Below are 57671 nucleotides of genomic sequence, written 5' to 3'. Positions count from 1 at the left end.
GGGTCTTTCATCATGATCGATGTAAACGGGGTTTCAGTTGGGTACGACGGTCATAAGATCGTGGAAGACATAAATTTTCATATAGAAAAAGGAGAGTTCTTTGGAATACTTGGTCCGAATGGGAGTGGGAAGACGACCTTACTGAAAGCGATGACGGGTGTTCTTCCTTTGATGGATGGAGCAATCACATTGAAGGAAAAACCACTTCATCACTTTTCTTCGAGAGAATTGGCTACGCATGTAGCGGTATTACCACAGATATCGACTGAAACATTTTCATATGAAGTAAGGGAAACGGTGATGCTTGGGAGATATGCTCATCAGAAAGGTTTCTTTAAGGCTACGACTGACCGGGATGTTGAAATGGTCGACAAAGTGATGGAGCAGACAGGGATTTCTACGTTTCAGAACCGCTATCTTCATGAATTGTCAGGTGGCGAGCGACAACGGGTGTTCCTCGCCCAGGCTCTTGCCCAGGAACCTCAAATCTTACTACTGGATGAGCCTACTAATCATCTTGATCTTTCCTATCAGAAGTCCCTATTGGATTTGATTAAAACTCAAACAGATCAGGAAAAACTAACGGTGGTGGCCATTTTTCACGATTTGAATTTAGCGAGCCTATACTGTGATCGTTTACTGCTATTGGACCAGGGCAAAATGAAACTTCTTCACCACCCTGAGGAAGTGCTGAAAGAAGAACATATCGAAGAAGTATATCATACGAAGGTTCAGAAACACGCTCATCCATTGGTGGCCAAACCACAGATGGTGATCGTACCCGAAGGCCCCCTCACTGAGAACCTGATTTTGGATGAAAGGTATTTGACATTGACAGAAGAATACATCCTTTTCTCGGCACCATTTCCGTTGAAATGTATGTCTTCGGGTATTATTGGAGCAGGAATCGGTTGGTACGCTCATTTTATGAACCGTCGGGTACCCGTTGATTATGACTGCCGGGATTACAAACAAGATATGAATGAGTATCTCGTAACGAAAGAACTGGATTCGTCTTTATCTGTCGGTATGATGACGGCTCTGAATTTAACTAACATGACTTGCGAGCGGTTTGAAATGAAGGGGAAATCGATTTTCGTCGTCGTGACCGCAGGTGTTGGAAATGCCATGGATGTATCAGCGAGTTTTCAATATGATATTGAGTCTAAACCGGGTACGATCAATACCTGGGTCTTCATTAATGGGAATTTATCAGATGAAGCATATATCGAAGCCCTCGTCACATCCACGGAGGCAAAGGTGAAAGCACTGAATGATATGGATATAAGGGACAAAAGGAACGGAAATGTAGCAACCGGAACACCTACAGACAGCATTCTGATTGCTTCCAGTCAAAAAGGGGAGCTTGAACCTTTTGCAGGACCGATTACTCCAATAGGAAAGTTGATTGGCAGAGGAGTTTATGAAGTAACTAAAAAAGCCATCCAACGTTATATGGGTAAAAACGGGGAAGGTCATTAAAAAGTGTGCAAAAAGCATGGCTACATAATTAACAGAAGGGGAGAGAAGTTTTGATGCAACTTTATACAAGAACCGGGGACAAAGGTCAGACAAGTTTAATCGGGGGAAGGGTCGATAAGGATCATATCCGGGTCGAAGCATACGGGACACTGGATGAAGTAAATTGCTTCGTTGGTCAGGCAATTTCTGAATTGGATCATGAGCGTTTTGACGATATAGTGATGGATTTAGTTACTATCCAGAACGAACTCTTTGACTGCGGTGGAGATTTATCCAATGTATCAAAAAAGAGAAGAAACAAGCTTCAAATTGATTCCGTACATGCTTTGGAAGAAAAGATAGACGGTATGATCAAAGAAGCTCCACCTCTTGAAAAGTTCATACTCCCGGGTGGTACGAAGGCTTCTGCAAGTATTCATATTGCCCGTACCGTTGCAAGGAGGGCAGAGAGGTGTATCGTATCCCTTTCGAAGACAGACGGAGACTTTTCTGTGGTTACGTTACAATATATCAACCGACTATCAGACTACTTTTTTGCCTTGGCACGCGTGATCAATCATCGCAGTAACGTGAAAGACGTAGAATACTTACGCAGTGCCAACGTATTTTCTACCGGTAAAGTTAAGAAAAACATCGAAAAGTAGTTCGAATACTCTCTTTTTCTTCTTGTAATTAGAGGGGATTATAGAAAGTATGCAATTGTTTATTAATGAAGAGAACAACTAAATACTTTTAATGATATTTATGGTAAACTATATTCTCGGGGTGGACCGGTATGGAGAAAAGTGTTAGTTTATCCAGTATTCAGTGATTGTCAATTTCAATTGTATAGAGTACTATTTCATATTATCATCGGTTCATCATGAATGTCATAAAAGTAGGTGAAGAAATGGAGTCACGACTAGATAGAAAGACCAAAAAGAAAAAACGTGGAAGAAAAGTGATTTTGGTATTATTAATCCTTATTTTCAGTTTGATCGGTTACGCTGCTTTTCAATTTTACAGTGGTTATAAAATGGCTGGTGAAGACCAGATGCAGAAAGATTATAAATTCAACGGAGTAAAAGATGAAAATGGGAAAGTTAACGTTTTGTTATTGGGAGTCGATAGCAGGGGCGAGGAGAAATCAAGGACAGACACCATGATGCTCGCACAGATTGATCCAAAAACAAATGAAACCAAACTCGTATCTTTTATGAGAGATATTTATGTAGAAATACCAGGTTATAAAAATTATAAACTGAATACGGCATTTTATTTAGGTGGTCCTGAATTGCTGCGCAAGACGATTAAACAGAACTTTGATTTGGATATTCAGTACTATATGATTGTCGATTTTAAAGGTTTTGAACAGTCAGTCGACATCCTTGCACCAAAAGGAATTGAAATGGATGTTGAAAAAGCCATGTCAGAAAACATCGGTGTTTCCCTCGAACCGGGTGTCCAAAACCTGAACGGAAAAGAATTACTCGGCTATGCCAGATTCCGTCATGATGGAAATGGTGACTTCGGAAGGGTTGAAAGACAGCAAAAAGTGATTGCTGCCCTTAAAGATGAAGCCTTATCCATCGGAGGCGTAACAAAGCTTCCGAAAATGGCAGGATCCATTCAGCCATATATTCAGACGAATATGAGTAAACTGGATCAAATCTCAATCGCGAAAGATATCCTCCTTACTAACAGTAGTGATATGGACAAGCTAACCTTGCCAGTAGAAGGTTCATATACAAATGGAAGTTACAGTGGAGTGGGCTCCGTTCTCGAAATTGACTTTGAAGAAAATATTCAAGCTTTAAAAGACTTCCTGAGTGGAAAAAGCTCAGACGATACAACAAACGAATAAATCTGAAAATCCCGTTAAGCCTTTGAATGCTTAACGGGATTTTTTTGCTTTGGAGTGGACTTGATGGAACGGACTCTGGAACTGCGCTAACAAGGATCAAGGTCAAAAATCGATCCATTATCAATCAAATCCTAAAAGTATAAATTCTGATTATGCGCTCTCTCAGCCAATCTAGAGCCTTCAGAAGGAATCTGAATAAAATAAATGGTAATGATAACGCTTCCACTAGCTATTTCGGCTAATTCCTTACTACTTCCTTTAATGCTCTTGATATCATTCATCAGCATGTTACGATTATAAACGTTGTGAACAAAACACCCGCCAAACAAGGTTTTTGGCGACATGAAACAACCATGATCTTAAAAATTTTTTCTTAAACTTTACATTAAATGTTCGATTGAAAACGAAAAAAAGTGTTTTGAGAAGAACTTACCATAAAATAAGGAACGGGAGTGGATATGATTGTTAAATAATAAAACGATAGCATTTCTGGGTGCAGGTAATATGGCTGAAGCAATGATTTCAGGAACAGTACAGAGTGGAAAGATTCCAGCTGATCAAATCATTGTTTCCAATAGAAGCAATTACGGAAGACTTCAAGAAATGAAAGCTAAATATGATATCACTGCAATAATGAAAGACGATCTGCCCTTTAACGAAATAGATATCCTCATTCTTGCAATGAAGCCAAAGGATATCGATAAAGCATTAGATTCCATCAATCACCTGGTCAGAAATGATACGGTGATCATGTCGGTACTGGCAGGGATCACGACTTCCCATATGGAAGTACAGTTACCTGCAGGTCAGCCTGTCATCCGTGTCATGCCAAATACATCAAGTATGCTGAAGGAATCTGCAACGGCAATCAGTGCCGGAAGATTCACTTCAAGAGAAGATATGGAGAACGCAGAAGAATTATTATCAAGCATCGGAGAAGTATTCGTCATCGAGGAGAGTCAGATGGACATCTTCACCGGAATTGCCGGAAGCGGTCCAGCTTACTTCTACTATTTAATGGAACATATCGAAAAGACGGGTGCTGAAGCAGGATTAGACCCGAAATTGGCTCGTAAAATCGGAGCTCAAACCATTTTTGGAGCAGCCAAAATGATGTTGGAGCGAGAAGAATCACCAACTCAACTAAGAGAAAATGTAACATCCCCAAACGGTACTACGGCTGCAGGACTTGATGCATTAGCTCAGTTCGGTGGAGGTAAAGCCATCTCAGAAGCTGTTAAGGGAGCAGAAAAACGCTCGAAAGAAATCAGCTCATCCTTACAGTCCAAAGAATTAGTCACAAGCTAATAACCCAACTTATAACAAACACCTCATATATATTATTTACCAACCATACTCGAAATACAGGTCTGTCCCTGCATATAGAAAGAGGGGCAAGGGACGGACCTTATTACTAGGAGTGATTGAATGTCCCAAAATAAGAAACGTATCGTGATTAAGATTGGAAGTAGTTCATTGACAAGCTTACATGGAGAAATGAGCCGCAGGAAGCTTGAGCGACTTGTGGATGAGGTTGTCCGCTTAAAGGATGACGGTCATGAAGTCTTGCTTGTTTCGTCAGGAGCAGTTGCAGCAGGTTATCGGAAATTGGGTTGCTTGACACGTCCAAGTTCGTTGCCTGAGAAGCAGGCCGCAGCAGCTATTGGCCAAGGGCTATTAATTGAAGCGTATTCTGATCTGTTAATTTCAAATGGATATGTGGCTTCTCAAATTCTGATCACTCGTAGTGATTTTTCTGATGAAGATCGATATAACAATGCAAGAAACACGATTAATGTCCTACTCGAAAGAGGGATTATCCCGATTGTGAATGAAAATGATACTGTAACGATTGACCGTTTGAAATTCGGAGATAATGACACACTATCCGCCAAAGTCGCTGCACTAGTTGATGCTGATCAACTCATCATTCTATCAGATATTGATGGGCTATATGATTCGGATCCACGTAAAAATCCAGAAGCTGAACTGCTGGAGAGTGTGACTGAAATCACGGAAGATATTGAAGACATGGCAGGAGAGCCGGGAAGCTCAGTCGGTACTGGCGGCATGAGATCAAAGATCGATGCATTTAAGATTACAATGGCATCAGGCATACCTGCGTTCCTTGGTAAATCCGGACATACTAACATCATTTATGATGCTGTTCAGCATACGGCGAAAGGAACCTATTTTGAATCGACGGAAGATTCGGTCAATCTTGATTCCAAAAAGCAATGGATTGCGTTCAATTCGGGTCCAGAAGGTGAAATCACTATCGATGCAGATGCGAAAGACCGTATCTTGGAACAGAAAGAAAGCTTAACCATCGATGATATTTATACTGTGAAAGGCCGTTTTGATAAGGGTGCAGTCGTACGCATCCTGGATAACCGCAACGAAGAAGTCGGTCTTGGAATGGTCAACTATCGTTCCGGCCAACTGAAGAATCCTACAGACATAAAAGCCGATGAGATCGCAGTAGAAATTGATCAGCTCGTATGCCATGTGGAATTTCCCATTCCAGTAGGGGTTTAATTGATTACAAATATAATAATTATAAAATTGATTCATTTAAGTATATAGCTTTTTAAAATAATCAGGAGGTATTTGATGACTTTAACTGTAGAAAAAACCGATGTGAAAAAACAGGCTATATTGGCTAAAAAAGCTTCTAAGACGCTAAGTATGCTGACAACGGAACAAAAAAATAAAGCCCTTCATATCCTTGCCGACCATTTAGAAGCAAACTACGGATCCATTCTAAAACAGAACGAAAAAGATCTTGAGAGAGGCAGGGAGAAAGGATTTGAAGCGGCCTTTATGGATCGTTTATCTCTCTCTAAAGAACGGGTTGAAGACTTTGCAAGCGGTCTTCGCCAAGTGGCTGACCTGGAAGACCCGACTGGTAAAGTGGTTTCAGATTGGACCTTGGAAAATCAGCTGCAAGTTCAAAAAATGACCGTTCCGCTCGGTGTCATCGGAATGATTTATGAGGCGCGGCCGAACGTGACGGTGGACGCTACAGGTCTTGCATTGAAATCAGGTAATGCCATCATCTTGAAAGGTGGATCGAATGCCATAACGTCGAATAAAGCCATTGTGGACGTTATGCATGAGGCATTGGAACAAACAGATATCCCAAAGGATGCCGTACAATTCATCAACACTACAGATCGCGAGGCAACAAGTGAATTATTTACAATGAAAGAACATATTGATGTGCTGATTCCCCGTGGAGGTGGTGCATTGATCAACGCCGTCGTCAATAATGCAACGGTCCCTGTCCTGGAGACAGGAGTAGGGAACTGTCACATATATATTGATAAGGAAGCTGAACTGGAAAAAGCATTGAACATCATCATTAATGCCAAAACGGACCGACCTGCGGTTTGTAATGCGGCTGAAACCGTCATTCTTCATGAGAAATGGTTCGATGAACATAAGGATGCCTTTGTTGAAAAATTGAAAGATCATCGTGTTGCCATTCATGGTGACGAAAAAGTGGTTGAAGTGATCAAAGATGCCAAACTTGCAGGCGAAGAAGATTGGGCAAACGAATATTTAAGTCTTGATATTGCCGTTAAAGTTGTGTCTTCACTAGATGAAGCCGTGGAACATATAGAGGAATACGGTACCAAACATTCAGAAGCGATTGTGACGGAAAACAATGAAACAGCAAAAAAATTCATGATGCTCGTTGATGCCGCTGCTTTATATCATAATGCATCCACACGTTTCACAGATGGAGGAGCATTAGGATTCGGTGCTGAAATTGGCATTTCAACTCAGAAGTTGCATGCAAGAGGTCCGATGGGGCTTCCAGCGTTAACAACAGTGAAGTATATGATGCATGGAACTGGACAAATTCGATAATATATAAAAAACGCATGAGGTATTTTTCTCATGCGTTTTTTCATGTGCCATCGAATGTCAGCCCGATTCCTGAAGGAGGAATTCATGTAATCCACGGATCGTATGAACTTCTTGTTGATAACATAGTTTTAAAAGTCGTTCAAAGATCTCGGCCGTCATGATCGCATCATTTAAAGCATGGTGGCGGATACGATCTTGAATATCGAATTTCTTTATGAGAACATCCAAATAGCAGTCATCCCTGCCAAGTAAGCTATTGGCAAGCGAAAAGGAATCGACAAATTCAGGATCGAAAAAAGGCAGCTCCCACTTATTGATCCTTTTTTGAAGAAAATTAATGTCGAAGCTCGCGGGATGGGCCACCAGGATCGTTCCTTTGCTGAACTCCAAAAAGCGTTCCAACCCTATGGGTAGCGTCACACCATTTAAAAAATCTTTACGTCTTAGACCCGTAAACCTCTTCGTTTCTCTGGACACCGTTTGAAGGGGGTCGATCACCTGATAGAATGTATCGTCCCTTTGAACTTCTCCTTCTTTCACCTTTACAGCTCCTATCGATATGATTTCATCTCCAACTTCAGGAAAAAAACCAGTGGTCTCAAGGTCGAAAATCGTAAAGGTGCAGTGGAAGAGATGTTTTTTTTGAAGGGTCGGTTTTTCTTCTTCAAATTGTTTAAGGCCACGGGAAAGTTTATGGTAGGAAAGCTTTTCTTTTTCCCGCCTGACTTGATGGCGGAAGATGAATTGCTGCCATAAATAATACTTTAGTATCCGGTAGCCTACGTTAATACCTAGATTATCCATTAAACCACCCGGTTCCTATTGAAACTGATTTCCATCACCTGCTGCAGTCGATTGGCAATCTGGATGGATTCTTTTAATTTTTGACGATCCTCTTTCGAAAGGGTGCGGACATCGATGTCATTACTTAAAGGCTTTCCCTCACTAAGTTCACGCAGATTCTGTTGTGTTCTCAAGGAAAGGAGGATATGCATGGCCGTTTTTACATTTTCCGCATCCCTGGGGTGAAAGGCTTGTAACTTCTTCAATGCCTGTACCCTTTTGATTGTGTTCACTTCTTTTATCCCATACTTTACAGAATGAATCCGGATCATATTAACGATTTGTAAGAGCCCTGACTTTTTGATATTGAATAGATGATTTTTCGGCTTCAGGTTCACCCGGCCCAATGGACCAACGGGGAGTTTGAATCGAAGGGCATCTTTTCGTAAGAGTTGCTGCATATTAAGGGATCGTTTCGATTTTTCAGTCAGGTAATTCCGAATTTCTTCTGCGATGGAATAGTCTCCGAAAATCGGACGGAAGTCATAAAACATCGTGATGTTCTGGATTTCCTGTGCATCCATCTCGTGGAGCCACTCATCAATCGCCTTTTTCCAGTCCGTATAAGACCTTTTCCATTTTTGTTCCTTCGCCATGATCCCACCTGTACATTCAGGAAAGCCACATGCAGCAAGCTTTAAATTCAGCTTCTCGGTGAAGGCCTGAAAATAGAAATCAACTTTTTTAAGGTCGGATAAGTGATTATAATCATCAAGGATGATCCCATTATCCTGGTCAGTATGGAATCCCTGCTCACTTCGTCCCTGACTGCCCATGACAATAAAACAATAATTGATTGGGGCCGAACCGAACCCTTCCTGTCTCATTTCTTTTTCACTCAATTGAATGATTTTCCGGTGAAGCCGATCATTGTAATTGGATATCACTTCACAAATATCGAATCCAAAGCTGTCTTGTGCAAGAAGATCTTGAATGAACTGTTGGAACGTTTCGCTCTTCACCGTAGCCAGTTCGACCAGTTCCTCATTCGTCAAGGCCTTTTGAATTTTATAAGAAAGGTCCAGGTAATTCGAATCCTGTATATTGAGAAATGATGTACTGGTTAGAATCCCAACCACTACATCATTATGAATGATGGGGACGAAATCCACTTCTTCATGTTTAAAGTAAGATAGGGCCTCATATGCGAAGGACTCATCCCTGATCCAGAAAGGCTTTTCCTTCATCCAGTCTTTCACCTTATCAGAGATACTTGGATTGGTAATATAAGATAGGATTTCCCGTTGTGTAAGGATACCAAGCATCTTTTTATCCTGATCCACCACGACTAACCCATACGTGTCCTGTTCTTTCATCTTTGTGGCTGCATCAATGATGGTAGCATTTCTATCAATGAAAGTAGGGCTGTCCATGAGAGTATGGACTTTTGTGCGAAATAGATTGATGTTTTCATCATCGGTTTCAGTGGCAGACTTTACTTTAATTTCATCGTAGAGGGTTTTCATCCGATTGCCGATACTTTCAAATATGATTTTTGAAAAATCATTGTTTTTAGTCATGATGTCCAAAATCCGGTCTTTCTGAATTCGGAAAACCTTACAATCTTCTATTGCCTGGACTGAAAAAGTCATTTGCCCGCTCGTGAGCATGATCATGATGCCAATCAAGTCACCAGGGTAATAGAAGCGGAGTGAATATTGCTTTCCACTGGAACGATGGAGGACATTCTTGGCAAGTCCGGAGACAAGGAAGTAAATATCCAGTTCTTCCACCGTTTCATCTTCATGAAAGAGAAATTCCCCTTTCTTGAAAGTTGTGTATGTAGAACCGGAAATAATGTAATCCAGCTGTTCTGCTGATAGCACATCAAATGGATAGTGATCCCGAATAATTTGTAGTAATTCCTGCTGGTTCATCAAATACCTCCCGTTCGTGCTGGTTCCATAGTACTTTACCATAGAATCCCCTAATTTGAAAACGATAAAACGGGCCGGCAATCATAATAAGACACCCTGATATCAGGGTGTCTTGTCGATCATTCCGTTTGGTTCACAATCAGCAGGAAAACTTTCACAAGTCGCAGTTTAAGAGGCTTTATGTGCTTTTTCTACCTGCTTTTCCTTTTTCATGAAAGGCATCCACCAGTTCCAGTCACCAAGTAGCTTCATTAACGAAGGGACCAATATCATTCTGACGATGGTTGCATCAATGAAAATGGCGATGGCAATCCCTACTCCGATCTGTTTGACGGGCATTACACCTGTGAAGGCGAAAGCTCCCGTTATGACAATCATGATAAGAGCGGCTGAGGTGATGATTTTACTTGTTGAAGTAAGTCCCTCAATGGTAGAACGTGTGTTATCACCGGTTTCTTGATAAATTTCATGAATCCTTGAAATAAGGAATACCTCATAATCCATGCTAAGTCCGAAAACAAGACTGAATACCAAGACTGGAAGCACAAGGGCAATATCCGTTTCCGGGATTCCGAAGTGTCCACCCTGGAAAATCCATACTAAGATTCCGAATGTCGATGTAAGACTGATGATATTCATCAAAATGGCCTTCAATGGAATGATGATGGAGCGGAATGCGATCATCAGAATCAGGTAAGTCGAACCTAAAATGATGAACAGGCACAATCCTACTTTTTGATAAATCTCATCAAAGATTTCCTGATTGAATTTCACCTGTCCTCCAAACTGGAGGGGATGTGACCATTCTTTGTTACTCCATTCATTCACCAGTTCCTGAGCAGCGGATGATGATGAATCCAATGACAAGTGCACGGGAATCAATGCTTTGTCTCCCTGGATAAAACGATTCAATGCAGGATCAATCTTCTCCTTAGATTCGGGCTGCTGAATGGCCCCGAATAACTTTTCAGGAGAGTCGATATTCGTAGCTTTAAAGATAGAGTCCACTGAAGTCACAGCTGCTTCCTGGGTGAAATCTGAAAGGAGTTCATTCAAATCCTCCAATCCGTCTTTATTGGTCCAGCCATTCTCCCGTTTGGCGATCACATAAACCGTACTGCCTTCATCTGTCTTGAACTTTTCCTTAATAGTATCCATCGCCTGACGGGATTCAAATGTAGCAGGTAATGCCTCCGTATCAGGAATGGCAAGTTTCATAGACCGAACAGGCAAAATGCCGATCACTAAGACAAACAGAGCAAGCAGGGCAAGGAACACAGGTCTTTTCATGACAAACCCGGCAAACGCCCTCCATTTCTCGTGGGCATTTTTCTTCTGTTTGATCAGCATCCATTTATTTATGGACGTTCCGAGGAGCAGAAGAACGGAAGGGAGGAGTGATAATGCAGATACCACTGCTAGCATGACGACTACCATGCCCCCGATGGCGATAGTCTGGAATATATCGATTTCAATGAGCAGCATAGCTCCTAAACCGATGAATACACATAATGCAGAGAAAATGATCGATTTTCCAGCAGTTTGAATAGTGGTAAGGATCGCTTCCGGTATTGACCTCGTGGCCAGTTCTTCACGGTAGCGGTTAATGAACAGTAGAGAGAAGTCAATGCTCAGGGCAAGCCCGATCATTGGAACTACATTCAGCAGGAAAACGGATAATTCCATGCTGACGCCAATCAGAGCGAGAATCCCGAATGCCGTAACGACCGTTACCACTCCAATGATGATGGGAACAATGGAAGCAACAACCGAGCCGAATGCAAATAACAGGACAAGAAGAGCGAAAGGTAATCCTATCAATTCTGCCCGTTTCAGATCATCCTGACTTGCCTTATTAATATCTGAACTAATAATGGATGCCCCGGTCAATGATTGGCCTGGATTTTCTTTTACTAGTGCTTTGATTTGATTTATTTCGTCGGTGATATCAGACTCATCGAAGGATAAAACGGCGTACGCCACGTCGTTTTTCACTAATTTTTCATCTTGTAGTGGTGACTGTATAGAAGAGGTGACACCCAAGTGTTCTATGCTCTCGATTGTTTTCTTAATGGATGCCTGAAACCCTTCTGCAGATTGGAAATCCTGCTTTTCCATAAGCAACAAAATGGATGATTCGGGAAAATCAAACGAATCGGTCAATTCGTCGTTCACTTTTTCAAACTGTCCGTCAGTCCTAAAACCATCTCCGCCTAATATGGTGGGTAAGTCTGTTGCAAAATAAGCGAATATCCCCGCGATCATTACCCAGAGTACAATGATCCATTTATACAAACGGGTGATCCCTTTACCGAGCAGGTCCATCTCATCACACTCCTAAATTGAAAATCTTACATCCTGATTTATTGATATTTACATTACTTCTTTCAATAAAAAAGAATCAATCATTCAGTTTAATAGGTGGAGTAATCAGGTGCAATAACTAAATGCTCGAATAGATGATAATTGAACGAGCATTAAGATTTCTTCATGTTGAGAATGAAAGTGGAAGCGCTCAATAAATCAGGAAATATGTAATCAGCGTTATATGTTGGAGAAGAGTTTCCATTTAGTAAAATGGTGGTGCATCCAGCATTGTTGCCTGCTTCTATATCTACATTACGATCCCCAATCATGAAAGATCCAGTAAGATCAATGCCGTATTTTTCTGCCAGTTCAAGAAGCATACCGGGTTCGGGCTTTCTGCATGAACAACCCGCATGGGGTTTGTGAATGCAGCAGGAAACTTCCTGAATGAAACCGCCTGCTTGTTTGATTTCATTTACCATATATTCATGGATGGAGTCCAGCTCATCATGGGAAAGATAGCCTAACCCAACGCCACCTTGATTTGTAACGACAAAAAGAAGGAATCCGGATTGAGATAAGGCCTTTATAGCTTCGGGGACTCCTTCCAGGAAATAAAATTGATCTGGCCGGTTCACGAAGCCGACTCTATTGGTTTTCACCTCATTGATTACGCCATCTCGGTCAAGAAAAACAGCTTTATTCATCATAAATCCTCCTTATTCGATAATTTTCATCAGTAAACACCGTGTATATGTCGCTTCTTGCGGTTTCCGAGGAAATAATGACAGAGTATTCTGTCATTATTTCTTAATCGATAGTGCCGGAGCTTAAGAAAGTCCGGCCCTATCCTTTATAGTTTGCGGATAAAAGCGACTTTTAAGTAGTCGCTCTGCTTGTATTGACTGAGGGTTTTAAAATCTTCAGGAAGAGTGTATTCTTCGAGTATTTTATATTTCCCATTGCTTTCCTTGAATGCTGTATCTATAAACCCTTTGAATTTTTTCATATTGAACGTGCTGCAGTTTGTGGAAGCCACGATGGTACCGTTCTTTTCAGTGATGGCAATTGCTTCTTTCAACAAATCCTTATAATCTTTAGCTGCACTGAATGTGTGTTTTTTGGAACGGGCAAAGCTTGGTGGATCTAATATCACCACATCGAATGAAAGCTGTTTTTTAACAGCATATTTGAAGTACTTAAAGACATCTTCGACAATGATGTCTTGAGCTTCGTAATCGATTCCGTTTATGCTGAATTGTTCAATCGTTTTACTTAAACTGCGATTTGCAAGATCCACACTGGTGGTGAGGGAGGCACCGCCGAGAGCCGCACATACAGAGAATGCACCGGTGTAAGAGAAGGTATTTAATACCCTTTTGCCTTCTGAGTATGAGTCACGGATCCTTTTCCTCACTTCGCGTTGATCGAGAAATACCCCCACCATCGCTCCGTCATTTAAATAGATGGCAAATTGTACGCCGTTTTCTTTCACGAGAAGAGGGAAGGAAGGGCGTGTGCCTTCGACAAAATCGTCTTCTTCAACGTATTTCCCTTCCTGTGCGAACCTTTTCTTCTGGTAAATACCTTTATATTCGGTTAATTCCCGTATCGATTCCATCACTTGTTCATGAAAAGAATAGGCACCCTTTGAATACCACTGAATGAGATAATATCCATCAAAGTAGTCAATGGTTACACCCCCGAAACCGTCGCCTTCCCCATTAAACACCCTGAATGCCGTCGTATCCTCACTATAGTAGAAGTGTAGACGTTGATTAATGGCAGCCTGGATCTTTTTATAAATGAACTCCTTGTCTATATCCTCATGTTCTTTCCAGCTCAGAAGCCAGCCGATTCCTTTATTCTGGAGTCCGTAGTACCCTTTTGCAATAAAGCGACCATCGGAATCTACCAGTTTGAGGATGTCACCGTCTTTTGCATCTTCAATCGATGTAGTGACATTTTCTTTATTTAAAAGAGGAAACCCCTTTAGAAATGGTTGTATGTATTTTGGGCTTGCTTTGACGATTTTTTCTTTAGTCATTCCACTCATCCTAACCTATTGGTTTAGTCTTGTGTAGTATAGAACGTTACGGGCGTTTACGCAACTGCATAAAAAAACCCCCTCAGGTCCGAAGAGGGGAAAGGTTTTTGAATTATTTACTCCAAAGGTAATCTCCTACAAGACGGTCCACTTTCATCGTCTCATGTAATCCGCTATGAGAAATCGTTGGATCATATACTATTTTGGACTGAAAAGGATTTTTTTCGAAAAATGTTCGACTCTCCAGTGCACTCTGTACATTTACCACGTCATCACCTGAACCAGCGATGGATAACACATTTATTTCAGGAGGAATCAAATGACGATTGAGATACATTTTCGTCAGTGCGCGAGATCCAGGCTTTAAATCAATCACAGCTGCACCGGTATTGATTTGACCATAAGACTCTTTCGTGACTCCCTGAAAAGGAGTAGCAATCGTAATGAATTTATGAGTTTTTGGTACAAACGATTCATTACTGGTATTTTCTAAATATTGGGTTGAAGCAAGGCCACCCATAGAGTGGGCGACAATATTAACAGTAGATACATTGAATTGGTGATGCAGCAGCTTCATGGCATTTTCAAGCCATATCGCCTGTTTATCTAAGGAAGCACGATTGTCTTCAAAAATGACTTGAACAAGTGGGGGAGAACTAGGGTTTTTAGGGAGAGTCCCTTTGTATCTTATACTGCCGGAATCTGATACCGAAATTTCCAGCGTTTTTTGACCCCACCCATGCCGGTTTTCAAAACGGTCCAACATGGTCCTGAAAGAATTATATGTACCTTTGTATCCGTGCACGAAGACTGTTGGATATTTCTCTTCGGCGGTTAAAGGTTTTTCACTGGATTGGACATTCGTCGTCCGGAAAATAGTATATAAAGTGAAGAAGGCAATGATAATGAACCCGCTCCAGAAAAATGATTGTTTTGACTTTACTGACAAGAAAATCGCTCCTTTAAAAAGGTATACTTCTATTGTAAGGGATTCGTGAAGTATTGAATATGTTAAAAAAGAAATTTATTTGTCATATTATATGTAATTTTTGCCTTATTTGGTACTATGTTTCTGTTTCTTCACTTCCCCTAGTCAGTAAAAGCAAGGACCATAAGAAAAAGGCTTAAATGAATTATTTAAGCCTACAACTTTATTCTGCCATTAATAAAGAAAATTAAACCCAATCTCCAGCTTTGAAAATCGGTTCTATCGTACCATCCGCCTTTTCACCGTCAATATCCAATTGTGATGAGCCAATCATGAAGTCCACATGAATCATGCTTTCGTTAAAGCCTATTTGCTGTAACTGTTCAGGCGTCATCGTCTTACCATCTTCTACACATACAGACAGAGCCCTGCCCAATGCAATATGACACGAAGCATTTTCATCAAAAAGGGTGTTGTTGAAAACGATATTTGTATTGGAAATGGGGGAGTCGTGAGGTACCAATGCAACCTCACCCAAATACGATGCACCTTCATCCGTTTCGAGTAAGTTCTTTAGCGTTTCATAGCCTTCTTCAGCCGTGTAATCAATCACTTTCCCTTCCTTGAAGGTCAATGAGAAATTCTTGATGAGGGTACCGCTATAATTAAGAGGCTTTGTACTCGATACAACACCGTTCACCCCATATTTATCTGGAATCGAAAACACTTCTTCCGTTGGTAGATTCGGGACGAAAGGAATCCCTTTATCATTCGTGAATTGGGCACTGATCCATTTTGTTTTTGGATGGAATTCGATGGTCAGGTCTGTTCCCGGTCCTTTATAATGAAGCTTTTTGTATTTCCCTTCATTTAAACGGTGGGCGTTTTTATTAAGGTTATCGATATGTTCTTCCCATAATTCGACGGTATTCTCCCGATCCGTTCTAGTTGTATAAAAGATGTTTTCCCACAGTTTTGTGAAAGCATCTTCTTGAGAAAGATCAGGAAAAACGGTTTGAGCCCATTCCACTGTTGGTATCGCAGCGATCAACCAGCTGATCTTTCCGCCTCCGATATAAGCTGAAAAGTCTTTCATCGCTTCTGCAGAGGTTTTGTTCAACATAGCGACACGCGTAGGATCTGAATTCCTTAAAAGAGAAGGATTCGGGGCAGCTAAATTCAATAATGCAACATTGTCCTCTGCCATTTCAATATATCCTTTAGCTTTCCATTTAGGGAACGCTTTCAATCCATCCTCGGCAGATTTCTCTAAGCGGATTTTTTTTAGTTCATCATCATAGAAATCCGTTAACACATTCAGTGCTCCTGCTTCGTATGCTTTCTCTGTAATCAGCCGAACAAATTCGTATGATGTAATAGGTGCTGATATCATCAGTTCCTGTCCCTTTTGCAGATTCAATCCGACTTCTACGATCAGGTCTGCATATCTTCCTAAGTTTCTCTCAAATGCTTGATTCATTTGTGAATCCCCCTTATATATGTATTCAATCATAACTATATCTCTTTTTTCAGAAAATTTCATTGAATAAGATCATTATTTAATGTAAAAAAGACCGGTCCCAAACTGGACCAGTCCTTATATGTTTATAGTTTAGTTGAGAACGGTGGGAATTCTTCTTCATTTGAGTTAATGACGACGACGCCGGCAAGGGCCATAGCTGTTAGACTGGTGATAATCAATAACTTTCTCAGCTTTTTCATTTTTTAACCACCTCCTTATAAAGGCAGCATTTCTTCATAAATGATATTGGCTTCATTTAGATGGAATGCTGCAAATTTGTATTTTCTAATTCTTTGATAATATTGGCCAAGGAATTTGGAATACTCAGCATATAATAGAAGGGAGCCGTTTTTCTTAAAGTAAGCCAGTGCATACTCCTTCATGAAATTCTCAAAACCATTAGGGAATTCATTCAGTGCAAATTGATAATAAGATAATTGATAGAATTTATCGGGATATCTTTCTTTTGAACAAAGCTCCAATCCTTTAGGCAACCAGAATTGAACTTTTGAACGTTGATTCAGTTTATAATGCTCTTTGACAAGGGAAAGAATCGAATAGAGTCTTCCTTCTTCGTCCGAATCTTTTAATTCAATGCTTTTCACAAAATGCTGGATGGCTTCATCGCTTTTATTCATAAAAGATTTAAGGTATCCGAAGTTTTGCTCGATCTTGGAATGTAAAGACGTATACTGAATGGACTGAGAAATGAAGTTAGCCCATTCATAATGCTTTACGGCGTCCTCACTATTCCGAATTCTCCGATAGCAGATTCCCAACAGTAAATGGACCTCTGCACACCTTTTCTGGTAATAGACACCCTGAAATATGGAGAGGGCTTTTTCACCGTAGTAAATGGCTAAACGATACATGTGTAAACGTGTCAGGACTAAACTGAATAGATAAAATAAATCTGCCCTTTCTTCTTCATTTACAACATTTCCAAGTACAAAGTACGTTTCTGCTTCTTTCAACTCACCTTTGGCTTTTTCGTATTCTTTCCTTAAATAATAGTAATTCCCTTTATACTTGTGAAAGTAAAAATTAAGCTTGTCGTTAAGTTCCTTATAATTTGACTGAATATGGACCATATGGCTGAAAGCTTCCGTTGGATTGCCCCTTATTAATTGGACCCTGAAGCAGAGAATTTTATAAAAGAAATGGGTCGTTAGATCATCGGTTTGATCGAGATCCCTTTGGATGACCTCGTGAGTGGATCGTGCTTCATCCTCCTTATTCCAAAGTAATGCATGATTCCACTTTTCGAGAAGCTCATTCAAGTGGTTAGGGCGATTAACTGGATTATTTAAACCCAGGCGCTCGCATAGCAAATGGACGATATCATCTGAAGGTGTCACTTGGTTATTTTCCAGTTTCGAAAGATAAGATATTGAAATGATCCCTTTAGATAAATTTTCTTGTGTTAACTTTTGTTTGAGTCTGTGAAAACGGATCTTAGAACCAATCTTCATATGATTCTTCTCCTCTTAATGGATATAAAATTGCAACCTATGGAACAGAATATTTAACATAATAACATAAATAAAGCTGAAAAATTTAGAATATTCCTATAATTATATTTTTTAATGGGTATTTTGGAGGTATTTTGGTTACCTGAATGGTTTTGTGTCACAATGATTCTCCGATTAATATCCTTTGTTATAATGAATCTAGTGATAGTTATAGAGGAGGATGGACATTGTGATTGATTTACGAAGTGATACGGTAACAAAACCAACGGAGGAAATGAGAAGGGCAGCTTATGAGGCTGAAGTGGGGGATGATGTGTATGGGGAAGATCCTACTATCCTGCAGCTTGAAAAGGAAGCAGCGCGCATTCTTGGGAAAGAGGAAGCATTATTCGTCACAAGTGGTACACAGGGGAACCAGATTGCCGTCTTGACCCATACCAGACCGGGAAATGAAATTCTATTAGAAACGAATTCGCATATTTTTTATTACGAATCAGGGGCAGTTGCGGCTTTGGCAGGTGTTCAAACCCGGACGATTACAGGGACTAATGGAGAAATGGATCCTGGTGAAATAAAAGATGCCATTCGTACGGAGGATCAGCATTTTCCTGAAACGGGATTGATTTGTCTGGAAAATACACATAACCGTGCGGGAGGGGCAATCGTTTCACCGGAAAACATGCAAGCCATCCATACCATTGCCAAGAAGCACTCCATTCCGGTACATGTTGACGGAGCCAGGCTCTTTAATGCCGTTGCCGCAAGTGGTCGGGACGTAAAGGAGTTTACGGATCATTGTGATACCGTTCAAATATGTTTATCAAAAGGCTTGGGCGCACCGGTAGGATCAATCATTGCAGGTGATAAGAACTTTATTAAGAAGGCTCGAAAGTGGAGAAAACGCTTGGGCGGTGGACTGAGACAAGCCGGGGTGATTGCGGCTCCAGGATTGGTCGCCTTAAAGAAGATGAGAGGACGCTTGTCAGAAGACCATGAGAAAGCAAGAATCCTCAAAGAAACCTTTCAAACATGTAACGGGATTGAAATCATCAATGGAGTGGATACTAATATTGTAGTGGCTGAGGTATCAGGCACTGGAATGACAGCAACTCAATTTGTAGAAGATTTAGAGAGAAAAGGAATATTGGCCGTGACGTTTGGGCCGACCCTGGTCCGTTTCACGACTCATTATGACGTGTCAATGGAGGACATAGGGGAAGTTTCCCGGATACTTAAGGCTCAATTTTAGCCAATCTGTTCTCAAGGGAAGGTCCATAAAAACAGAATAGGGCAAGATTTGCCCTATTTCCACCTTTATTCTTTGTGATCAAGTTGCTTTCCATGATGAGGATGTGGGTGCCATCTCATCATATAACCATTTTCTTTCAGCTTTTGATGCTTTGCTTCCATCATGGTCAGTACTTTGTCACCTTGTTCTTTGGTAAAGACACCGTACTCGACGTATTTTTTTACAAGTTCTTTTTTCGTTGAATACATTTGATCGTGCAATTTACCAAGCTCTGCTTTTTGGTCTTCTGTCAGATTCACCTTTTGCCCAGGCGTCTGGCCTTGACTTTGACCTTCTGCAGAGACGATGGAACTGAATCCAAAGCTGATGATGAGGGCAGCTGCAATTGAAACCACTATTTTTTTCATATTAATTTCCTCCTTCCTGAAGATTCTCTTGTATTCTTTGCAGAGTATTAGAAGAATATGTAAGAGTGGACGAATTGGCGATGGAATTGCTAGTATAACAAGGAGTAGAAACAGAATGAGGGGGCTTAATCAATGTTAAATAAGTTTTTGTCAAGTATCGGTATAGGTCATGTGAAGGTGGATACCATCGTGCACACGACAGAGATTTCACCGGGAGATCACATCAAGGGGGATGTCGTCTTAAAGGGGGGGATGGCCGATCAGCCGGTAAATGAAGTACAACTATTACTTCTCCTAAAGTATGAAGAAGATAAACAGGATAGTGATTTTTCTTATCATGAAAAGGATTTAAATACGATCACACTAGACAGTATAGGGACGATTAAGGCTGGGGAGGAAAAAAGGATTCCATTTGAATTTCCTACAAATGCCCAACACCCTAAAACGACTGATACGGAACAAACCATTTTAAGGACAACGGTGGATATACCCCAAGCCGTGGATCCCACAGATGAGGACAGCATATTTATCCGATGATCTTAGAAAAGGGCCGATTCCCCAAGTGAATCGGCCCTTTTTTGAATGTTTTATAGATACAGGAGTGATGAATGGAGAAACAAAGAGTACTAAGTTCTTATTGAAATCCATAAAAACCCAAGTTAAAATGTAGGAAGCGCATACATTCAAAAAATTCAGAAATTTAATGTATGTAAAAATCATTGATAAGGGAGGAATTTGATGGGAGGAATATGGTTAGCGGTCATAGGGGGTATCGTGTTTCTAGTAGGGTATAAATATTATTCAACACTTATTGCGGAAAGAGTGTACAGGCTCGATCCGAATTATGTGACACCCTCTCACCAGTATAAAGACGGAGTCGACTTCGTACCCACGAATAAATTTGTCCTTTGGGGTCATCATTTCACATCCGTTGCAGGTGCCGCTCCTATCGTAGGGCCGGCTATAGCTGTGTATTGGGGATGGCTTCCAGCTTTTCTATGGGTTATTTTCGGTACTGTGTTTGCAGCGGGAGTCCATGATTTCGGGACCCTTGTGCTGTCAGTTCGAAATAAAGGACAGTCTGTTGGCTCATTAGCCAATAAGTTGATAGGAAAGAGGGCTAAGGTACTTTTTTTATTCATTATTTTAATTCTTGTATTAATGGTCAATGCGGTATTTGCCTGGGTCATTGCGAATTTATTCATTACGTTCCCAGCAAGTGTATTATCTGTATTCATTCAAATTCCGTTGGCTGTGTGGATCGGATATTCCGTCTACAAACGTAACGGGAGCATGTTATTACCTTCCATCGTGGCTCTCGGTGTCATGTACGCATCAGCGGTCATCGCAAGCCGGGTAGACTTTCTGCAAATTGATCTGGTCCGATATTTCGGTGGACAGGAAGCAACTTCATTATTTGGTTTAAGTTCCACGAGCATGGCTTTCCTTGTGTGGATCGTTATTCTGATGATTTATGTGTACATAGCTTCCATTCTTCCCGTATGGAAACTATTACAGCCTCGAGATTATATCAATTCACATCAGCTGATCGTGGGTCTAGGATTGCTGTATCTCGGCCTACTGTTCACTAATCCAGAGATCACTGCACCGATGACAAATGGATCTGCAGATGTATCATGGTTTCCATTATTATTTATTACAATTGCGTGCGGCGCCATTTCAGGTTTCCACGGCCTGGTGTCATCAGGGACCTCTTCAAAGCAATTGAACAAGGAAACAGATGCCCGCTTCGTCGGTTATTTAGGAGCGGTAGGGGAGGGGGCACTTGCCCTTATTGCCATCATTGCCTGTATTACATTTTTCCCTAACGTGGAAGAATTCCAAGCGACCTACAGTGGATTTGCAGCAGCCAGCGGAGCAGGATTGGGCGTGTTCATTCAAGGGGCTGGACAACTTGCCACAGGAGTAGGTATTCCGGCGGATATTGCTGCAACGATCGTTTCCGTCATCATTGTAAGCTTCGCGGCCACAACCCTGGATTCATCTGTTCGTCTAATGAGATATATCATTTCTGAATTGGGAGAAGAGTATAAAGTACTTTCATTAACAAACGCACATGTTGCGACTACGATTGCAGTGGTATCAAGTGCGGCTTTGACACTATTGCCTCAGGGCCCTAAAGGATTCGGATCAGGTGGATATCTCCTTTGGCCTTTGTTTGGTACATCGAATCAGTTGCTTGCTGGGATCAGTCTACTCCTGATTACCATATGGCTCAAGCGACAAGGGAGAAATTACCTGGCTACATTGATCCCGATGCTGTTTCTCATGTTTATGACACTTTGGGCAATGATCAATCAGGTTGTCTTTGAATGGTCAGGAGCCGGGGATTCGGAAGGGAATATGCTTCTTTTCATTTTTGGAAGCATCATCTTGATCTTTACCCTGTGGATTCTCATCACAGCAGCTTCTTCCCTGTCTAAAAAAGGTGATGACCCTTCTCAATTTTCGGTGTAAGTATAAAAGTAGGGGGACTCACATCGGGTCCCCTTTTTAGTAGGAAGGAGTGATCACTTGGATACAACCATGGTGGAAAAATTCAAAAGGGCAATGAAATTATATGATGATATGATCCGTCTTCCTCATAAAACAGAAATAGCCAGGGAGTTGAGGGACGAAGAGGATTTATTCTTATTGCTGCTCTATTCGGATATGCTTGGAATACCTAACCCTGTATTTTATTACACGTTGGAACTCTATCCATATATGATAGAAAAATTTCATGATTGGCACTTAAGAATGGGGATGGAACACTCGCCACTAGATGGAATCAGATGTTGTTAAAGAGAAAGGTAGTGAATTCATGGATGATTTACTGAATCAGTCTATTATCTTTGTGGGGGGGAAAGGAGGAGTTGGAAAATCGACTACGGCATCTGCACTGGCCGTCATGTTTGCAAAAATGAGTAAGAAGACGCTGATTGTCTCAACAGATCCGGCTCATAATCTTGGAGATATATTCCATCAGGAAATAAGTGGGCATCCAACCCCGCTAACGAAACATCTATGGGGGATCGAAATTGATCCAGAAGCAGAAACACGTCAATACATCAATGGAGTGAAAGGGAATCTCAAAGGGATGGTAAAATCCAATATGGTGAGTGAAGTCCATCGGCAAATCGATATGGCTGCTTCAGCACCAGGGGCGGAAGAGGCTGCCTTGTTTGACCGGATCGTTTCGATCATCCTGGAAGAAGGAAATGGATATGACAAAATCATTTTTGACACAGCTCCAACAGGACACACAATTCGACTATTGTCTCTTCCGGAATTAATGGGAGTTTGGATGGATGGAATGCTTGAGAGAAGGAAGAAAACAAATAAGAATTATTCCCAGCTTTTGAATGATGGTGAACCTGTTGAGGATCCCATATTCGATGTCCTTCAACAACGCCGTGAAAAGTTTTCAAAAGTCAGAGATATACTGCTTAATCAGCAAATGACAGGTTTTATTTTCGTACTGATCCCCGAAAGACTACCGATTCTCGAAACGGAGAAAGCGATTGAATTGATGTCTTCGCATTCACTGAATGTTGGAGGGCTGGTTGTGAATAAAATCCTGCCGAATCAGGCGGATGGGGAGTTTTTGGAGAAAAGAAGGGAACAAGAAAAAGTATACTTGCGTATGATGCAAGAAAGATTCACCGAACAATCGTTATATGAAGTTCCTCTATTAGAAGAAGATATCTGCACCCTTTCTCATCTGGAAGGATTTGCATCCCATCTTCAGAAAGCCATTTACAAAGAAGAGGGAATCTACTAATTCGGGAGGTATACATAATTAGTGAAAGTGACCATTGGGGAAGTTCTTCAATGGTCATTTTTGCGTTGGGAAGGGGAAATAGATAATTTTGTCGAAAGTGTAAATATCAATAAAGCAAGGGAGTCGTTCAAATGGAAAGTGAGAATAAATATCTATCAGCCATTCTCCCCTTAAAAAAGAGGGAAGAAACCCAAAACCGCTGGCTGTTTCATCGCCTTAATACCCTGTTACCTGCTTTAATGAAAAAACACAAGGTAGACATGTGGATCACAGCAGGGAGGGAATATAATGAAGATCCTGTCCTGAAGAGCCTTTACCCAACATCAGTTGACGGTTCGAGAAGATTGACCATCCTTGTATTTTATTTGGATCAGGAGCATCTGAAAAAATGGGTTTTGCATCCCAATCCGAATTTTGAGCCGTTTTATGAAAGAGCATGGAATCCGGAAGAGTGTGATCAATGGGAATGCCTTAAACGTCTTGTGGATGAGCACAATCCTGATACGATTGCACTGAATTATTCTTCGACATTTGCCGCAGCGGATGGTTTGAGTCATTCCTGTTATCAGCAGCTAAGCATGCTGTTAGACGAGCACTCTCATAAATTTGTATCTGCTCAACATGTCATTGTGGATTGGCTATCGATTAGAACCACCAAGGAATTAGTGGCATACCCTGCGATAGCCGAGCTTGGCAGGATGATTGCGGAAGAAGCGTTATCCCGGAGAGTGATTCATCCTGGAATCACCACTACAGAAGATGTTGTTGACTGGATACGCCAACGGGTGTTGGACGCAGGTATGGAAACCTCCTTTTATCCTACGGTGGATTTGCAAAGAAAGGGTTCTGTGATGGATCGATTAGAGGGAGAGATTATTCGTTTTGGAGATATCGTGCATTTGGATTTTGGTATTCGATATCTGGGCCTCGCAACGGATACCCAGCAGCTTGCATATGTCCTTCATCCAGGTGAGGAGGAAGCTCCTGAGGGACTTCAATCTGCATTACAAACCGCTTTAAGGTTCGAGGATATCATAACCGGGGAAATGAAAGTCGGAAGAACCGGGAATGAAGTGTTTCACAGAGCGATGAAAAAGGCAAGAGAGGAAGAAATCGAGGCGATGCTGTATTCTCATCCATTAGGGAATCATTGTCATGAGGCCGGTGCCTTAATCGGCCTATACGATCAACAAAATGATATCCCCATCAAAGGCGATCTGCCCCTCACAGCCAATACATGTTATGCACTGGAATTTAACATACAACAATATATTCCTGAGTGGAATCAAGTCATCCCCATATATCTGGAGGAGCCGGTTGCTTTCATCCAGCATCGACTGGAGTATATGGCAAAAAGGCAAATCGCGTATTATCTGATCTAATCATTTTCCCTTACTGGATATAAGACTGATTACACGCAATGATTATGATCAGTCTTATATGCCCCTGCCTAATAATGATTATAATAAAAGGCTCTTTTCGTAAACTTTGTTGTTAGTAAGGTAGCGAGTAGTGGTTGATTTCCGCTTGAATAGAAAAATGCTGTCTCATTCGTTTTTTACTGGTAAGCTCTGTCACGCTATCTCATTTAGATGGGGAGGGGAACGGCGCAGACTCCCTCGGGAAAACGGACGAGCCAAGACCCCGCAGCGAATGCGAGGAGGCTTGGCCGTTCGTCCGCCGGAAAGCGAAGCTGTTCCCCTCACCATCTATCCATACACTCATAGACAGAGCCTCAGTAGTTCTTATGTTAGAATACAACATTCTTTACGAAAAAAGCTTTTAAAAAAATGTGATTCACCTCTTGACTTAATACCTAGTAGGGTATATTATAGTGGATGTAGCAAGAAAACAACAAGCCAACAGGAGGTGTCTTGATGGAATACAACGCACAAATTAAGAATCGAATAAAACGTGTGGAAGGGCAGCTCCGGGGGGTTGTAAGAATGATGGAGCAAGGGGAAGATTGTAAAGACGTCATCACGCAGCTTTCCGCAGCTAAAACAGCTCTTGATCGATCCGTAGGTTTAATTGTTAGTATGAATCTTGTTGAGTGCGTCAGGGACTCACATGAAACAGGAGAAAGTACAGAAGAACTTGTGAAAGAGGCAGTGAATTTATTAGTGAAAAGTCGATAACTAAAAGGTTGACATCTTTTTTTATATCATATAATATACCCATATGGGTATTAGAACAAAAGGAGGAAACACACATGAACGCAGATAAAGTATTAGATGCAAAGGGACTTGCTTGTCCAATGCCAATCGTGAAAACCCGAAAGGCTATTAAAGAAATTGAATCCGGTCAAATCCTGGAGGTTCAAACAACGGATAAAGGTGCAAAAAGTGACCTTACAGCATGGGCTAAATCGACAGGACATGAATTACTCGATTCGAAAGAAGAAAATGATGTATTTACATTTTGGATAAAAAAAGGCTAAATTTTTTTAAAGGGGAAATATTCCCCTTGTAATAAATAGGAGGGAACACAATGTCAGAGAGAAAAACAACCAATATCATTCTATTTAGCGGAGATTACGATAAAGCGATGGCAGCCTATATCATTGCCAACGGTGCTGCTGCATATGATCATGAAGTAACGATCTTCCATACGTTTTGGGGATTGAATGCTTTGAGAAAAGAAGAAATGGTACCCGTTAAAAAAGGGTTCATGGAAAAAATGTTTGGGAAAATGATGCCTCGTGGAGCTGATAAAATGGGGTTATCAAACATGAACTTTATGGGCATGGGTCCAAAAATGATCAAAGGTGTCATGAAAAAGCATAATGCCATGCCGCTGCCTGATTTAATCGACATGGCTAGAGAGCAGGAAATCAAATTGGTTGCGTGTACCATGACCATGGATCTGTTGGGGTTACACAAAGATGAATTATTAGAAGAAATCGAATACGCTGGAGTAGCAGCTTATTTAGCAGATGCCGAGAATGGAAATGTAAATCTATTCATCTAAATTTTTTTGAAAATAAATATACCCTATGAGGTAATTGGAGGTTTTTATATGAACAGTATTGAATCAAACTTCGTATTAGATGCAAAGGGACTTGCTTGTCCTATGCCAATCGTAAAAACAAAGAAAGCAATGAATGGTCTGGAAGCAGGGCAGGTGATTGAAATTCAAGCGACAGACAAGGGATCCAAGGCAGATCTTCAAGCATGGGCAAAGAGTTCTGGACATGATTATCTAGGCACCATCGAAGAAGGGGACGTCCTTAAGCATTTCGTCCGAAAATCAAGTGGTGAAGAGACAGTTGAGCGTAAACATGAGGCTGTTATCGACAACACCACATTAGCAGGCAAATTAAGCGATGAAAATGTGATCGTTCTGGATGTCCGTGAAAAAGCGGAATATGCCTTCAATCATATTCCGGGTGCTGTTTCGATTCCTCTTGGGGAACTTGAAACCCGTATGAATGAATTGAATAAAGACAAAGAAGTTTATGTTGTATGCCGTACAGGAAACAGAAGTGACATGGCGGCTCAATTATTAAATGAAAAAGGGTTTACGAATGTAATCAATGTGGTTCCAGGTATGAGCGATTGGTCTGGAGACTCAGAGTCGGATATTAAATAAATCATTTTCAGGAGGGATAAATAATGGCGGTGAAACCAATGAATTCAAAAGAAGTAGCACAAAAAGTAATGAAAAAGGAAGAATTATTCATCTTAGACGTTCGTAATGTGGATGCATTTGAAGATTGGAAAATCGAAGGTGAAAACGTCGATTACTTGAATATTCCTTATTTCGACCTTTTAGACGGGGTGGAAGAAATCTTGGATAAGCTACCTGAAGATAAAGATATTCTTGTCGTCTGTGCTAAAGAAGGCTCTTCCATCATGGTTGCAGAAATGCTTTCAGATGAGGGGAAGGACGTTTCTTATCTGGAGGGTGGTATGAAGGCTTGGAGTGAACATATAGAGCCGGTTAAGGTAGGGGACTTATCGAATGGTGGAGAGCTTTATCAATTTGTGCGTCTGGGTAAAGGCTGTCTGTCCTATATGGTCGTATCAAATGGTGAAGCCGCGATCGTGGACGCCACCCGTATGGCCGATGTGTTCATCGACTTCGCTGAAAAAAAGAATGTAAAGGTCACCAATGTATTCGATACTCACTTACATGCGGATCATATTTCAGGTGGCCGGACCATTGCAGAAAGAACGGGAGCAACGTATTGGTTACCATCTAAAGATGCTGAAGAGGTTACATTTGAATATGCGGCACTGGAAGATGGAAATAAAGTCCAGGTTGGGAACACAACCATCGATATCAATGCTTTATACTCACCAGGGCATACAATCGGTTCTACATCATTCGTAATTGATGAGAAATATCTATTATCAGGTGACATTTTATTTATTGATAGTATCGGACGCCCTGATCTTGCCGGAAAAGCAGAAGATTGGGTAGGGGACTTGAGAGAGAGTCTGTACAAACGCTACAAAGATCTTTCCATGGATCTGACCGTTTTACCCGCTCACTTTATGATTATTGATGAATTAAATGAAGACGGTTCTGTAGGTGAGAAACTTGGCACATTATATGCCAAGAATCATGGACTGAACATTGAGAGCGAAGATGAATTCAGAAGTCTTGTTTCTGAAAATCTGCCTCCACAACCGAATGCTTATCAGGAAATACGTGAAACCAATATGGGAAAAGTGACGCCAGATGAAGAAAAGCAGCGTGAGATGGAAATCGGACCAAATCGCTGTGCTGTTCGATAATATACGGTAATTATATAAATCATTTCAATGGGAACTTGCATTGGCGGTTCCCATTTTACTAGAAGAGGAGGGCTCGCAATGGACTTAGCATTTATCATAACGATTTTTCTGATTGGCTTTGTCGGTTCTTATATTTCAGGAATGGTTGGAATCGGAGGAAGTATCATTAAATATCCAATGCTCTTATATATACCGCCTTTGTTGGGAGTAGCTACATTTTCCGCTCATGAGGTTTCGGGCATCAGTGCTGTTCAAGTGTTCTTTGCAACGCTTGGCGGAGTATGGGCCTACCGGAAAGGGGGCTACCTGAATAAATCACTCATTACCTATATGGGTGTAAGCATCTTAATTGGTAGTTTCATTGGTGGATATGGCTCGAAATTCATGAGTGAAGCGGGAATCAACATAGTGTATGGTATTCTTGCTCTCATTGCAGCCATCATGATGTTCATTCCTAAAAAAGGGATAGATGATGTGAAGCTGGAAGATGTATCTTTTAATAAATGGCTCGCTGCCATACTTGCCCTCATCGTGGGTGTAGGTGCAGGTATTGTTGGTGCAGCAGGTGCCTTTCTATTAGTTCCGATCATGCTTGTCGTGCTGAAAATACCGACCAGAATGACGATTGCTTCCTCTCTTGCCATTACGTTGATTTCTTCCATCGGCTCGACTGTTGGAAAAATCACGACCGGGCAAGTGGATTACCTGCCAGCCTTGATCATGGTAGTAGCAAGTCTGATTGCCTCTCCACTCGGAGCGATGGCAGGAAAGAAAATGAATACCAAGATTCTTCAAATGATTTTAGCGATATTAATTCTGGGAACAGCGATTAAAATATGGATTGATATCTTATAATAAGCTGCTTAGCACTATGAATCATGACCCTTCTCCCATTAAGAAGGATTGTGGTACATAGAGCTAAGCATTTTTTTGTGGTAGTTTATCAAGTAGGCCTTGTAACTTTCTAAGGTCTCTTTCGTCTAATGAATAGATAGAAATAAGACTCTAGATGGATGAACATATCCATGGGGACCAGTACAATATATAAATGGATGTGTTAAGATTTATCCATCATGAAAATAAGGGAGAATACACATGAAAAAGCTTATAGGAATCATCTTACTATGTTCATTAATGGTTAGCGGACTTCAACCGGCATCGGCCGCAGATAATGATAAAGCAAGCATTAATGAAAAATTCGGACTGCCCATCGTTGTATATGGAGAAACACTCTCCAGCCAGCAAAAAAAAGAGGTTCAAAAACAATTGGGTATGGATGAGGGAACTGAAGTGGAGGAGTTTACGGCCACGGGTGAAGACCTAGTGAAATATATTGACGGAGAAAACAGGAACGCACGCATGTTCTCTTCAGCCATGATCACCCGTAAGGAAAAGGGTGAAGGATTGAAGGTGAATGTTGTGACACCGGAGAATATTACCGAGGTTACGAATTCCATGTATTCCAATGCACTTCTAACAGCGGGAGTCGAAAATGCAGTAGTGGATGTTGCCTCCCCGGTTAAGGTGAGCGGTCATTCTGCTTTAGTAGGTATTTATAAAGCATATGACGTGAGTGGAGAGAAGCTTGATACGGTTCGTATGGAAGTGGCCAATGAAGAATTATCCGTTGCCACCGAACTGGCGAAAGAGTCAGGAATTGATAAGGAAGAAGTCAGTAAACTGTTAACCGAGATCAAGAAGGAAATTGCCGAACAAGATCCTGCGACGAAAGAGGAAGTCGAGAAGATCGTCGAAGACAAGCTCCAATCATTGAACATTGAATTAAGTCCGGAGGATCGTCAGTTGTTGATTGATCTATTTGAAAAAATGAGATCCCTTGATATAAACTTTGATAATGTTCAACAGCAGCTGGATGACTTAACGAAGGATATCCAAACGACTATTAAGGATATTGTGAACGATGAAGGTTTCGGACAGAAAGTGTCAGATTTCTTTACCGGGTTACTGGAAGCTATCAAGGATTTCTTTAAATCAATCAAAAATTTATTTGGATAATACGAAGATAAAAGACTGAGTCGGATGACTCAGTCTTTTATAATTCCAGCAAAGGAAACGTTAGATATACCGTCGTTCCATTGCCTTCTTCACTTTCAATGGAGAAGGAACCTTTATGCTTGTGCATGATTTCCTTGGCGATGGATAAACCAAGTCCGTATCCTCCTGTGTTCCTTGTCCTTGACAGATCAGATCTGTAGAATCGTTCACCTATTTGTGATAGTGAGTCTCCGGGAATTCCAATCCCATGATCCTTAATCTTCACAACGGCCTTACCATCTTTCTCATAGGAGTGGATGGAGATAGAGGTTCTTTCCGGTGAATATTTCAGGGCATTGTCTAAAATATTGTAAAATACCTGCATCACCCGGTTCGGATCTCCGTTTATGATGGATTCCTCATTTAAAGAATGATTAACATCTATATGCTTCAACTCTGCTTGCGGACGGATCAGTGTTAAAGAGTCCATGATGAATTGGGAAAGCACCATCGGTTCAATATCCAATGAAAATGCAGCATCTTCCAATTTATTCAATTCAAGAAGTTCCGTAATTAATTTCTGCATCCGCACCGACTCTTTTTGAATTAGGTGTAAGCTTTTTTCTATTTCCTCCTGGTTGGTTTGAACCCGGTCGGTCAAAGCTTTTGCATACCCCCCAATGTACGTGAGGGGAGTCCTTAGTTCATGGGCGACATTCGAAAGGAATTGCCTTTTTCGATCCTCCTGGTGCTGTAAAGAGTCAACCATGCTGTTGAAAGTCAGGGCGAGTTCAGCCATTTCATCTTTCGTGGTGACCTCCAGACGCTCCTTGAAATTTCCGTTTGCCACTTGATTAGAGAACCTTTGCATTTCCCTTACAGGTTTGAACAAGGAGTCCAGTGAAGACTGAATGATCAAAAATAGCACGAAATAAAACATGACTCCTGCCATTATTAAGATGGGGATGCCTTTGCTGAAGACTTCTGTCATTTCAGCAAGAGGGATATAAATGAACAAATATCCCATTAATTTATCTTCATTCATAAGTGGAAAGACGGCTCCTATCACTTTTCGATTGAACTCGTCGACATATCCTTCTTTCATGACATGATTGCCGCTCGCCAATTCTTTTATGTCTGTTGGGTTGATGAGGGGCTTTTGATCAATTAGAAACGGGAAGCTCTTATCTAATTCATCAAGATTTTCCACAACCGATACTTCATAGGGAGAGATGACGTTATACCAGAGGATCTTGTCCTTTATATTCCCGCTGACATCCCCATAATGGTAGTGGGCTGCGGTCCTCTGCCCCTGATAAAGGAGTGAATCCTTCACGGTCCCAATATAGAGGTCTTTGTAGAGATAGTGAATGAAAAGAAATGAAAAGACAATCGTTAAAAATAAGCTGCTTAACAATAGGATTGAAACTTTTTTATTGAGGGTAAGGTTTATGTTTTTCAAAGAAATCCCTCATATTTATAACCAAGTCCCCATACCGTCTCGATCAACTGCCCGTAATTTTTTAATTTCAGCCGTAATGTTTTTATATGGGTATCAACCGTTCGATCACTTCCTTCGTAGTCTCTTCCCCATACTTGATCCAGAAGTTGATCCCTTTTATACACTCGTCCCTGATTGCGTGCGAGAAATAAGAAAAGTTCATATTCCTTTAAAGTCAAACGGGGAGAAAGATCACCGACGGACACGGTCCTTGATGCTAAATTAAATGAAACAGGCCCAAACCTTTCGACCATGGAACGTGTCTGTACGCCATATGATCTTCTTAGAATGGTTTCAATGCGTGCCACAAGTTCATCAGCGTTGAAGGGTTTAACCATATAATCATCGCTACCAAGTTTAAGACCCTTTACCTTGTCCAGGTCATCCCCCTTGGCAGATAGGAAAATGAAGGGGATTTGACTGTTCTCCCTTACTTCTTCAAGTAATCGGAAACCATCCATGAACGGCATCATAATATCCACGATCATCAGATCGACATGTGTTTTATTCAATTGATCAAGAGCAGCCAAACCGTTTTCGGCTTCTATACAGAAATAATTCTCCTTGTTTAAATACAATGTGATCAGCTGTCTCATTTCCGGTTCATCATCTACTATCAGTACATTCCATTTTTTCATCATCTTCACACCCTGCCTTAGACGTAGAAATTGCATCAAATTTCATTATAGATAAAAATAGTGAATTATTTGTGAGATTTTAGGTTTTTTCGATTTGTATGTCTTCCATCATTTTAACATGGAAAACAGAGAGGTTGAACTTTTGCCGCTTTGTCCTATACTTTTACGAAAACAGGGACATTTGCCCTTCCCCTTTTTCCTTTTCATAATAGGCTAATAAAGAGGAGTGACGAACATGTATGAGAGGAGTACCATATACAGAAAGAATTTAATACCCTTTTTTAATTCAGGCTCTTTCCCTAACCTTGGGAACGGAGGGGATTATCTTAATGGAGCACAGGGATATGGTCCTGTGGGAGCTCAAAACACACCCTATATTCAAGGACCTTATGCCACACCGCAAGTTTACGGTCCACAGGGCTATCCGCCACCAGGATACCCGCAGGCAGGCTTTGGTCCTGGCGCCTATGGTCCGGCAGGTGGTTATGGGTATGGTATAAACCCCATCGGAGCAGGATTGATTGGACTGGGCTTAGGCTTTCTCGGGGGTCAGCTCGTGAACACCCCGTTTAAAGGTCCACATAAACGCTACTATTATTATTTGTAAAGTGATCAAACCGACTCATCTTATTGAGCCGGTTTTTTAATGTTGTCGTTTCAAGTTTATAACGTAAAATAACATGTGATATCTTTCTTGACAATATACCTATAGGGGTATAACATAGACATAGAAAGTAATTGGACAATCTTATCAAGAAATGAGGTGCTTATGTTGGGATTTTTCGGATTAATCATGTTAGTTATACTTATTTATGTGTATGTATTGACCAAGAAACCAGGTAAAAATATCAAGCAAATGTCTGCAAGTGAATTGAAAACGACTTTAGGAGATAAGAAGAGGCAATTCATTGATGTCCGTTCGCCAGGGGAATTCAATCACGGTCATATTAAACAATTTAAAAATATGCCGTTACAATCGTTACATCAAACTGCTGACACTCTAAACAAAGACAAAGAAATCATTGTCATTTGTCAAAGTGGTATGAGAAGTGCAAATGCCTGCAAAATTCTTAAAAAGAAAGGATTCACCTCTGTAACGAACGTTAAGGGGGGAATGAATTCCTGGTCCCGTTAGTTTGATGAAAACCATTTATGAAAGTGAGGAATTTTATATGAAAACGATCCTGAGCAATGAAGTAAACCGGAGATTATCGGCTGGGGAACACGTTAATATCATCGATGTACGTGAGCCGGCTGAAGTGATGAATGGGAAAATCCCTACGAGTACCAATATTCCTTTAGGACTGCTGGAATTTCGTATGAATGAATTGGATAAGAAAAAAGATTACATCATAGTCTGTCAATCAGGAGGCAGAAGCAGCCGTGCCGTGAAGTTTCTTGCTTATCATGGCTATGAGGTCACCAACATGGAAGGCGGCATGCTTGCCTGGGAAGGTAAAGTTGAGTAAGCCTCTTTCTCGATTCCTTATATTACGATTTTCTCGAAATTGAATACCCCTACAGGTTTAAAGGTTGGATTTTAGGATAATGTAAATACGAAGAGAAAATAATAAATATAAGGGAGGAAATATGGTATGACAACTTCAGTGAAAAATTTGACAGCAGGGGATCTTACCCAAAAAATCATGAATGGAGACAGAATGTTCATTCTGGATGTTCGTCCCAAAGACGCATTTGACGATTGGAAAGTGGAAGGGAAAAACGTTACGATCATCAATAAACCCTTTTCAGAGTTGAAGGATAATCTAGAATCGGTTCAATCCATTTTACCAGACAATGAATCCATTTATGTCATTTGCGCAAAAGGGAATTCTTCGACTAAAACTGCTGAGATGCTTACTGGTGCAGGAATGAATAATATCTATTCTGTTGAAGGCGGTATGCAGGCATGGAGCGAATACCTTGAGCCTGTTAAAATCGGTGATGTGGCTGGGGGTGTCCTTTATCAATTCATACGGATAGGGAAAGGATGCTTATCTTATGCGATTGTATCCAAAGGCGAGGTTGCGTTCATTGATTCCAGTCGCCTGATAGAGCCTTATAAGAAGTTCATTCAAAATCACAATTTAACAGTAAAAGCAGTACTGGATACTCATCTCCATGCAGATCACATTTCCGGTGGACGTTCCTTAAGTAACGAATTTGAAGCACCATATTATTTGCCACCGAAAGATGCCGGAGAAGTCCAGTACACCTATGAAGAAGTCAAGGATGAAACAGGCATCAAGGTGGGGGATACAGTGATCGAAGCAGTCTACTCACCAGGTCATACGATCGGAAGTACCTCTTTTATTGTCGACCGGCATTACTTACTCACTGGGGACATCCTATTTATTGATTCCATTGGGAGACCTGATTTAGCCGGTAAAGCAGAGGACTGGGTAGGGGACTTACGGGAAACATTGTATTCAAGGTATAAAAACCTTAACGATGACTTAATTGTCTTGCCAGCTCACTATATGACGATAGATGAAATGAATGATGACGGGTCAATCTCACACCGTCTGAGTGACTTGTATGAAGAGAATCATGGTTTGAACATTGAGGATGAAGAGGAGTTCAGAAAAACAGTAACAGAAAATCTCCCTCCACAACCAAACAGCTATGAAAAAATCCGTGAAACGAATATGGGTAAAATCAATCCTGATGAAGATGAAAAGCGTGAAATGGAAACAGGCCCAAATAGATGTGCCGTGCGCTGATGAGATTCATACGTAGTAAGTAAAAAAGGCAACATCCCAGATTAATGGGATGTTTGCCTGCAATGGTAGAATTGAGGACGTGAACATCGTGAATGAAATAAATGAATCAAAGTATATACAGCAGCACCTGGCCAATGAACGGACGTTCCTGGCTTGGATCCGTACAGCCATTGCCATAATCGGAATTGGTTTTTTAACGACAAGTTTACATTTCAATTCCCTTCAGGGGAACCCTGTTCAAGACCGGATTGCCGCCGGAATAAGTGTAGTTTCGATTTTCATCGGGTTTGCCATCATCATTGGTTCTACCATAAATTATTACAGAACAAGAAGACATATCAATACACAAACATTCGTGTCTGCAGATGTCTTCATCAAAATGATGACAGTAGTGGCTACCATCGTTCTTTTACTTGTGACTGTTTACTTCTTTTCATTAAATTAAAAAAAGCTGAACGCAAAAGGATTAAATCCCTGCGTTCAGCTTTTTTAATCTTGTTTTTGTTCATTATAGTATTGAACGGATGTCATGGCTCCTTCACTTACCATGGAGTTGTCTTCTATATTTGAAGGATCCGGGTTTCCGCCTTTTTCAACGGGTAGATCTTCTTTTCTTCTCTTTTTAAACTTCGTAACCAATCCTTCTTTCACGTTGTGCAGCTGATTACGTTTTTCTTTCGATGATAGCATCCATCCAAGTGAACCAGCCGTCACAGTTGCACCAACAAGTAATGTTTTATTTACTTTCATAATCATTCTCCTCCATTCAAGTGATTCGTTTATTTAATATGTTCTTTGTATTCCCGACGCACATGAATTTAAACATGGATGAGGGATGCCAAAATAATGAAGGAGTGGACAATCCTCTCAATATGGATGAAAATAAACATGGATGGTAGACAAAGAGAGGGTGGATGGAATGAAAAGATTGACGAAAGAGACCGTCATCGGATTTATTGGAACAGGAGTAATGGGGAAAAGTATGGCTGGTCATATTCTGGAGGCAGGTTTTCCACTGGTTGTCTATAACCGTACGAAACATAAAGCCTCGGATCTCATAGATCGTGGCGCGAAATGGGCTGACACACCAAAGGAGCTTGCTGAAGCTTCAGATCTCGTTATCTCTATCGTAGGGTACCCTTCAGATGTTGAAGAAATATATCTTGGGGAGAACGGCATACTTCCCTATTTAAAACGGGGTTCGATTGCCATTGATATGACCACTTCTTCTCCGGATCTGGCAGATGCAATCTTTAAATCGGGTAAGGAGAAAGGGATTTCGACATTGGATGCTCCCGTTTCGGGAGGGGATATCGGAGCTAAAGAGGCCAGGCTTTCGATTATGGTCGGAGGAGAAGAAAATACGTTCAATCTGGCAAAACCACTTTTAGAACTCCTGGGATCGAATGTAGTCTATCAAGGAAAACCAGGAGCGGGTCAGCATACAAAGATGTGTAACCAAATCACCATTGCTTCGAACATGATGGGGGTTAGTGAAGCATTACTTTACGCGAAGAAATCCGGTTTGAATCCAGAAAATGTACTGAAAAGCATTACATCAGGGGCAGCGGGCAGCTGGTCCCTCAGTAACCTGGTTCCACGCATGATCGAGCAAGATTATGCTCCAGGATTCTACGTTAAACATTTTATCAAGGACCTTAAGATTGCCCTGCATTCTGCTAAAGAGATGGAACTCCGGACACCCGGTCTGGAACTGGCCCTGTCATTATACGAGCAGCTCGCAGCAGAAGGCGAAGAAAACAGTGGCACTCAAGCATTGATTAAATTATTGGAAGATTAACATCTAAGACTCCCTTTGAATGGGAGTTTTTTAATAAGAGCGTGAAGTTCTGGTTCCCAATTCTCACATAATTCTCTTGAAACAGGGGAAGGATAAAGGGGGAATGTTAAAAATTCGAAAGAATGGTGAATCTCTTGAAAAAAAATTCAATCAGGCAATTTTCCAGGTTGATATATACAATGGGTACCATGATGACCGTGGTTGCCTTTTTTGTCTCATATGTCCAAACGAAAACAATCATTAAAGCGATAAAGAAATATAGTCCATACAATTAAGGTTATCGGTTGCAATATGTTCTGATTCCTTAGACAATAATCCTGTACTTATATAAGGAGGGATTCTATTGAAGTTAGTAGGAAAAAAAATCATTCAATTGGTCAGTGCCGACTTCGAAGACTTGGAGCTGTGGTATCCGGTACTGCGTTTGCGGGAAGAGGGGGCGACGGTCCACATTGTCGGTGAAAAGGCCAATGAGGAGTACATCGGGAAATATGGAGTGCCGATTGTTTCTGAATACGCATTTAAAGACATAAACCCCGAAGACTATGATGCCATTCTTGTTCCGGGAGGCTGGTCCCCCGATAAACTTCGTCGGTATGAAGAGGTCATTGCCATGGTGAAATCCATGGACGAACGTAAGAAACCGATAGGCCAAATCTGCCATGCCGGGTGGGTGTTGATTTCAGCCAAGATCCTTCAGGGGGTAAAAGTCACAAGCACACCCGGAATAAAGGACGACATGGAAAATGCAGGGGCTATTTGGATAAATGAGCCGGTGGTGACAGACGGACATATCGTTTCCAGCCGAAGACCACCTGATCTGCCTGATTATATGAGAGAATTCATTGACGTGCTGGCTAAATGATGAAAAACGGACTGGCCCGTTACCTGAGGACCAGTCCGTTTTTTCTTTATATCTTCTTGTCTCTCTTATTTCGATCATTCACCCTTTCGAAAAAGGTCTGTTTCACAGATTGATGAGTGGTGATGGCAGCCCCCGTTGCGATAAATCCGTTTGCGATCCCGTTAAAGTCAAACCCGAGCGTCCATCCGCTCGCCCCGACACCAACCAATAAAAGTATCCAGATGATGAGCCAGTCCGGGATATGGGGGGTCCTCTTTAGAGTATACCCGAGCACCCATAACACGGGAACGAGCACGGTGACTTGAGGATCAATGGAAATGCCGCTTAATAAGTTTTCAATCATATGGTCCACTCCCTATAATGATAAATGACTTATATATAGCTTATTCACACCCCCGGGAGCTTAATGACAACCAGTTTGGCTGTACGGTAAAATAAAAACGATAGGGTGCAGGCTAACCTTTAAAGTGACACGGGAAATGTTCAATGATATTATATTGATTGACCTATAATAATAAAGGAGCTGTTAAATATGGCAAAAAAAGGATACATACAATTTCAGACAGGTGAAAAAATTGAATTTGATTTATTTCCAACTGAAGCACCTGGAACAGTGGCAAACTTTGAAAAATTAGCAAACGAAGGTTTTTACAACGGTTTAAGCTTTCACCGTGTCATCCCTGGTTTTGTAAGCCAAGGTGGATGCCCTAACGGTAACGGGATGGGTGGCCCTGGTTACACAATCAAATGTGAAACAGAAGGAAATCCACATAAGCATGAAGAAGGTTCATTATCTATGGCCCATGCGGGTAAAGATACAGGAGGCAGCCAATTCTTCATCGTACATGCGCCACAGCCTCACCTAAACGGCGTTCATACTGTATTCGGTAAAGTAACTTCAGGGATCGACATCGCCAAATCAATGAAAAACGGCGACGTAATGGAGAAAGTCGAAGTATTTGATGCTTAATTGAGGGACGGACCTTCGTTCGTTCGCATCTTTTTGAATTAATCATCTCACCTTGAAGAAAAACAACAGTTGAATTAATTTAATTGATGTTGTATCATACTAATACAGGCTGCGTTGTACGTAATCATAACGAAGTTTTAACCTTTAAACTGTAATAGGGAGTTTTATATCGAAGTTGGAATGTCAAGCCTCCACGATTTGAGGACGACAGGAAACCTTCTGCAAACACCCACTTTGAGGAGTGGTGGTTTAAAACTTTCTTATATCAAATTACGGCAACTGTGGCTCATAACATTAGTATCTCAAGTCAGTTCCCAATCGGGGGCTGACTTTTTTATTTTTAAGACTACTTCATTAAGTGCCGGTTTTACCATTTTAAGAAGCTCAAACCAAAAAAGACTGAATCCAAAAATATGAATTCAGTCCCTGTATTAATCTATCGAGGCCCCTCCCGTCCGTACATGGTTAAGTGTCCCGCAACAAGCGAATGTTCGGGAGAGGCAAATTAAGTGTATCATGCATGAAATGAATGTGCAAAGTGGTTTACTTTAATACACCTGCATCTGTTAAATAACGGTCTATGTCATGAAAGTCATTTACTTTAATAAATGGGGTGCAGCGTTCCTCAAGGATACCCTGTAATGCCTCCATGGCAAAGGTGACATCCGCCACGTCAGCAGGGTGGCTGTCCGGCTCGCTATCACCAGCGAAGTAAATCGTATCATACTCTTCTTTCAGCTCAGCAATCACTTTGGATTTGTCAATCCCATAACGCTCTGAGTAATGGGGATGAGCAGGGTCGATATTCATATGTACATTCTTTTCCTGATAATAGCCTTCATTTGAGAATACTTTCACATCGGTGATACCGTGTTTTTGAAGGATATGGTCGATATAATAATCCGTCCCCGCACTGAGGATATAGAAATCTCCCCCTTGAGCCTGGACTTTCCGGATGAAGGCAGTGACGTGTTCATCGATTTCCAATGAATGGATATCCTCTATGATTTGAGTCTCGTCCTGATGAATCGATGAAAAGACGGTAGTCAAAAAATCGATGTCCTTCATTTCGCCTGCCTTCCATTTGGTAAATAATGCAGCTCCTTCATGAAAATATTTCTCCATGACGAGATGGTAAAAATCCTTTTTAGAAATGGTCCCATCAAAGTCTGAAACAAATGCCCATTTTTTCACAGCTTTTCCTCCTAACTAATGTAGTAGATTGTATCATGAATAAGAAGGGGAAAAAAGGAATAAGATTTATCATAATAAAATTATGTAAACTAAAATCAAAGATTAAAAATCACCCTGCATCAAGCAAGGTGACAGGACACTACTTTTTCATACTTTTTACAAATTCTTTTAATATTTCAGGCGTACGTTTTACCTCTTGAATGGTGCCTGTAAAAGTGGACTTTTTATATTCGATATCACTTTGGATCTCTCCCTGGGTTTCCTGAAGCTGAGTTGTCTCTGAAGTGATTTTGTCCATCCTCGATTGAATATTGGCTACCGTTTGATTCATTTCATTCACAATGGGACGTGTGGTCTTGACGGTCCTCATCAATGCTACCCCAAGCATAATCAGGGCAATGACAAATAAGGCAATGCTTGCATATACGATCCACATATTGATTTCACCTCGTTTTACTCTGTTTTTAGTTATATTCCCTAATAGTGTTGAAAATAACGCAATAAATTATTTTATCCTTCTGGTTTACTATTTCACATATAGCTAGTAATCTAAACTATAAGTTGAATACCTAGAGGGAGAGATGAGAGTGATCAAAGCCATCCTGTTTGATTTAGATGACACATTATTATGGGACTCGAAAAGCATCGAAGAAGCCTTCAAAGCAACATGCCACTATGCATACCAGAAAGCGGGGGCAAATCCACAAGCACTAGATTCAAGCGTCAGGGAAGCTGCCAGGGAACTGTATGCAACATATGATACATATGAGTTCACACAGAATATCGGAATCAATCCTTTTGAAGGCCTTTGGGGAGATTTCCTGGATGAACATGATGAGAACTTCCTGAAAATGAAAGAAACCGTCCCTTCATACCGCAAAGAATCATGGACTAGAGGCTTGAATTCTTTGGGCATAACGGATTCCATACTTGGTAAAGAATTAGCCGAGAAATTTCGTCAGGAAAGAAAACAAAGACCATATGTATATGAAGATACATTCCATGTATTAAATGAAATGAAGGAAAACTATCAACTGTTGCTATTAACGAATGGTTCTCCTCACTTACAAAATACGAAGCTGGATAAAACTCCTGAACTTCTCCCTTATTTTCAAGAAATCATCATTTCCGGGGATATCGGTAAAGGAAAACCCGATCCTGCGATGTTCCTTCATGCATTAGAGAGGCTGAAGCTTCATAAAGATGAAGTGATCATGGTTGGTGACAATTTAAATACAGATATCCTGGGGGCTTCAAGGATGGGGATCAAAACGATATGGATTAATCGGCGGGGGCAAACACCTCAAAAGGTTGTCCCGGATTATGAAGTGAAGGAATTGAGAGAAGTGCCCCGGATTGTCAAGAACATCATCAAATAACAGAGAGAGAGGCTTCGATTTGTCGGTGCCTTTATATTTATTTGGTTCATCAATCATAATAGTCCATTCCCATTCATACTATTCACCTAAGCCCCGCTCGCATAACAGGCAGAGGAGGGAACGATCTCATTCTAAGGGGAGGTATTGCTTATGGGAAATGGATTTCATCAGGTGAATGTCCATGCATCGCGATCAGATGTATGGACCTTTATTCGTGATATGAATGCATGGGCTCCTCTTGTGCCGGGATACAAGGAGCATATCATTTATTCCGATAATCAATCGACGTGGAAATTCACCGTTCATTATGGGATGGTGATAAAAAAGATCCATGTGAATGTGAGAATTACAGATTGGAAGGAACCATCTGAAGTGAAGTTCACGTTACAGGGTATTAATCATAGGTTTACAGGTGCAGGATTTTTCAAAACGGATGAAGTAAACACAATGGTTACGAGAATGACAGGAAGGTTATCCATTGAATCCACAAGCAAGTTGGCAAAGGTCCTGCAACATGCGTTCGATAAAATGGTTGCTGAACTTACCAGGGAACTAACGATTGCGGTAGGAAAGGCCATTGAAGGAAGTGAAATTTGATGTATGCTTCCAAATAGAGGATTTGCTTGTGTGATATAATGACTTATTTGAGCAAGTGAATTGTTAGTTGGAGAAGAAATACATACACTATATAGTACATAGTAGAGGAATCTGTATCACGATAAAAAGGGGTCTAACCATGCAAAAGCTTCACATACTTCGAGAAGAAGCAATAGAGGAAACGAAACGCAAAATCGAGGAAGATATCACACTTTTCCTCGAGAAACACGAGAAGTATCCTTCATTTCAGGATTATTTGAATGAAAGGAGTGCTTTTTTTCATCAAATATGGCTGAATGTTTGGCTTAATAAAGTAACCAATGATGTTTTGCGGAGTCATAAAAAAGCATTTCTGCGAGAGAAAGGCTACGATATTGAAGGTACGGATAAGAAATTGATCAACAAATTGTTCAGAAATGAAATCAGAGAGTATCAACCTTTCCATATCTTAAACTGGATACAGGAAAATCCCATATCCGAAGAAGATTGGAAAGAACGCCATCGTGAAGTTCGAAAGGCATTTGTTAAGAATAAAGAAGAAAAAAAACAGGCCGTTCTTCAAAAAGAGTGTCAAAAAATGATTCTTTCTTTCATCAGCCAACAAGTGGATAAGTTAGAGACTAGCTGGTATGTGGAATTGCGATTCTTATTCGCTAATAAATGCATGAACGATATCCGAACCAAAACCAAATACCGATCGGTTGAACCGTATATGCTGGAAGAGAAATTAGAAGAAGACGGACACTATACAAAGGACTCCTTTATCACCGTATCTGACTTTCTTACGGAATTCACCGGTTCGATTCACAAAAAAAGTGAACATTGGGATGGTCATGTGTGGGAATATGAAACGTATTTCTATCCATATGAACGCTTTGTCTTTTACCACACCGAGCAGGTGGTTTATCGGTCTCTATCAGAGCATATGCCCGAAGATTTGAAGAAAGGTTACGAGACAGTGTACGGTCAGGAACTTACAGAAGAAAGGCTGAGCAGACTCAGTCATCACTTTCTTCTGACACTGAAATCGACCTTTTTCACCCTGATTCAAGAGGAGTATATTGAAGATTTACACAGACTTACAGAAATTCCTTTTCATGCAGGTGTTCACCTTTCCTTATATGAAAAGGATCTCAGGAAGCGGGAGAAAAGGAAAGCAGCTGAACTGGCTGAATTAAAACGGAAACAAGAGGAAGAGGAACGGATATTGGAAGATATATTTGGTCGGGAATATAGTCCTTCCTATAGAGGTGACATCCACTATATCCTTCATATCGGTGAAACCAATACAGGGAAAACTCATCATGCAATCAACCGGATGAAAGCAGCCCGCAGCGGTATGTATTTGGCACCACTCCGTTTACTCGCTCTAGAAGTATTCGATACATTGAATGCAGACGGTGTCCCGTGTAATTTGAAAACCGGGGAAGAAGAGAAAGAAACGCCTAATTCACACCATATTTCATCCACAGTTGAAATGTTCCGTGAAAAAGATGAATATGAAGTGATCGTGATCGATGAGGCCCAAATGCTCGCCGATCAGGATAGAGGCTTCTCCTGGTACCGTGCCATTACAAAGGCGAGAGCCAAGGAGGTCCATATCATTGGTAGTGAAAATGTCCGGGATCTTTTAATGGGCTTGGTCGGGGAAGGCAACGTCGAGATTCACCAATACAAAAGAGACATCCCACTTGAAGTTGAATCGAAAGAATTTCAATTGAAACATGCGAAAAAAGGGGACGCAATCGTTTGTTTTTCAAGGAAGAAAGTGTTGGACACCGCTTCAAGATTACAAAATAACGGACATAAAGTCAGTATGATATACGGAAGCATGCCTCCTGAAACGAGGAAGAGACAGATGATGCAGTTCATTAAAGGGAAAACGAATATGATTGTTGCGACCGATGCAATCGGGATGGGATTGAACCTGCCGATACGCAGAATCGTTTTCCTGGAAACCGATAAATTTGATGGAACGAGGAGGAGGAGGCTGACTTCACAGGAAGTTAAGCAGATTGCCGGCCGCGCAGGGAGAAAAGGAATTTACAATGAGGGAAAAGTGGCTTTCTCGAAGGATATAAAAGTGATGAAGCAGCTCCTTGAAAAGCCTGACCAATCTCTTGAAACGTTTGCCATCGCACCGACAAGCGGTGTGTTCGAACGTTTTCAGCGGCATTATCATGACATGGACTCGTTCTTCTTTTTGTGGGACAAGTTCAAAAGTCCATTCGGTACGGAAAAATCGACGCTTTTTGAAGAAAGGGAACTATATGAACTAATCCGGGGAACCGAGATCGAAGCAAAACTTTCATTAAATGACCTGTACGGCTTTCTCCATCTTCCCTTCTCCAAGAAAGAAACACAGTTAACAGAGCAATGGCTCCAGTGTATGAATGCGCTGGTAGAGGGTGAAGAACTGCCTGAGCCACAGCTGAAGAGTACGAATCTAGAGCAAAAAGAAGTTTCGTATAAAGCTGTCGGTCTTCATCTTTTGTTTTTATACCGATTGGGCAGGCAGACGGAGGCTTACTATTGGGAACGGATCAGGAGTGAAATTGCCGATGGTGTGCACGAAAGCCTGCGGACAGAAGTCACAAGTTTAACACAGTCGTGCAGGCAATGCGGAAAGAAACTTCCCCCGAACTTCGATTTTCCTATTTGTGATCGCTGTCATGCTGCGAGGGTTAAAAGGAGAACGAAGGGGAAACCTCGATATTAGTGAATCGTGAGCAAATCTTATGTAAGATTTAAAGGTTCTATGATACGATCTAATACGAATTGAAAACGATGATTGAGGTGGTAAGATTGAAAATTGAAGTATGGTCAGATTATGTATGTCCATTCTGCTATATAGGAAAACGTCATTTGGAGAAGGCACTGGAGAATTTCCCTCAGAGGGATACTGTTGAAATTGAATTTAAAAGTTTCGAACTCGATCCCGGCGCTCCGGTCAATACGGAATATAGTATTCAAGAACTCCTTTCAAAGAAGTACGGAACATCCCTTGAGGAAGCTAAAAACATGACCGATGGCATGAGCCGCCAAGCAGCCACTGTAGGACTTGATTTCCAGTTTGATTCAAGCATACCGACTAATACGTTTGATGCCCACCGCCTGACTAAATATGCGAAAACAAAAGGGAAAGAAGCAGAGATGACTGAAATCCTTTTGTATGCACACTTTACCATGTCTAAACATATTGGTGACAGGGAAACTCTCGTAGAATTAGCGCAACAAGCCGGACTGGGTGAAGAAGAAACGGTTTCCATCCTTGAAGGCAGTGATTTCTCGGAAGAGGTTCGCCGGGACGAGGAAGAAGCAAGGCAAATAGGTGTTCAAGGCGTGCCATTCTTTGTAATAAATCGTAAATATGCCATTTCGGGGGCTCAACCAAGTGATGTATTGTTGAACTCATTACAAAAAGTGTGGAAAGAGGAAAATAAACCATCTACTCTTCAGCCTCTAGGAAGTGAAGGATTGGCATGTGACGAAAACGGATGTGAGATTCCTCCATCCAAGTCATGATCTTTACAGTACATTTATAGAAAACAAAAAAAACAAGCGGGTGCACTTCTCCCGCTTGTTTTTTTGTTTCTCATCCAGCTCCAGCGACAGGCCGCTGGAGCATTTGTCAGTTACTATAAAAATTCTCTGTATAATACGGCTGGGATTTTTCATTAAAGGCGACCCCTATACCTAAATGTTCGTAGTGTGGCTGGAGGATATTTTCTCTATGACCTTTGGAATTCATCAGTCCTTCGTGGGCGAAAATCGAACTTAACTGACCGTATGCCAGGTTTTCCCCTGCAGTGCGAAAGGCTACTTGATCTTCTTCCATGCGATCAAATGGTGACTGACCATCAAGGTTTGTATGACTGAAATAATCCTGTTCCGCCATATCAAGGCTATGTTTCCGTGCAGTATCCCTCACTAGACTGTCCCATGAGAGAACGTTCAGTCCTTTCTCTACACGGGTGGCATTCGTAAGGTCGAACAGTTGGAATTCAAACCCTTCTTTCAATTCAGAACTTCCCTTGGTATAGAAGTTTTTCTTATTTGCTTCCAAGTTCCCGTCGATGATCTGGATGGCGGTGACTGTATCATTTTCATGCTTATCATAAAAGATGGTCACATAGCTTCCATCGACCTGGTATACATCCTGTTCACCGTTATTTTGCAGCTGATATAATGTCAGCCCCTTACGGATGTTGGTCAATGGCTCACCAAGCTCATTCTGTACCACCTTTTTGGAAACGCCCATCTTTATCCCTGAATCAGAGGATAGAAGATCTTGATTGGTGAACAGTCCATTCACCTGTTGGTTTTGATCATACGAGACCATGAGGAAGTTCCGGTAGTTTTCGTGATAGGCATACCATGAAACCCCGTATTCATTGCTTGATTTTCTCTTAGCTTCACCGACTACTTCCTCGACACTTTCTTTGGGATCCCCGATTTCTATATTATAGATAGAAAACATTTGCTCACTTGGGACTGTTAAAGCAGGCTTCTCCACAGGGTCTTCTTTCTTCGCGTCAGATGTGTTCTCCAGATCACGGAATGACTCGTCCAGCTTTATCAGGAGCAGGTTCATCTCCTGGTAGATTTGATCAAAGGCATCCTGTACTTTAGGGTTGTTTTTCATTTCTTCGATTTTAGAGAGGACAGTGTCAAAACCTGCCGCTTCCACTTTCTCTTCCCAGGCGGGTTTTGATATATAGGCAACCACAAGAATCATGATAAGAATAAATAATCGTCTCAAATGCTAACACTCCATTCTACCTTCCATTGTATCCAAAATAATATAGAAGTAAAAAGAGAAAGGCTGCTCTCTTTGCTCAGTACCCATTCTACACCATTTTCAATCCGGTCTGCCTGTTTTAGTTTGGAGGGCTTCGGGTAAGATAACTAAATAGGGCAGCTTCAACATTTACATAAAGGGGGATAACGCAATGAAATTATCTCATGAGGAACGGATTCAATTGCATGAATTCAATAACTTAACGAAGTCGTTGAGTTTCAATATGTACGATATCTGTTATACAAAGACCCGTGAAGAACGGGAAGCCTATATTGAATACATTGATGAGCAATACAACGCCGATAGACTGACGAAGATCCTCACCCACGTTTCGGATATTATCGGGGCGCATGTACTGAACGTATCGAAACAGGACTATGTTCCCCAGGGTGCCAGTGTGACCATCCTGGTCTCGGAAGGTCCGATCGTCGAAGTGCCGACGGAGCATTTTGATGAATCACCAGGTCCTCTGCCTTCAACTGTGACGATGCATCTGGATAAGAGCCATATTACGGTCCATACCTACCCGGAGTACCATCCACATGAAGGGATCTCTACATTCAGGGCAGATATCGATGTTTCTACATGCGGGGAAATTTCCCCACTTAAGGCATTGAATTATTTAATTCATTCCTTCGACACGGATATCATGACGATGGATTATCGGGTGAGGGGATTTACCAGGGACATTAACGGAAGAAAGTTATTCATCGACCATGACATCAATTCCATTCAGAATTACATTCCGGAAGAAATTAAGGATGAGTATGACATGATCGATGTGAATGTCTATCCTCAAAACATCTTCCACACAAAATGCAAATTGAAAGAATTTGATTTGAACAATTACTTATTTGGTTACACAAAGGACAGACTGGAAGAGGATGAGGTCGATGAGATTACAGACAAACTAAAAATGGAAATGGATGAAATCTTTTACGGTAAGAATATGCCCCGACCGTAAAAATGATCATTGAAACCCCTTCGCGAACATTTGCGCGAAGGGGTTTTTAGTATGATTTCTAATTATTATGAAAATGGGATTTGAGAAGGGAAATCCCTTCCTCTTGAAGAATAGGTAAATATGCATGTAAATAGAGGAGGAAAAGGGAATGAATTCACATGAAATTGAATACAAATTGCACGGGGATGATATGCAGTTTGTCGAGATAGAATTAGATCCGGGAGAAAGTGCAGTAGCCGAAGCTGGTGGCATGATGATGATGGAAGATGGTATCGGTATGGAAACGATCTTTGGCGATGGCTCTCAAGGAAGCGGGACTGGAGGTTTTCTAGGGAAGCTCGTGGGGGCAGGAAAACGTATATTGACAGGGGAAAGCTTATTCATGACCGTCTTTACCAATGAGGGAATGGGAAAAAAGCATGTATCTTTCGCCGCTCCTTATCCGGGAAAAATCATTCCGGTTGATTTAAGTGAATTAGGCGGTAAAGTGATTTGTCAAAAGGATGCCTTTCTTTGTGCGGCAAAGGGAGTCTCTGTCGGAATCGATTTTCAAAAGAAATTGGGAACCGGCTTCTTTGGTGGAGAAGGTTTCATTATGCAGAAGCTTGAAGGGGACGGTTTAGCCTTTCTTCATGCAGGGGGAACGATTTATAGAAGAGAGCTCGAGCCCGGGGAAGTGCTGCGGGTGGATACGGGCTGTTTAGTGGCCATGACAAAAGAAGTGGACTACAACATCGAATATGTCGGCAAAATCAAATCGGCTTTCCTTGGTGGAGAGGGTCTGTTTTTTGCTACAGTCCGTGGTCCTGGGACGGTATGGATACAGTCTCTTCCGTTCAGCCGGTTAGCGGAGCGGATCTATGCAAATGCTCCAGGTGGAGGCCGTTCGACTGGTGAGGGAAGTATACTTGGTGGAATCGGGGATTTTTTAAACGGAGACGATTGATTCACGTATAAACATAAAAGAGCATTTCCATTCGCGGGAGTGTTTTTTTATGTTCAAGCCGCTTCCGCTTTAGGAGTGGGTATTCACCTATTTAGTTCCCGCATCATATGTTTAAATAAATGATGTGAAAGGGTGATTTCATGACAGGGGAGATTCGTCATTATTATGTTGGAGGGAATACGGCAAAAGGATTCTACAGTCTATATGATTCAGTACTGGATGGATTAGAGCGGGTATATATCTTAAAGGGTGGTCCTGGAACAGGGAAATCCTCATTAATGAAAACGATTGGAAAACGTTTTGAAGAAAATGGGTTAAACGTGGACTATTTACATTGTGCTTCCGATAATCAATCCATCGACGGTATTCTCCTCCCTGAATTCGGTGTAGGGATTGTAGATGGGACAGCTCCTCATATTATTGAACCAAAAGCACCCGGTGTGATTGAAGAGTATGTGAATTTAGGAGTGGCATGGGACCGTGATGAACTGAACGGGCACAAGGAAGAAATCCTTGCTTTAAATGATAAAATTGCCTCACTCTTTCAGAAAGCTTATCATACCTTTGCGTCATCCCTGAATGCCCACGATGACATTGAAGAAATCTACATTGCGAACATGGACTTTGTAAAAGCCAATGAATTGACAAACGAGTTAATTTCACTCTTTTTTGAAGATAACTGCCTTCCTAAATCCTCAACAGTCAAACATCGGTTCTTAGGTGCCGCTACTCCTGATGGGGCAGTTGACTATATTCAGAATTTAACAGAGGATGTTGGGAAGCGCTACTTTATCAAAGGGCGTGCAGGTTCCGGAAAGTCAACGATGTTAAAGAAAATTGCTTCTGCCGCAGAAGTGAAAGGCTTTGACGTAGAAGTTTATCATTGTGGATTTGACCCCAATAGTCTTGATATGTTGATCATAAGAGAAAAAGGGATCGCTATTTTCGATAGTACAGCACCACATGAATATTTTCCTGATCGGGAATCAGACGAAATCATCGATATGTATGAAAGATGCATTACCGAGGGGACAGATGAAAAATATGCTGTCGATATCGAACGGACCACAAAAGCCTATAAGGATAAAATGAATGAAGCAATCTCATATCTTAAAGAAGCTAAAAAGCTTCGTGAACAACTCGAATCCATCTATATAGGGGCCATGGACTTTTCAAAGGTGAATATGATGAGAGAAGAAATCTTTCAGGAAATAAGTGAGTTTTTAAAGAAGTAGTTAGTAGAGTAAACGGCCATACGTGATGATCTTTCTATCAAACAGATAGAAAGAATACAAGCGTGAAAAATCATAGGGGATCCTTCAAAACCATGCTCAGGCATGGTTTTTTTCGTGGGATAATATAACTTAAACGAATAAGTTATATCAATATAATAAATATATGAACCATTCGTTATATTGATATAATAAATGAGGAAACTGATTTTATGGTAGGATAATAAGGAGTATTGTTAAGAGTAAAGGAGTTTAATAAATAACTATGAAGCTGGTATCATGGAATGTAAATGGAATTAGAGCATGTGTGAAAAAAGGGTTTTTAGATTATTTTCATCGCATGGATGCAGATATTTTTTGTCTTCAAGAAACTAAGCTTCAAGAAGGGCAAATTTCACTGGACTTAAGTGAATACCACCAATATTGGAATTACGCGATGAGGAAGGGATATTCAGGAACTGCGACCTTCACTAAACAGAAGCCACTAGCCGTCTCTTTTGGTTTTCGTGATGAGGAAATAGAACCTGAAGGGAGAATCTTAACATGTGAATATGATTCTTTTTACTTGGTGAATGTGTATACGCCTAATTCGAAAAGAGATCTTTCGAGGATCGATGAACGACTTGAATGGGAGGATGCCTTAAGGGAATATCTTGTGGGATTGAATTTACATAAACCGGTCATTCTATGCGGGGACTTGAATGTTGCTCATACTGAAATTGACCTGAAAAATGATAAGCCAAACCGTGGGAATTCAGGTTTTACCGATGAAGAAAGGAGAAAAATGAGTCTGTTGCTCCAGGAGGGCTTTGTGGATAGTTTTCGTTATCTGTACCCTGATAAGGATGACGCCTTCAGTTGGTGGTCTTATATGAGTAAAGTACGTGAACGGAATATCGGGTGGAGGATTGATTACTTTATCGTTTCCGATCTATTAGCGCCTTCAATAGCTAAAGCTGAAATTCACTCCGATATTCACGGCAGTGATCATTGTCCTGTATACTTGGAGTTAGAGTAGTACATAAAGAAAGTATAGAAACAATCCATGTGGAGGGAATTGAATGTTACAGAAAAGAATACAGCAATATATTGATGAAACGAAAGTATCTGAAGTTCCTGTTCCTTTGTTTAAACAAGAGAGGAACTATGTGTTAAATCACGGTTTACTGGAAGCTGACGAGGTTGCCACCCCGCAAGCGGATTCACGTTTTCTGGATGCATATATTGAGCGTTGTGATAAAGAAACGGAAGAACTGATCGGGGAAGAATCTGATGACTTTCTCAATCAGCCAATCACTTATTTGAAACAACATAAAAACGAGTTCATTTTCCTTGAATCCAAATGGTTCGCTCTGATTGGAGTGGAGGCCGTTTCCGTCGAAGTGGACGACGTATTTGGTACTTATGATGCGATGCTTGGGTTAAAGCTGCAAAAGAAGTATCGTAGTCAGATAGAGCATTATTTAGATGAGTCTCTTGAAGGTGAAGCATCTTATGATCTGTTGTTTAATGGTGAAGATGGGTTGTGGGACTTGAATTTCACTTTGAATGACCACAGTGATTTTAATGAAAGCCAAACCTTGCTGTCGGTTTACGAGCTTATCTATGATTTTCTTTTCAACCTTCTTCAAAATATAGATGAGTCATAAAATAAGATCCCTCTCGAACGAATCCGAGAGGGATTTTATTTTGCCTTTTTTGTTTGACCGGCTCGTAATCGAACAACTTTCCTTCATAGACCAAGTGGAAGTGAGGGTGCTTTCTGAAGTCTTCAGGAGTGATCAGCGCAGGCAGCTTCTCCCACAGTTTGATACCGGAAATACTTCGCCGATCTTCTTTCACATCATTCGTTATTACTTTGATTTTATGTAAAAGTAGAGGGACGGACCTCTAGCAAGGTCCGTCCCTCTATGTACATTTATCTTTTATCTTTGGTACGTTTATTGATTTCTTCTGTCACGACATGAGCCAGGTCATCATTTCCGAATAGGGATAGGACGCCGAGTATAGTGGTATCTGGAATTTCTTCGGATTCTTCTTTGGAAACGGTCAAGTCGATTCCTTGCTGCAGGGCAGGATTATCTCCTTGTTGGGGATAGGCCCGTTGATAAAGTTCAGCGGGATCGAGATCGTGATTCACACACCATTGTGCGAATACAAGGATCATCATATGCTCATCCTTCTGGTAATTTTGAATGATTTTTTCCTGCATTTCTTTAGAGTTCAATTCAAATCTCTCCTTAAACGATAGATCTACCATTATTATAGCGAAGTTTGTGAAGGAAGCCTATTCAAATCCATTCCGGGTCAGATAGGGAATACATTTTAAAAAGGATGGTGGAACGTGTATAATAGGAGGATAAGCAGAAACTTGTTTGATATTGAAAGGAAGATAGAAAAATGAATATTACTAATCATCATGTGGAAGAACTTAAAGACCCAACAGGTATTTTAAGTGGGGATCGGTATGAAGTGTTACTTGATGTTGACGTACCCGAAGACGATGAACTGTATTCGGAACAGGGTATTTACATAAAAGCCATTTTTGTCCGGGACGAAAATGGAGCAAGGATCGTCCAATCCACAATCATTGAAAAAAATACCGAATCATTTCTCGACTTTGAATTAGAAGAAGAGGAAGAAAACCTCATCCTGACATACTGCCAGGAACATATCGGATAAATTGATGCAAAACATCATCCTTTTCAATGGTTAATGAATCGGGATGATGTTTTTTATTTGGTGCTTATTACTGTCACCACAATACGCTTCATCTAAAACATCAATGTTTCCTAATTTGTGTGGGTAAATATGATATTTGAACTGTATATAGCTCTTATAGCAAGTGATATACTAGTGATAACAAAGTGCTAGCAATTGATATCAGAGTGATATAATAGGAGGGCGAACCTTGTCAGATCAAGGAAGAATGCAACTTAATGTAAGAGTTGATAAAGAAACGTCAGAGAAATTGGATGAAATTGTAGAATACTATCAGCAGAACACGAAAATCGGAAGGGTCTATAAGGGTGACGTCTTAACTGACATCATCCACAAATCCTATGAGGTCATGGAGAAGCAAAAAAGAATTCAAAACCGGAAATATTAGTATTCCTCACCGGATAATAACACCTCCGGAGATAAATAAAATCTCAAAAGCATCATGTGAAAAACAGGTCCATGTATGTCATAATATAGGAGACATATTCAAAACATTGAAAGCAAAAGAGGTATTCAGCGTGCAAATGCCGAAAAAATTCATCAACAATCAAAGAGGTTCAGGTATTTCTCCATACATATGGAGCATTATCAGCATCCTGCCATTTTACTTTATCTTTCAATCATCTTCTACGATCGAAATTGCGGTAGGGATTTTCCTGACCATTACATTTTTTATTTCTTTACGTTTTGCTTTCATCTCAAAGGATTGGCCGGTTTATTTATGGACATCGATATTGATTGCGATTTCCATCACCATGACCATCCAGTTTAATTTTATCTATTTCGCCTTTTACATCGCTTACTATAACGGGAATATAAAAAACCGGGTTGCGTTTCTGACCCTTTACATCATTCATCTTGTACTGACGACGGCATCGATTAATTATAACTTCGTGCTGCAGGATGAATTATTTCTATCCCAGTTTCCTTTCATTCTGATCATCTGGATCAGCGTCATCCTGCTTCCGTTCAATATTTATAATCGGAATAAACAGGTTCATTTGGAAGATCAGTTGGAAGATGCCAATAAGCGAATATCGGACCTCGTCAAACAGGAAGAACGTCAGAGGATTGCCAGGGATCTCCACGACACACTGGGTCAAAAGCTTTCATTGATCGGACTGAAAAGCGACCTTGCGAGAAAATTGATATACAAGGACCCGGAGCAGGCCCGAAGTGAATTACAGGATGTTCAACAAACGGCAAGAACCGCATTAAGTGAGGTCAGGACGATGGTCTCCCAGATGAGGGGAATTCGTTTGAAAGACGAAATCGTCAGGGTCAAACAACTCTTAAAAGCCGCAGAAATCGAATTCCGTATGACTGATGACACCGCTATCCCTCAAACTTCACTCTTTTTGGAAAACATCTTGAGCATGTGCTTGAAAGAGGCTGTGACCAATGTGGTGAAACATAGCAAGGCTTCTACCTGTGAACTGAGTATTGAAGAATCGGAAAAAGAAATGACCATTGTTGTGAAAGATAATGGTGTGGGAATCGGAAGTGATTACACACAATCCAAAGGCAGTGGCCTGATCGGGATGAGAGAGCGATTGGAATTTGTCAACGGAAGCCTTGATATTGTTTGGGTGGATGGCACCACCTTGATCATGCGGGTACCGAAAGTAATCAAGCAGACAGACAGGGAGGGAATGGAATGATTCGAATTGTGATTGCGGAAGATCAACGGATGTTGTTGGGCGCATTGGGATCCCTATTGAGCCTGGAAGATGATATGGAAGTGGTTGGAAAAGCAGGCAATGGAGAAGAAGCCATTTCCCTCGTTCATGAACTGAAGCCGGATATTTGTATCATGGATATAGAAATGCCAGAAAAGACCGGACTAGAAGCGGCAGAGGAATTAAAGGGGCAAGATTGTAAGGTGATCATCCTTACAACCTTTGCCAGATCAGGCTATTTTCAGCGTGCATTAAAGGGTGGAGTGAAGGGATATTTGTTGAAGGACAGTCCCAGTGAAGAACTGGCGAACTCTATCCGGCTTGTGATGGATGGTAAGCGTATATACGCCCCTGAGCTGATGGATGACGTATACAGTGAAGAGAATCCCCTAACAGACCGGGAAAAAGAAGTGTTGGAGCTGGTTGCCGACGGGAAAAACACAAAAGAAATCGCCGATGAACTAAAGCTCAAAACGGGAACGGTCCGGAACTATATTTCCACGATCCTCGACAAGCTGGAAGTGAAAAACCGAATCGAAGCCATCACCCAATCGAAAGAAAAGGGATGGTTTAAATAAAACGAGGGACGGACCTTCTTGCAGCTCCGTCCTTTTTATAGTTTTTCATTAAGTTGAATATTTATTCGTCTCTAATAACAAGGAGAAAATAGATTGAAGATCTTTTTTCGGAAAATTTTTTTGTGAGATTTATAATGCTGCACCTTTTGCTGTCATTGAATCCGACAGCAAATCTGAAACCGTTAAAGAATCGTTATTTGTTTAAATTGTGTTGACAACTCATTGAATCATGATACGATAACATCGAAAACAAAATTTCATAAGACGATCCACTAGGGGTGCCTTCTAAAAGGCTGAGATTAAAGTGTGACTTTAAGACCCTTTGAACCTGATCTGGTTGAGACCAGCGTAGGGAAGTGGTGTTTGACGGTCGCAAAGAATACAATTCTATTATTCTGATCTCAAGCCACTTTCTGTATGCTGTATGCATCACGGGAAGTGGCTTTTTTTGTTGCCCATTTCGGGTCGTCTGGAAAAGGAGTAGGAAATCATGTCATTTTCAACCGTTTTACGAAACGAAGTCAAGGACATTTGGGATGCAAGCTTTCATCACCCTTTCGTTAAAGGAATCGGGGATGGAACACTCCCCATCGAGAAGTTCAAGTATTATCTTTTGCAAGATGCCTATTACCTTTCACATTTCTCGAAGGTGCAGGCGCTTGGTGCATCAAAGGCAATGGACCTACATACGACATCACGAATGGCAGCGCACGCTGTAGGAACCAATGAAGCAGAGCTTTCACTCCATGAAAATTTCTCCAAACGATTAGGCATCACAGAAGAGGAAAGAAAGAATTTCAAACCAGCCCCTACAGCGTACGCTTATACGTCACATATGTATCGTTCCGCGCGATATGGAGGTTTAGCTGATATCCTGGCAGCGATTCTCCCCTGCTACTGGCTCTATTACGAGATAGGGGAACGCTTGAAATCATGCAAGCCGGGAGAGCCCGTTTACCAGGAATGGATTAAGGCATACGGAGGAGACTGGTTCAAAGAGTTAGTGGAAGAACAAATAAATCGGCTTGATGTATTGGCAGCAACCATGACTGAATGTGATAGAGAAAGAATGAAAGAAAATTTCATATTGAGCAGCATTTACGAATTGCAGTTTTGGGAGATGGCTTACACCCTTGAAAAATGGCCGTTTCAGCATGCACTCGGTGCCGGTAAAGAAATGAGTGAACAAAATGTCTAAATTAAAACTGACAGACATTTTAGTGACGGTGGTCATTTCCATCATGTTTGGTGTCATTTATAAGCTTTGGGGGCCATTTTATAACTTGTTAAAACCAATCGGATTGCATGCGGATCAATTTATCTATGGAATGTGGTTTATGGCGGCTACCGTTGCTTTTTTGGTCATCCGTAAACCTGGCGTCGCTCTTTTAGCCGAAATCGCCGCTTCTTCGGGAGAGTTTCTTATGGGTTCTGAGTGGGGACTCGAGGTCCTTTTATTCGGAGTCATTCAAGGATTGATGGCAGAATTGGTTTTCTTAGTAGCGAAATATAAACGCTATGATCTTTCAATTATATGTTTTGCAGCGGTCGGGTCATCATGTGGCTCCATCTTCATGGATTACATGAAAGGGTATATGGGGGATTTGGTTTTCTGGAATCTGTCATTATTTGTCGTTGCGAGATTACTGGGGTCCATTGTCATCGCAGGTGCAGGTTCATTTTATTTGGTCAGGGCCCTCGAGAAAACCGGAGTCACAAGTCTAGTCAGACGTGCAAGTCAGGATGATTACGATGTATTGAACCATTAAAGGGGTGATGCTTATGCATGTCGAAAACCTTCGCCTTACTTTTCCCGGATCGGAAAAACGGATGTTTAATGATGTCAGTCTGTCTATCAATGAAGGGGAGAAAGTATTGCTATTGGGACCATCAGGATATGGTAAATCAACACTTCTCCATGTTTTATCAGGGGTGATCCCCCGATCTGTGGATGTTCCCATGAGAGCTGCTAAATTGGAGGTGTCTGATTCTTATGGCTATGTATTTCAGGATTCGGACTCGCAATTTTGTATGCCCTTCGTGGATGAAGAATTGGCCTTTGTGCTGGAGAATTTACGGACTCCCCGTGAAGAAATGAAAGGAGAAATACGACAGCTGCTATCGGAGGTGGGACTGGAACTTGATGATCCCCACACGAAAATCTCAACATTATCAGGAGGCATGAAGCAGAAATTGGCCATTGCTTCGGCACTTGCCTTGACACCCGATACTTTGTTCCTGGACGAACCGACTTCATTGTTGGATGAGCAAAGTACAAAGTCTGTCTGGAAAACAATCAAAGAGGTCTTTTTAAATAAAACCTTGGTGATCGTAGAGCATAAACTTGATCATGTTCTTGACATGATCGATCGAATCATTCTTTTCGATTCAAATGGAACCATTATGGCGGATGGAGCGAAAGAGTGGATATTGAACCATTACAAAGGTACGTTGAAGAACTTGGGTGTCTGGTACCCGGGCGCGTGGGAGGAATATCTGTCATCCCGTCAAATGAGGGAGATTCCTCCGTTCGGACCTGTGATTGCAAGAATGGAGGACTTCAAAGGCTATATTCAAAAAGAAGAGAAGATTCTTCTTCCACTTGCTTCGATTCGTAAAGGGGAATGGATTGCCATTACAGGAAGGAATGGTGCAGGGAAATCAACGTTACTGCACAGTCTAATGAAATTCATTTATACAAGCGGGAC

The 57671-nt window shown here is 41.2% G+C and carries 62 protein-coding genes, 1 other RNA gene and 1 riboswitch (2 of these 64 only partly in view); of the genes, 46 read left to right on the top strand and 17 right to left on the bottom strand.

The annotated features are described in order from the left end of the window. The 7 genes from AC0VXY_RS11950 to AC0VXY_RS11920 form a co-directional block, all read left to right on the top strand. On the top strand, window positions 1-16 hold the final stretch of the coding sequence (locus AC0VXY_RS11950) for a FecCD family ABC transporter permease (protein WP_475525372.1). 1043 nt of this gene lie to the left of the window's left edge; only the last 16 of its 1059 coding nucleotides appear in the window; its start codon lies off the left edge, out of view; the stop codon is at window positions 14-16. Beyond that, the gene (locus AC0VXY_RS11945) at window positions 13-1482 is read left to right on the top strand and encodes an adenosylcobinamide amidohydrolase (RefSeq protein ID WP_475525371.1); all 1470 of its coding nucleotides are present in this window, start codon (window positions 13-15) and stop codon (window positions 1480-1482) included. Before AC0VXY_RS11950 ends, AC0VXY_RS11945 begins: the two co-directional genes overlap by 4 nt. 53 nt (window positions 1483-1535) lie before the next feature. Beyond that, window positions 1536-2126 (top strand): cob(I)yrinic acid a,c-diamide adenosyltransferase, encoded by a 591-nt coding sequence (locus AC0VXY_RS11940; RefSeq protein ID WP_475527862.1) that lies wholly within the window; start codon window positions 1536-1538, stop codon window positions 2124-2126. 245 nt (window positions 2127-2371) lie between these two features. Beyond that, window positions 2372-3325 carry an LCP family protein gene (locus tag AC0VXY_RS11935; protein ID WP_435990537.1) on the top strand — a complete coding sequence of 318 codons (954 nt, stop codon included), beginning with the start codon at window positions 2372-2374 and terminating at the stop codon, window positions 3323-3325. 462 nt (window positions 3326-3787) lie between these two features. Next, window positions 3788-4633 carry a pyrroline-5-carboxylate reductase gene (proC, locus tag AC0VXY_RS11930; protein WP_475525370.1) on the top strand — a complete coding sequence of 282 codons (846 nt, stop codon included), beginning with the start codon at window positions 3788-3790 and terminating at the stop codon, window positions 4631-4633. A 120-nt stretch (window positions 4634-4753) separates the two neighbouring features. Further along, window positions 4754-5863, top strand: a complete 1110-nt coding sequence (gene proB, locus AC0VXY_RS11925; protein ID WP_435990539.1) for a glutamate 5-kinase — start codon at window positions 4754-4756, stop codon at window positions 5861-5863. 75 nt (window positions 5864-5938) lie between these two features. Next, the gene (locus tag AC0VXY_RS11920) at window positions 5939-7201 is read left to right on the top strand and encodes a glutamate-5-semialdehyde dehydrogenase (protein ID WP_475525369.1); all 1263 of its coding nucleotides are present in this window, start codon (window positions 5939-5941) and stop codon (window positions 7199-7201) included. 57 nt (window positions 7202-7258) lie between these two features. On the opposite strand, the gene AC0VXY_RS11915 is transcribed toward AC0VXY_RS11920, so the two are convergent. From AC0VXY_RS11915 to AC0VXY_RS11880, 8 genes are all read right to left on the bottom strand, one after another. Beyond that, window positions 7259-8005 carry a 3'-5' exonuclease gene (locus AC0VXY_RS11915; protein WP_475525368.1) on the bottom strand — a complete coding sequence of 249 codons (747 nt, stop codon included), beginning with the start codon at window positions 8003-8005 and terminating at the stop codon, window positions 7259-7261. Next, entirely contained in the window at window positions 8005-9921 is a 1917-nt protein-coding gene (locus AC0VXY_RS11910) for a DUF294 nucleotidyltransferase-like domain-containing protein (RefSeq protein WP_435990542.1), read from the bottom strand. The genes AC0VXY_RS11915 and AC0VXY_RS11910 overlap by 1 nt, the downstream gene beginning before the upstream one ends. Before the next feature lie 168 nt (window positions 9922-10089). Next, window positions 10090-12246 (bottom strand): MMPL family transporter, encoded by a 2157-nt coding sequence (locus AC0VXY_RS11905; protein WP_475525367.1) that lies wholly within the window; start codon window positions 12244-12246, stop codon window positions 10090-10092. Window positions 12247-12398: 152 nt separating this feature from the next. Continuing rightward, a complete protein-coding gene (locus AC0VXY_RS11900) occupies window positions 12399-12935 on the bottom strand; it encodes a D-glycero-alpha-D-manno-heptose-1,7-bisphosphate 7-phosphatase (RefSeq protein WP_475527861.1) in 537 nt (178 codons plus the stop codon). Between the two features lie 146 nt (window positions 12936-13081). Then, a complete protein-coding gene (locus AC0VXY_RS11895; RefSeq protein WP_475525366.1) occupies window positions 13082-14275 on the bottom strand; it encodes a class I SAM-dependent rRNA methyltransferase in 1194 nt (397 codons plus the stop codon). Window positions 14276-14387: 112 nt separating this feature from the next. Beyond that, window positions 14388-15224 carry an alpha/beta hydrolase gene (locus tag AC0VXY_RS11890; protein ID WP_475525365.1) on the bottom strand — a complete coding sequence of 279 codons (837 nt, stop codon included), beginning with the start codon at window positions 15222-15224 and terminating at the stop codon, window positions 14388-14390. A 226-nt stretch (window positions 15225-15450) separates the two neighbouring features. Further along, window positions 15451-16683, bottom strand: coding sequence for an aminopeptidase (locus AC0VXY_RS11885; protein ID WP_475525364.1), 1233 nt, complete (start codon window positions 16681-16683; stop codon window positions 15451-15453). 257 nt (window positions 16684-16940) lie between these two features. Next, on the bottom strand, window positions 16941-18197 hold the full coding sequence (locus AC0VXY_RS11880) for a helix-turn-helix domain-containing protein (RefSeq protein WP_475525363.1): 1257 nt from the start codon (window positions 18195-18197) through the stop codon (window positions 16941-16943). Window positions 18198-18426: 229 nt separating this feature from the next. Here AC0VXY_RS11880 and AC0VXY_RS11875 point away from each other — a divergent pair, with 229 nt between their 5' ends. Next, window positions 18427-19446 (top strand): threonine aldolase family protein, encoded by a 1020-nt coding sequence (locus AC0VXY_RS11875; RefSeq protein WP_475525362.1) that lies wholly within the window; start codon window positions 18427-18429, stop codon window positions 19444-19446. A 65-nt stretch (window positions 19447-19511) separates the two neighbouring features. Here AC0VXY_RS11875 and AC0VXY_RS11870 read toward each other — a convergent pair whose 3' ends face one another. Further along, window positions 19512-19853: a YckD family protein gene (locus AC0VXY_RS11870; RefSeq protein WP_435990550.1), complete on the bottom strand. Its 342-nt coding sequence runs from the start codon at window positions 19851-19853 to the stop codon at window positions 19512-19514. 132 nt (window positions 19854-19985) lie between these two features. Between AC0VXY_RS11870 and AC0VXY_RS11865 the strand changes: the two genes are divergently transcribed. From AC0VXY_RS11865 to AC0VXY_RS11810, 12 genes are all read left to right on the top strand, one after another. Beyond that, complete coding sequence (locus tag AC0VXY_RS11865) at window positions 19986-20390, top strand: sporulation protein (protein ID WP_435990551.1); 405 nt, start codon at window positions 19986-19988, stop codon at window positions 20388-20390. A gap of 201 nt (window positions 20391-20591) precedes the next feature. After that, window positions 20592-22331 carry a carbon starvation CstA family protein gene (locus AC0VXY_RS11860; protein ID WP_475525361.1) on the top strand — a complete coding sequence of 580 codons (1740 nt, stop codon included), beginning with the start codon at window positions 20592-20594 and terminating at the stop codon, window positions 22329-22331. A gap of 69 nt (window positions 22332-22400) precedes the next feature. Then, on the top strand, window positions 22401-22658 hold the full coding sequence (locus AC0VXY_RS11855) for a cory-CC-star protein (RefSeq protein WP_435994497.1): 258 nt from the start codon (window positions 22401-22403) through the stop codon (window positions 22656-22658). Further along, window positions 22639-23637 carry an ArsA family ATPase gene (locus AC0VXY_RS11850; protein ID WP_475525360.1) on the top strand — a complete coding sequence of 333 codons (999 nt, stop codon included), beginning with the start codon at window positions 22639-22641 and terminating at the stop codon, window positions 23635-23637. Before AC0VXY_RS11855 ends, AC0VXY_RS11850 begins: the two co-directional genes overlap by 20 nt. A 131-nt stretch (window positions 23638-23768) precedes the next feature. Continuing rightward, complete coding sequence (locus AC0VXY_RS11845) at window positions 23769-25019, top strand: M24 family metallopeptidase (protein WP_475525359.1); 1251 nt, start codon at window positions 23769-23771, stop codon at window positions 25017-25019. A 495-nt stretch (window positions 25020-25514) separates the two neighbouring features. Continuing rightward, entirely contained in the window at window positions 25515-25775 is a 261-nt protein-coding gene (locus AC0VXY_RS11840) for a metal-sensitive transcriptional regulator (RefSeq protein ID WP_475525358.1), read from the top strand. A gap of 74 nt (window positions 25776-25849) precedes the next feature. After that, window positions 25850-26077 carry a sulfurtransferase TusA family protein gene (locus AC0VXY_RS11835; protein ID WP_435990555.1) on the top strand — a complete coding sequence of 76 codons (228 nt, stop codon included), beginning with the start codon at window positions 25850-25852 and terminating at the stop codon, window positions 26075-26077. 50 nt (window positions 26078-26127) lie between these two features. Continuing rightward, the gene (locus AC0VXY_RS11830) at window positions 26128-26607 is read left to right on the top strand and encodes a DsrE/DsrF/DrsH-like family protein (RefSeq protein ID WP_034759048.1); all 480 of its coding nucleotides are present in this window, start codon (window positions 26128-26130) and stop codon (window positions 26605-26607) included. Window positions 26608-26655: 48 nt separating this feature from the next. After that, the gene (locus AC0VXY_RS11825) at window positions 26656-27228 is read left to right on the top strand and encodes a sulfurtransferase TusA family protein (protein WP_435990556.1); all 573 of its coding nucleotides are present in this window, start codon (window positions 26656-26658) and stop codon (window positions 27226-27228) included. Window positions 27229-27251: 23 nt separating this feature from the next. Beyond that, window positions 27252-28379, top strand: a complete 1128-nt coding sequence (locus tag AC0VXY_RS11820; protein WP_475525357.1) for an MBL fold metallo-hydrolase — start codon at window positions 27252-27254, stop codon at window positions 28377-28379. Between the two features lie 78 nt (window positions 28380-28457). Continuing rightward, window positions 28458-29234, top strand: coding sequence for a sulfite exporter TauE/SafE family protein (locus AC0VXY_RS11815; protein ID WP_435990558.1), 777 nt, complete (start codon window positions 28458-28460; stop codon window positions 29232-29234). A gap of 240 nt (window positions 29235-29474) precedes the next feature. Further along, window positions 29475-30395, top strand: coding sequence for a DUF1002 domain-containing protein (locus AC0VXY_RS11810; RefSeq protein ID WP_475525356.1), 921 nt, complete (start codon window positions 29475-29477; stop codon window positions 30393-30395). A 37-nt stretch (window positions 30396-30432) separates the two neighbouring features. On the opposite strand, the gene AC0VXY_RS11805 is transcribed toward AC0VXY_RS11810, so the two are convergent. Both AC0VXY_RS11805 and AC0VXY_RS11800 read right to left on the bottom strand, forming a co-directional pair. Continuing rightward, window positions 30433-31836: a sensor histidine kinase gene (locus AC0VXY_RS11805; RefSeq protein ID WP_475525355.1), complete on the bottom strand. Its 1404-nt coding sequence runs from the start codon at window positions 31834-31836 to the stop codon at window positions 30433-30435. Then, on the bottom strand, window positions 31833-32513 hold the full coding sequence (locus AC0VXY_RS11800) for a response regulator transcription factor (RefSeq protein ID WP_475527860.1): 681 nt from the start codon (window positions 32511-32513) through the stop codon (window positions 31833-31835). The genes AC0VXY_RS11805 and AC0VXY_RS11800 overlap by 4 nt, the downstream gene beginning before the upstream one ends. 352 nt (window positions 32514-32865) lie before the next feature. Between AC0VXY_RS11800 and AC0VXY_RS11795 the strand changes: the two genes are divergently transcribed. The 5 genes from AC0VXY_RS11795 to AC0VXY_RS11775 all read left to right on the top strand — a co-directional run bounded on the left by AC0VXY_RS11795 (window position 32866) and on the right by AC0VXY_RS11775 (window position 35681). Beyond that, window positions 32866-33120 carry a hypothetical protein gene (locus AC0VXY_RS11795; RefSeq protein ID WP_475525354.1) on the top strand — a complete coding sequence of 85 codons (255 nt, stop codon included), beginning with the start codon at window positions 32866-32868 and terminating at the stop codon, window positions 33118-33120. A 186-nt stretch (window positions 33121-33306) separates the two neighbouring features. Next, on the top strand, window positions 33307-33648 hold the full coding sequence (locus AC0VXY_RS11790; protein WP_475525353.1) for a rhodanese-like domain-containing protein: 342 nt from the start codon (window positions 33307-33309) through the stop codon (window positions 33646-33648). 37 nt (window positions 33649-33685) lie between these two features. Further along, a complete protein-coding gene (locus AC0VXY_RS11785) occupies window positions 33686-33982 on the top strand; it encodes a rhodanese-like domain-containing protein (RefSeq protein ID WP_435990564.1) in 297 nt (98 codons plus the stop codon). A gap of 126 nt (window positions 33983-34108) precedes the next feature. Continuing rightward, on the top strand, window positions 34109-35236 hold the full coding sequence (locus AC0VXY_RS11780; protein WP_475525352.1) for an MBL fold metallo-hydrolase: 1128 nt from the start codon (window positions 34109-34111) through the stop codon (window positions 35234-35236). Window positions 35237-35324: 88 nt separating this feature from the next. After that, window positions 35325-35681, top strand: a complete 357-nt coding sequence (locus AC0VXY_RS11775) for a YidH family protein (protein WP_435990566.1) — start codon at window positions 35325-35327, stop codon at window positions 35679-35681. Window positions 35682-35725: 44 nt separating this feature from the next. On the opposite strand, the gene AC0VXY_RS11770 is transcribed toward AC0VXY_RS11775, so the two are convergent. Then, the gene (locus tag AC0VXY_RS11770; protein ID WP_430339481.1) at window positions 35726-35986 is read right to left on the bottom strand and encodes a hypothetical protein; all 261 of its coding nucleotides are present in this window, start codon (window positions 35984-35986) and stop codon (window positions 35726-35728) included. Window positions 35987-36155: 169 nt separating this feature from the next. On the opposite strand from AC0VXY_RS11770, the gene AC0VXY_RS11765 reads away from it, so the two are divergent. Together AC0VXY_RS11765 and AC0VXY_RS11760 are read left to right on the top strand one after the other, a co-directional pair. After that, window positions 36156-37037, top strand: a complete 882-nt coding sequence (locus AC0VXY_RS11765) for an NAD(P)-dependent oxidoreductase (protein WP_475525351.1) — start codon at window positions 36156-36158, stop codon at window positions 37035-37037. Between the two features lie 343 nt (window positions 37038-37380). Beyond that, window positions 37381-37902, top strand: coding sequence for a type 1 glutamine amidotransferase domain-containing protein (locus AC0VXY_RS11760; protein ID WP_435990568.1), 522 nt, complete (start codon window positions 37381-37383; stop codon window positions 37900-37902). A gap of 46 nt (window positions 37903-37948) precedes the next feature. On the opposite strand, the gene AC0VXY_RS11755 is transcribed toward AC0VXY_RS11760, so the two are convergent. Further along, window positions 37949-38245 carry a phage holin family protein gene (locus tag AC0VXY_RS11755; RefSeq protein WP_475525350.1) on the bottom strand — a complete coding sequence of 99 codons (297 nt, stop codon included), beginning with the start codon at window positions 38243-38245 and terminating at the stop codon, window positions 37949-37951. A gap of 189 nt (window positions 38246-38434) precedes the next feature. Between AC0VXY_RS11755 and AC0VXY_RS11750 the strand changes: the two genes are divergently transcribed. Next, window positions 38435-38872 (top strand): peptidylprolyl isomerase, encoded by a 438-nt coding sequence (locus AC0VXY_RS11750; protein ID WP_435990570.1) that lies wholly within the window; start codon window positions 38435-38437, stop codon window positions 38870-38872. Window positions 38873-38975: 103 nt separating this feature from the next. Beyond that, window positions 38976-39164: non-coding RNA, 6S RNA (gene ssrS, locus AC0VXY_RS11745), on the top strand. 251 nt (window positions 39165-39415) lie between these two features. Here the strand turns inward: ssrS and AC0VXY_RS11740 are convergent. Together AC0VXY_RS11740 and AC0VXY_RS11735 are read right to left on the bottom strand one after the other, a co-directional pair. Next, window positions 39416-40066 carry an MtnX-like HAD-IB family phosphatase gene (locus AC0VXY_RS11740; RefSeq protein WP_435990571.1) on the bottom strand — a complete coding sequence of 217 codons (651 nt, stop codon included), beginning with the start codon at window positions 40064-40066 and terminating at the stop codon, window positions 39416-39418. A gap of 139 nt (window positions 40067-40205) precedes the next feature. Next, a complete protein-coding gene (locus AC0VXY_RS11735; protein ID WP_435990572.1) occupies window positions 40206-40502 on the bottom strand; it encodes a DUF948 domain-containing protein in 297 nt (98 codons plus the stop codon). A gap of 151 nt (window positions 40503-40653) precedes the next feature. On the opposite strand from AC0VXY_RS11735, the gene AC0VXY_RS11730 reads away from it, so the two are divergent. The 4 genes from AC0VXY_RS11730 to AC0VXY_RS11715 all read left to right on the top strand — a co-directional run bounded on the left by AC0VXY_RS11730 (window position 40654) and on the right by AC0VXY_RS11715 (window position 45567). After that, window positions 40654-41445, top strand: coding sequence for an HAD family hydrolase (locus AC0VXY_RS11730; protein ID WP_475525349.1), 792 nt, complete (start codon window positions 40654-40656; stop codon window positions 41443-41445). A gap of 150 nt (window positions 41446-41595) precedes the next feature. Next, the gene (locus tag AC0VXY_RS11725; RefSeq protein ID WP_475525348.1) at window positions 41596-42042 is read left to right on the top strand and encodes a CoxG family protein; all 447 of its coding nucleotides are present in this window, start codon (window positions 41596-41598) and stop codon (window positions 42040-42042) included. Between the two features lie 139 nt (window positions 42043-42181). Beyond that, window positions 42182-44761 carry a DEAD/DEAH box helicase gene (locus AC0VXY_RS11720; protein WP_475525347.1) on the top strand — a complete coding sequence of 860 codons (2580 nt, stop codon included), beginning with the start codon at window positions 42182-42184 and terminating at the stop codon, window positions 44759-44761. 86 nt (window positions 44762-44847) lie between these two features. Continuing rightward, window positions 44848-45567, top strand: coding sequence for a DsbA family oxidoreductase (locus tag AC0VXY_RS11715; protein WP_475525346.1), 720 nt, complete (start codon window positions 44848-44850; stop codon window positions 45565-45567). A gap of 106 nt (window positions 45568-45673) precedes the next feature. On the opposite strand, the gene AC0VXY_RS11710 is transcribed toward AC0VXY_RS11715, so the two are convergent. After that, entirely contained in the window at window positions 45674-46804 is a 1131-nt protein-coding gene (locus AC0VXY_RS11710; protein ID WP_435990577.1) for a CAP domain-containing protein, read from the bottom strand. A gap of 190 nt (window positions 46805-46994) precedes the next feature. Between AC0VXY_RS11710 and speD the strand changes: the two genes are divergently transcribed. The 6 genes from speD (at window position 46995) to AC0VXY_RS11680 (ending at window position 51857) form a co-directional block, all read left to right on the top strand. Then, on the top strand, window positions 46995-47807 hold the full coding sequence (gene speD / locus AC0VXY_RS11705) for an adenosylmethionine decarboxylase (RefSeq protein ID WP_435990578.1): 813 nt from the start codon (window positions 46995-46997) through the stop codon (window positions 47805-47807). Window positions 47808-47955: 148 nt separating this feature from the next. Further along, on the top strand, window positions 47956-48753 hold the full coding sequence (locus AC0VXY_RS11700; RefSeq protein ID WP_475525345.1) for a TIGR00266 family protein: 798 nt from the start codon (window positions 47956-47958) through the stop codon (window positions 48751-48753). A gap of 140 nt (window positions 48754-48893) precedes the next feature. After that, entirely contained in the window at window positions 48894-49988 is a 1095-nt protein-coding gene (locus AC0VXY_RS11695; RefSeq protein ID WP_475525344.1) for a PRK06851 family protein, read from the top strand. A 262-nt stretch (window positions 49989-50250) separates the two neighbouring features. Next, window positions 50251-51003, top strand: a complete 753-nt coding sequence (locus AC0VXY_RS11690) for an exodeoxyribonuclease III (protein ID WP_475525343.1) — start codon at window positions 50251-50253, stop codon at window positions 51001-51003. A gap of 43 nt (window positions 51004-51046) precedes the next feature. Then, a complete protein-coding gene (locus tag AC0VXY_RS11685) occupies window positions 51047-51634 on the top strand; it encodes a branched-chain amino acid aminotransferase (protein ID WP_475525342.1) in 588 nt (195 codons plus the stop codon). Between the two features lie 40 nt (window positions 51635-51674). Continuing rightward, window positions 51675-51857, top strand: a complete 183-nt coding sequence (locus AC0VXY_RS11680; protein WP_475527914.1) for a hypothetical protein — start codon at window positions 51675-51677, stop codon at window positions 51855-51857. Between the two features lie 46 nt (window positions 51858-51903). Here AC0VXY_RS11680 and AC0VXY_RS11675 read toward each other — a convergent pair whose 3' ends face one another. Beyond that, window positions 51904-52212, bottom strand: a complete 309-nt coding sequence (locus tag AC0VXY_RS11675; RefSeq protein ID WP_435990619.1) for a hypothetical protein — start codon at window positions 52210-52212, stop codon at window positions 51904-51906. 173 nt (window positions 52213-52385) lie between these two features. On the opposite strand from AC0VXY_RS11675, the gene AC0VXY_RS11670 reads away from it, so the two are divergent. The 7 genes from AC0VXY_RS11670 to AC0VXY_RS11640 all read left to right on the top strand — a co-directional run. Then, window positions 52386-52667, top strand: a complete 282-nt coding sequence (locus tag AC0VXY_RS11670; RefSeq protein ID WP_435990620.1) for a DUF6509 family protein — start codon at window positions 52386-52388, stop codon at window positions 52665-52667. A gap of 229 nt (window positions 52668-52896) precedes the next feature. Next, entirely contained in the window at window positions 52897-53094 is a 198-nt protein-coding gene (locus AC0VXY_RS11665) for a hypothetical protein (protein WP_435990621.1), read from the top strand. Window positions 53095-53230: 136 nt separating this feature from the next. Then, a complete protein-coding gene (locus AC0VXY_RS11660; protein WP_435994501.1) occupies window positions 53231-54367 on the top strand; it encodes a sensor histidine kinase in 1137 nt (378 codons plus the stop codon). After that, window positions 54364-54963, top strand: coding sequence for a response regulator (locus tag AC0VXY_RS11655; protein WP_475525341.1), 600 nt, complete (start codon window positions 54364-54366; stop codon window positions 54961-54963). The genes AC0VXY_RS11660 and AC0VXY_RS11655 overlap by 4 nt, the downstream gene beginning before the upstream one ends. A gap of 264 nt (window positions 54964-55227) precedes the next feature. After that, a riboswitch (TPP riboswitch) is annotated at window positions 55228-55335 on the top strand. Window positions 55336-55453: 118 nt separating this feature from the next. Then, window positions 55454-56161: a thiaminase II gene (tenA, locus tag AC0VXY_RS11650; RefSeq protein ID WP_475525340.1), complete on the top strand. Its 708-nt coding sequence runs from the start codon at window positions 55454-55456 to the stop codon at window positions 56159-56161. Beyond that, the gene (locus AC0VXY_RS11645) at window positions 56154-56732 is read left to right on the top strand and encodes an ECF transporter S component (RefSeq protein WP_435990624.1); all 579 of its coding nucleotides are present in this window, start codon (window positions 56154-56156) and stop codon (window positions 56730-56732) included. The genes tenA and AC0VXY_RS11645 overlap by 8 nt, the downstream gene beginning before the upstream one ends. A gap of 13 nt (window positions 56733-56745) precedes the next feature. Beyond that, window positions 56746-57671, top strand: the 5' portion of a protein-coding gene (locus AC0VXY_RS11640) for an ABC transporter ATP-binding protein (RefSeq protein WP_475525339.1). 502 nt of this gene lie beyond the right edge of the window; only the first 926 of its 1428 coding nucleotides appear in the window; its start codon is at window positions 56746-56748; the stop codon falls past the right edge of the window.

Source organism: Rossellomorea sp. QJM3NY_18, assembly GCF_056173145.1.
The sequence above is the reverse complement of the archived record's forward strand: the minus strand, read 5'-3'. Positions and strand labels throughout refer to the sequence as shown.

Excerpts from the sequence above, each read along its gene's own strand:
- AC0VXY_RS11945 (WP_475525371.1), top strand. The coding sequence starts at position 13 with ATGATCGATGTAAACGGGGTTTCAGTTGGGTACGACGGTCATAAGATC.
- AC0VXY_RS11940 (WP_475527862.1), top strand. The coding sequence starts at position 1,536 with ATGCAACTTTATACAAGAACCGGGGACAAAGGTCAGACAAGTTTAATC.
- AC0VXY_RS11935 (WP_435990537.1), top strand. The coding sequence starts at position 2,372 with ATGGAGTCACGACTAGATAGAAAGACCAAAAAGAAAAAACGTGGAAGA.
- proB (WP_435990539.1), top strand. The coding sequence starts at position 4,754 with ATGTCCCAAAATAAGAAACGTATCGTGATTAAGATTGGAAGTAGTTCA.
- AC0VXY_RS11920 (WP_475525369.1), top strand. The coding sequence starts at position 5,939 with ATGACTTTAACTGTAGAAAAAACCGATGTGAAAAAACAGGCTATATTG.
- AC0VXY_RS11915 (WP_475525368.1), bottom strand. The coding sequence starts at position 8,005 with ATGGATAATCTAGGTATTAACGTAGGCTACCGGATACTAAAGTATTAT.
- AC0VXY_RS11910 (WP_435990542.1), bottom strand. The coding sequence starts at position 9,921 with ATGAACCAGCAGGAATTACTACAAATTATTCGGGATCACTATCCATTT.
- AC0VXY_RS11905 (WP_475525367.1), bottom strand. The coding sequence starts at position 12,246 with ATGGACCTGCTCGGTAAAGGGATCACCCGTTTGTATAAATGGATCATT.
- AC0VXY_RS11900 (WP_475527861.1), bottom strand. The coding sequence starts at position 12,935 with ATGAATAAAGCTGTTTTTCTTGACCGAGATGGCGTAATCAATGAGGTG.
- AC0VXY_RS11895 (WP_475525366.1), bottom strand. The coding sequence starts at position 14,275 with ATGACTAAAGAAAAAATCGTCAAAGCAAGCCCAAAATACATACAACCA.
- AC0VXY_RS11885 (WP_475525364.1), bottom strand. The coding sequence starts at position 16,683 with ATGAATCAAGCATTTGAGAGAAACTTAGGAAGATATGCAGACCTGATC.
- AC0VXY_RS11880 (WP_475525363.1), bottom strand. The coding sequence starts at position 18,197 with ATGAAGATTGGTTCTAAGATCCGTTTTCACAGACTCAAACAAAAGTTA.
- AC0VXY_RS11870 (WP_435990550.1), bottom strand. The coding sequence starts at position 19,853 with ATGAAAAAAATAGTGGTTTCAATTGCAGCTGCCCTCATCATCAGCTTT.
- AC0VXY_RS11865 (WP_435990551.1), top strand. The coding sequence starts at position 19,986 with ATGTTAAATAAGTTTTTGTCAAGTATCGGTATAGGTCATGTGAAGGTG.
- AC0VXY_RS11860 (WP_475525361.1), top strand. The coding sequence starts at position 20,592 with ATGGGAGGAATATGGTTAGCGGTCATAGGGGGTATCGTGTTTCTAGTA.
- AC0VXY_RS11855 (WP_435994497.1), top strand. The coding sequence starts at position 22,401 with ATGGTGGAAAAATTCAAAAGGGCAATGAAATTATATGATGATATGATC.
- AC0VXY_RS11850 (WP_475525360.1), top strand. The coding sequence starts at position 22,639 with ATGGAATCAGATGTTGTTAAAGAGAAAGGTAGTGAATTCATGGATGAT.
- AC0VXY_RS11845 (WP_475525359.1), top strand. The coding sequence starts at position 23,769 with ATGGAAAGTGAGAATAAATATCTATCAGCCATTCTCCCCTTAAAAAAG.
- AC0VXY_RS11840 (WP_475525358.1), top strand. The coding sequence starts at position 25,515 with ATGGAATACAACGCACAAATTAAGAATCGAATAAAACGTGTGGAAGGG.
- AC0VXY_RS11835 (WP_435990555.1), top strand. The coding sequence starts at position 25,850 with ATGAACGCAGATAAAGTATTAGATGCAAAGGGACTTGCTTGTCCAATG.
- AC0VXY_RS11830 (WP_034759048.1), top strand. The coding sequence starts at position 26,128 with ATGTCAGAGAGAAAAACAACCAATATCATTCTATTTAGCGGAGATTAC.
- AC0VXY_RS11825 (WP_435990556.1), top strand. The coding sequence starts at position 26,656 with ATGAACAGTATTGAATCAAACTTCGTATTAGATGCAAAGGGACTTGCT.
- AC0VXY_RS11820 (WP_475525357.1), top strand. The coding sequence starts at position 27,252 with ATGGCGGTGAAACCAATGAATTCAAAAGAAGTAGCACAAAAAGTAATG.
- AC0VXY_RS11815 (WP_435990558.1), top strand. The coding sequence starts at position 28,458 with ATGGACTTAGCATTTATCATAACGATTTTTCTGATTGGCTTTGTCGGT.
- AC0VXY_RS11810 (WP_475525356.1), top strand. The coding sequence starts at position 29,475 with ATGAAAAAGCTTATAGGAATCATCTTACTATGTTCATTAATGGTTAGC.
- AC0VXY_RS11800 (WP_475527860.1), bottom strand. The coding sequence starts at position 32,513 with ATGAAAAAATGGAATGTACTGATAGTAGATGATGAACCGGAAATGAGA.
- AC0VXY_RS11790 (WP_475525353.1), top strand. The coding sequence starts at position 33,307 with ATGTTAGTTATACTTATTTATGTGTATGTATTGACCAAGAAACCAGGT.
- AC0VXY_RS11785 (WP_435990564.1), top strand. The coding sequence starts at position 33,686 with ATGAAAACGATCCTGAGCAATGAAGTAAACCGGAGATTATCGGCTGGG.
- AC0VXY_RS11780 (WP_475525352.1), top strand. The coding sequence starts at position 34,109 with ATGACAACTTCAGTGAAAAATTTGACAGCAGGGGATCTTACCCAAAAA.
- AC0VXY_RS11770 (WP_430339481.1), bottom strand. The coding sequence starts at position 35,986 with ATGAAAGTAAATAAAACATTACTTGTTGGTGCAACTGTGACGGCTGGT.
- AC0VXY_RS11765 (WP_475525351.1), top strand. The coding sequence starts at position 36,156 with ATGAAAAGATTGACGAAAGAGACCGTCATCGGATTTATTGGAACAGGA.
- AC0VXY_RS11755 (WP_475525350.1), bottom strand. The coding sequence starts at position 38,245 with ATGATTGAAAACTTATTAAGCGGCATTTCCATTGATCCTCAAGTCACC.
- AC0VXY_RS11750 (WP_435990570.1), top strand. The coding sequence starts at position 38,435 with ATGGCAAAAAAAGGATACATACAATTTCAGACAGGTGAAAAAATTGAA.
- AC0VXY_RS11735 (WP_435990572.1), bottom strand. The coding sequence starts at position 40,502 with ATGTGGATCGTATATGCAAGCATTGCCTTATTTGTCATTGCCCTGATT.
- AC0VXY_RS11725 (WP_475525348.1), top strand. The coding sequence starts at position 41,596 with ATGGGAAATGGATTTCATCAGGTGAATGTCCATGCATCGCGATCAGAT.
- AC0VXY_RS11720 (WP_475525347.1), top strand. The coding sequence starts at position 42,182 with ATGCAAAAGCTTCACATACTTCGAGAAGAAGCAATAGAGGAAACGAAA.
- speD (WP_435990578.1), top strand. The coding sequence starts at position 46,995 with ATGAAATTATCTCATGAGGAACGGATTCAATTGCATGAATTCAATAAC.
- AC0VXY_RS11700 (WP_475525345.1), top strand. The coding sequence starts at position 47,956 with ATGAATTCACATGAAATTGAATACAAATTGCACGGGGATGATATGCAG.
- AC0VXY_RS11695 (WP_475525344.1), top strand. The coding sequence starts at position 48,894 with ATGACAGGGGAGATTCGTCATTATTATGTTGGAGGGAATACGGCAAAA.
- AC0VXY_RS11690 (WP_475525343.1), top strand. The coding sequence starts at position 50,251 with ATGAAGCTGGTATCATGGAATGTAAATGGAATTAGAGCATGTGTGAAA.
- AC0VXY_RS11685 (WP_475525342.1), top strand. The coding sequence starts at position 51,047 with ATGTTACAGAAAAGAATACAGCAATATATTGATGAAACGAAAGTATCT.
- AC0VXY_RS11670 (WP_435990620.1), top strand. The coding sequence starts at position 52,386 with ATGAATATTACTAATCATCATGTGGAAGAACTTAAAGACCCAACAGGT.
- AC0VXY_RS11660 (WP_435994501.1), top strand. The coding sequence starts at position 53,231 with ATGCCGAAAAAATTCATCAACAATCAAAGAGGTTCAGGTATTTCTCCA.
- AC0VXY_RS11655 (WP_475525341.1), top strand. The coding sequence starts at position 54,364 with ATGATTCGAATTGTGATTGCGGAAGATCAACGGATGTTGTTGGGCGCA.
- tenA (WP_475525340.1), top strand. The coding sequence starts at position 55,454 with ATGTCATTTTCAACCGTTTTACGAAACGAAGTCAAGGACATTTGGGAT.
- AC0VXY_RS11645 (WP_435990624.1), top strand. The coding sequence starts at position 56,154 with ATGTCTAAATTAAAACTGACAGACATTTTAGTGACGGTGGTCATTTCC.